Origin of the sequence: Lentzea waywayandensis (assembly GCF_900115955.1) — a bacterium.
GTDB classification, from domain to species: Bacteria; Actinomycetota; Actinomycetes; order Mycobacteriales; family Pseudonocardiaceae; genus Lentzea; species Lentzea waywayandensis.
This window is the reverse complement of record NZ_FOYL01000013.1, coordinates 227,855-284,874: the sequence shown is the minus strand read 5'-3', so window position 1 is coordinate 284,874 and position 57,020 is coordinate 227,855. Positions and strand designations below refer to the sequence as shown.

The 57,020-nt window shown below is 68.8% G+C and carries 56 protein-coding genes (2 of these 56 running past the window's edge); 36 read left to right on the top strand and 20 right to left on the bottom strand.

The annotated features are described in order from the left end of the window. A protein-coding gene (locus BM417_RS37690) for a hypothetical protein (protein WP_093604417.1) crosses the window boundary here: on the top strand, positions 1–46 show its 3' end. It extends 200 nt beyond the left edge of the window; only the last 46 of its 246 coding nucleotides appear in the window; its start codon lies off the left edge, out of view; it ends in the stop codon at positions 44–46. Between the two features lie 3 nt (positions 47–49). Here BM417_RS37690 and BM417_RS37685 read toward each other — a convergent pair whose 3' ends face one another. Both BM417_RS37685 and BM417_RS37680 read right to left on the bottom strand, forming a co-directional pair. Beyond that, on the bottom strand, positions 50–1,606 hold the full coding sequence (locus BM417_RS37685) for a penicillin-binding transpeptidase domain-containing protein (protein ID WP_143138977.1): 1,557 nt from the start codon (positions 1,604–1,606) through the stop codon (positions 50–52). A 79-nt stretch (positions 1,607–1,685) separates the two neighbouring features. Continuing rightward, entirely contained in the window at positions 1,686–2,426 is a 741-nt protein-coding gene (locus BM417_RS37680) for an SIS domain-containing protein (RefSeq protein ID WP_093604413.1), read from the bottom strand. A 102-nt stretch (positions 2,427–2,528) separates the two neighbouring features. Here BM417_RS37680 and BM417_RS37675 point away from each other — a divergent pair, with 102 nt between their 5' ends. Continuing rightward, on the top strand, positions 2,529–2,711 hold the full coding sequence (locus BM417_RS37675) for a hypothetical protein (protein ID WP_143138976.1): 183 nt from the start codon (positions 2,529–2,531) through the stop codon (positions 2,709–2,711). Positions 2,712–2,734: 23 nt separating this feature from the next. Here the strand turns inward: BM417_RS37675 and BM417_RS37670 are convergent, their stop codons facing one another. Further along, entirely contained in the window at positions 2,735–3,562 is an 828-nt protein-coding gene (locus tag BM417_RS37670; RefSeq protein ID WP_177320825.1) for a helix-turn-helix domain-containing protein, read from the bottom strand. A 536-nt stretch (positions 3,563–4,098) separates the two neighbouring features. Then, positions 4,099–5,025 carry a pentapeptide repeat-containing protein gene (locus BM417_RS49530; RefSeq protein ID WP_177320824.1) on the bottom strand — a complete coding sequence of 309 codons (927 nt, stop codon included), beginning with the start codon at positions 5,023–5,025 and terminating at the stop codon, positions 4,099–4,101. A 452-nt stretch (positions 5,026–5,477) separates the two neighbouring features. On the opposite strand from BM417_RS49530, the gene BM417_RS37660 reads away from it, so the two are divergent. Then, positions 5,478–5,810, top strand: coding sequence for a hypothetical protein (locus tag BM417_RS37660; protein ID WP_093604405.1), 333 nt, complete (start codon positions 5,478–5,480; stop codon positions 5,808–5,810). Positions 5,811–5,842: 32 nt separating this feature from the next. Here BM417_RS37660 and BM417_RS37655 read toward each other — a convergent pair whose 3' ends face one another. The 6 genes from BM417_RS37655 to BM417_RS37630 all read right to left on the bottom strand — a co-directional run bounded on the left by BM417_RS37655 (position 5,843) and on the right by BM417_RS37630 (position 11,969). After that, entirely contained in the window at positions 5,843–6,448 is a 606-nt protein-coding gene (locus BM417_RS37655; RefSeq protein WP_177320823.1) for an RICIN domain-containing protein, read from the bottom strand. Between the two features lie 16 nt (positions 6,449–6,464). After that, a complete protein-coding gene (locus BM417_RS37650) occupies positions 6,465–6,683 on the bottom strand; it encodes a hypothetical protein (RefSeq protein WP_093604401.1) in 219 nt (72 codons plus the stop codon). 133 nt (positions 6,684–6,816) lie between these two features. Next, positions 6,817–7,050, bottom strand: coding sequence for a hypothetical protein (locus BM417_RS37645; RefSeq protein WP_093604399.1), 234 nt, complete (start codon positions 7,048–7,050; stop codon positions 6,817–6,819). Positions 7,051–7,158: 108 nt separating this feature from the next. Beyond that, a complete protein-coding gene (locus BM417_RS37640; protein ID WP_093604397.1) occupies positions 7,159–9,918 on the bottom strand; it encodes an ATP-binding protein in 2,760 nt (919 codons plus the stop codon). Positions 9,919–10,511: 593 nt separating this feature from the next. Then, positions 10,512–11,465, bottom strand: a complete 954-nt coding sequence (locus BM417_RS37635) for a DUF7669 domain-containing protein (RefSeq protein WP_143138973.1) — start codon at positions 11,463–11,465, stop codon at positions 10,512–10,514. 66 nt (positions 11,466–11,531) lie between these two features. Then, positions 11,532–11,969, bottom strand: a complete 438-nt coding sequence (locus BM417_RS37630; protein ID WP_218164686.1) for a TniQ family protein — start codon at positions 11,967–11,969, stop codon at positions 11,532–11,534. Between the two features lie 17 nt (positions 11,970–11,986). Here BM417_RS37630 and BM417_RS37625 point away from each other — a divergent pair, with 17 nt between their 5' ends. Continuing rightward, on the top strand, positions 11,987–12,595 hold the full coding sequence (locus BM417_RS37625; RefSeq protein ID WP_093604391.1) for a C39 family peptidase: 609 nt from the start codon (positions 11,987–11,989) through the stop codon (positions 12,593–12,595). Here BM417_RS37625 and BM417_RS37620 read toward each other — a convergent pair. The 3 genes from BM417_RS37620 to BM417_RS37610 are packed head-to-tail and all read right to left on the bottom strand — an operon-like array spanning position 12,583 to position 14,943. Beyond that, a complete protein-coding gene (locus tag BM417_RS37620; protein WP_093604389.1) occupies positions 12,583–13,158 on the bottom strand; it encodes a nucleotidyltransferase family protein in 576 nt (191 codons plus the stop codon). The two genes, BM417_RS37625 and BM417_RS37620, sit on opposite strands and share 13 nt — an antisense overlap. 28 nt (positions 13,159–13,186) lie before the next feature. After that, the gene (locus BM417_RS37615; RefSeq protein ID WP_093604387.1) at positions 13,187–13,843 is read right to left on the bottom strand and encodes a response regulator transcription factor; all 657 of its coding nucleotides are present in this window, start codon (positions 13,841–13,843) and stop codon (positions 13,187–13,189) included. After that, on the bottom strand, positions 13,840–14,943 hold the full coding sequence (locus tag BM417_RS37610) for a sensor histidine kinase (protein WP_245822504.1): 1,104 nt from the start codon (positions 14,941–14,943) through the stop codon (positions 13,840–13,842). Before BM417_RS37610 ends, BM417_RS37615 begins: the two co-directional genes overlap by 4 nt. Positions 14,944–15,029: 86 nt before the next feature. Between BM417_RS37610 and BM417_RS37605 the strand changes: the two genes are divergently transcribed. After that, the gene (locus BM417_RS37605; RefSeq protein ID WP_177320822.1) at positions 15,030–16,430 is read left to right on the top strand and encodes a DUF1349 domain-containing protein; all 1,401 of its coding nucleotides are present in this window, start codon (positions 15,030–15,032) and stop codon (positions 16,428–16,430) included. Here BM417_RS37605 and BM417_RS37600 read toward each other — a convergent pair. After that, complete coding sequence (locus tag BM417_RS37600; protein ID WP_093604383.1) at positions 16,363–17,187, bottom strand: alpha/beta fold hydrolase; 825 nt, start codon at positions 17,185–17,187, stop codon at positions 16,363–16,365. The two genes, BM417_RS37605 and BM417_RS37600, sit on opposite strands and share 68 nt — an antisense overlap. A 90-nt stretch (positions 17,188–17,277) precedes the next feature. Between BM417_RS37600 and BM417_RS37595 the strand changes: the two genes are divergently transcribed. From BM417_RS37595 to shbA, 5 genes are all read left to right on the top strand, one after another. Continuing rightward, the gene (locus tag BM417_RS37595; protein ID WP_245822502.1) at positions 17,278–17,949 is read left to right on the top strand and encodes an alpha/beta hydrolase; all 672 of its coding nucleotides are present in this window, start codon (positions 17,278–17,280) and stop codon (positions 17,947–17,949) included. Next, positions 17,942–19,180, top strand: a complete 1,239-nt coding sequence (locus BM417_RS37590) for an NAD(P)/FAD-dependent oxidoreductase (RefSeq protein WP_245822500.1) — start codon at positions 17,942–17,944, stop codon at positions 19,178–19,180. Before BM417_RS37595 ends, BM417_RS37590 begins: the two co-directional genes overlap by 8 nt. Further along, on the top strand, positions 19,177–19,857 hold the full coding sequence (locus tag BM417_RS37585) for a DUF1365 domain-containing protein (protein WP_245822498.1): 681 nt from the start codon (positions 19,177–19,179) through the stop codon (positions 19,855–19,857). The genes BM417_RS37590 and BM417_RS37585 overlap by 4 nt, the downstream gene beginning before the upstream one ends. Beyond that, positions 19,854–21,080 carry an SAM-dependent methyltransferase gene (locus BM417_RS37580; protein WP_093604375.1) on the top strand — a complete coding sequence of 409 codons (1,227 nt, stop codon included), beginning with the start codon at positions 19,854–19,856 and terminating at the stop codon, positions 21,078–21,080. The genes BM417_RS37585 and BM417_RS37580 overlap by 4 nt, the downstream gene beginning before the upstream one ends. A gap of 231 nt (positions 21,081–21,311) precedes the next feature. Then, positions 21,312–21,914 carry an RNA polymerase sigma factor ShbA gene (gene shbA, locus BM417_RS37575; RefSeq protein ID WP_093604373.1) on the top strand — a complete coding sequence of 201 codons (603 nt, stop codon included), beginning with the start codon at positions 21,312–21,314 and terminating at the stop codon, positions 21,912–21,914. Here the strand turns inward: shbA and BM417_RS37570 are convergent. Next, positions 21,877–22,563 carry an alpha/beta hydrolase gene (locus BM417_RS37570; protein WP_093604371.1) on the bottom strand — a complete coding sequence of 229 codons (687 nt, stop codon included), beginning with the start codon at positions 22,561–22,563 and terminating at the stop codon, positions 21,877–21,879. The genes shbA and BM417_RS37570 overlap by 38 nt on opposite strands. Before the next feature lie 25 nt (positions 22,564–22,588). Then, positions 22,589–23,806: an MFS transporter gene (locus tag BM417_RS37565; protein WP_177320821.1), complete on the bottom strand. Its 1,218-nt coding sequence runs from the start codon at positions 23,804–23,806 to the stop codon at positions 22,589–22,591. 51 nt (positions 23,807–23,857) lie between these two features. Here BM417_RS37565 and BM417_RS37560 point away from each other — a divergent pair, with 51 nt between their 5' ends. The 13 genes from BM417_RS37560 (at position 23,858) to BM417_RS37500 (ending at position 37,671) form a co-directional block, all read left to right on the top strand. Beyond that, on the top strand, positions 23,858–24,886 hold the full coding sequence (locus BM417_RS37560; protein WP_093604367.1) for a carbohydrate kinase family protein: 1,029 nt from the start codon (positions 23,858–23,860) through the stop codon (positions 24,884–24,886). Between the two features lie 123 nt (positions 24,887–25,009). Next, the gene (locus BM417_RS37555; RefSeq protein ID WP_245822496.1) at positions 25,010–27,103 is read left to right on the top strand and encodes a transglycosylase domain-containing protein; all 2,094 of its coding nucleotides are present in this window, start codon (positions 25,010–25,012) and stop codon (positions 27,101–27,103) included. Positions 27,104–27,499: 396 nt separating this feature from the next. Then, a complete protein-coding gene (locus BM417_RS37550; RefSeq protein ID WP_245822494.1) occupies positions 27,500–28,291 on the top strand; it encodes a M23 family metallopeptidase in 792 nt (263 codons plus the stop codon). A gap of 93 nt (positions 28,292–28,384) precedes the next feature. Further along, positions 28,385–29,833 carry an AMP-binding protein gene (locus tag BM417_RS37545; protein WP_245822492.1) on the top strand — a complete coding sequence of 483 codons (1,449 nt, stop codon included), beginning with the start codon at positions 28,385–28,387 and terminating at the stop codon, positions 29,831–29,833. Beyond that, the gene (locus BM417_RS37540; RefSeq protein WP_093604363.1) at positions 29,830–30,555 is read left to right on the top strand and encodes an SDR family NAD(P)-dependent oxidoreductase; all 726 of its coding nucleotides are present in this window, start codon (positions 29,830–29,832) and stop codon (positions 30,553–30,555) included. The genes BM417_RS37545 and BM417_RS37540 overlap by 4 nt, the downstream gene beginning before the upstream one ends. Positions 30,556–30,650: 95 nt before the next feature. Continuing rightward, positions 30,651–32,162 carry an HAL/PAL/TAL family ammonia-lyase gene (locus tag BM417_RS37535; protein WP_245822490.1) on the top strand — a complete coding sequence of 504 codons (1,512 nt, stop codon included), beginning with the start codon at positions 30,651–30,653 and terminating at the stop codon, positions 32,160–32,162. A 50-nt stretch (positions 32,163–32,212) separates the two neighbouring features. Further along, on the top strand, positions 32,213–32,917 hold the full coding sequence (locus tag BM417_RS37530; protein ID WP_143138972.1) for an L-tyrosine 3-hydroxylase: 705 nt from the start codon (positions 32,213–32,215) through the stop codon (positions 32,915–32,917). Positions 32,918–32,930: 13 nt separating this feature from the next. After that, the gene (locus tag BM417_RS37525; protein ID WP_245822488.1) at positions 32,931–33,587 is read left to right on the top strand and encodes an O-methyltransferase; all 657 of its coding nucleotides are present in this window, start codon (positions 32,931–32,933) and stop codon (positions 33,585–33,587) included. A gap of 72 nt (positions 33,588–33,659) precedes the next feature. Then, entirely contained in the window at positions 33,660–34,610 is a 951-nt protein-coding gene (locus BM417_RS37520) for an LLM class F420-dependent oxidoreductase (protein WP_093604492.1), read from the top strand. Positions 34,611–34,612: 2 nt separating this feature from the next. After that, positions 34,613–35,182 carry a TetR/AcrR family transcriptional regulator gene (locus tag BM417_RS37515; protein WP_093604359.1) on the top strand — a complete coding sequence of 190 codons (570 nt, stop codon included), beginning with the start codon at positions 34,613–34,615 and terminating at the stop codon, positions 35,180–35,182. A gap of 41 nt (positions 35,183–35,223) precedes the next feature. Beyond that, the gene (locus BM417_RS37510) at positions 35,224–36,507 is read left to right on the top strand and encodes a glycosyltransferase (RefSeq protein ID WP_143138971.1); all 1,284 of its coding nucleotides are present in this window, start codon (positions 35,224–35,226) and stop codon (positions 36,505–36,507) included. 93 nt (positions 36,508–36,600) lie between these two features. Next, positions 36,601–37,104, top strand: coding sequence for an MmpS family transport accessory protein (locus BM417_RS37505; RefSeq protein ID WP_093604355.1), 504 nt, complete (start codon positions 36,601–36,603; stop codon positions 37,102–37,104). Between the two features lie 42 nt (positions 37,105–37,146). Further along, the gene (locus BM417_RS37500) at positions 37,147–37,671 is read left to right on the top strand and encodes a hypothetical protein (protein ID WP_093604353.1); all 525 of its coding nucleotides are present in this window, start codon (positions 37,147–37,149) and stop codon (positions 37,669–37,671) included. Positions 37,672–37,715: 44 nt separating this feature from the next. Here the strand turns inward: BM417_RS37500 and BM417_RS37495 are convergent, their stop codons facing one another. Beyond that, positions 37,716–38,174 carry a peroxiredoxin gene (locus BM417_RS37495; protein ID WP_093604351.1) on the bottom strand — a complete coding sequence of 153 codons (459 nt, stop codon included), beginning with the start codon at positions 38,172–38,174 and terminating at the stop codon, positions 37,716–37,718. Between the two features lie 31 nt (positions 38,175–38,205). Here BM417_RS37495 and BM417_RS37490 point away from each other — a divergent pair, with 31 nt between their 5' ends. The 8 genes from BM417_RS37490 to treZ all read left to right on the top strand — a co-directional run bounded on the left by BM417_RS37490 (position 38,206) and on the right by treZ (position 48,525). Beyond that, complete coding sequence (locus BM417_RS37490; protein WP_093604349.1) at positions 38,206–39,117, top strand: LacI family DNA-binding transcriptional regulator; 912 nt, start codon at positions 38,206–38,208, stop codon at positions 39,115–39,117. Positions 39,118–39,130: 13 nt separating this feature from the next. Then, the gene (locus BM417_RS37485; protein WP_093604347.1) at positions 39,131–39,556 is read left to right on the top strand and encodes a RidA family protein; all 426 of its coding nucleotides are present in this window, start codon (positions 39,131–39,133) and stop codon (positions 39,554–39,556) included. Positions 39,557–39,661: 105 nt separating this feature from the next. Continuing rightward, positions 39,662–41,476: a 4-alpha-glucanotransferase gene (locus BM417_RS37480; protein ID WP_093604345.1), complete on the top strand. Its 1,815-nt coding sequence runs from the start codon at positions 39,662–39,664 to the stop codon at positions 41,474–41,476. A 94-nt stretch (positions 41,477–41,570) separates the two neighbouring features. Next, positions 41,571–41,873, top strand: a complete 303-nt coding sequence (locus BM417_RS37475) for a hypothetical protein (protein WP_093604343.1) — start codon at positions 41,571–41,573, stop codon at positions 41,871–41,873. A gap of 120 nt (positions 41,874–41,993) precedes the next feature. Beyond that, the gene (locus BM417_RS50155) at positions 41,994–42,542 is read left to right on the top strand and encodes a zinc ribbon domain-containing protein (protein ID WP_093604341.1); all 549 of its coding nucleotides are present in this window, start codon (positions 41,994–41,996) and stop codon (positions 42,540–42,542) included. Positions 42,543–42,671: 129 nt separating this feature from the next. Beyond that, positions 42,672–44,777 (top strand): glycogen debranching protein GlgX, encoded by a 2,106-nt coding sequence (gene glgX / locus BM417_RS37465; RefSeq protein WP_093604339.1) that lies wholly within the window; start codon positions 42,672–42,674, stop codon positions 44,775–44,777. After that, positions 44,777–46,855, top strand: a complete 2,079-nt coding sequence (gene treY / locus BM417_RS37460) for a malto-oligosyltrehalose synthase (protein ID WP_093604337.1) — start codon at positions 44,777–44,779, stop codon at positions 46,853–46,855. The genes glgX and treY overlap by 1 nt, the downstream gene beginning before the upstream one ends. Further along, complete coding sequence (gene treZ, locus BM417_RS37455; RefSeq protein WP_093604335.1) at positions 46,852–48,525, top strand: malto-oligosyltrehalose trehalohydrolase; 1,674 nt, start codon at positions 46,852–46,854, stop codon at positions 48,523–48,525. Before treY ends, treZ begins: the two co-directional genes overlap by 4 nt. Here the strand turns inward: treZ and BM417_RS37450 are convergent. Continuing rightward, a complete protein-coding gene (locus BM417_RS37450) occupies positions 48,444–48,788 on the bottom strand; it encodes an ANTAR domain-containing protein (RefSeq protein WP_245822486.1) in 345 nt (114 codons plus the stop codon). The two genes, treZ and BM417_RS37450, sit on opposite strands and share 82 nt — an antisense overlap. Before the next feature lie 186 nt (positions 48,789–48,974). Here BM417_RS37450 and BM417_RS37445 point away from each other — a divergent pair, with 186 nt between their 5' ends. The 3 genes from BM417_RS37445 to BM417_RS37435 all read left to right on the top strand — a co-directional run bounded on the left by BM417_RS37445 (position 48,975) and on the right by BM417_RS37435 (position 50,305). After that, positions 48,975–49,154 (top strand): CsbD family protein, encoded by a 180-nt coding sequence (locus BM417_RS37445; protein WP_093604331.1) that lies wholly within the window; start codon positions 48,975–48,977, stop codon positions 49,152–49,154. Continuing rightward, positions 49,132–49,779, top strand: a complete 648-nt coding sequence (locus BM417_RS37440; RefSeq protein ID WP_093604329.1) for a UdgX family uracil-DNA binding protein — start codon at positions 49,132–49,134, stop codon at positions 49,777–49,779. The genes BM417_RS37445 and BM417_RS37440 overlap by 23 nt, the downstream gene beginning before the upstream one ends. 268 nt (positions 49,780–50,047) lie before the next feature. Then, on the top strand, positions 50,048–50,305 hold the full coding sequence (locus BM417_RS37435) for a helix-turn-helix domain-containing protein (RefSeq protein WP_030479084.1): 258 nt from the start codon (positions 50,048–50,050) through the stop codon (positions 50,303–50,305). Positions 50,306–50,319: 14 nt separating this feature from the next. On the opposite strand, the gene BM417_RS37430 is transcribed toward BM417_RS37435, so the two are convergent. Continuing rightward, positions 50,320–51,498 (bottom strand): cytochrome P450, encoded by a 1,179-nt coding sequence (locus BM417_RS37430; RefSeq protein WP_093604327.1) that lies wholly within the window; start codon positions 51,496–51,498, stop codon positions 50,320–50,322. A gap of 164 nt (positions 51,499–51,662) precedes the next feature. On the opposite strand from BM417_RS37430, the gene BM417_RS37425 reads away from it, so the two are divergent. Together BM417_RS37425 and BM417_RS37420 are read left to right on the top strand one after the other, a co-directional pair. Further along, on the top strand, positions 51,663–54,464 hold the full coding sequence (locus BM417_RS37425; RefSeq protein WP_093604325.1) for a glycosyl hydrolase family 95 catalytic domain-containing protein: 2,802 nt from the start codon (positions 51,663–51,665) through the stop codon (positions 54,462–54,464). Next, a complete protein-coding gene (locus BM417_RS37420) occupies positions 54,461–56,449 on the top strand; it encodes an NPCBM/NEW2 domain-containing protein (RefSeq protein WP_245822485.1) in 1,989 nt (662 codons plus the stop codon). Before BM417_RS37425 ends, BM417_RS37420 begins: the two co-directional genes overlap by 4 nt. Here the strand turns inward: BM417_RS37420 and BM417_RS37415 are convergent. Then, positions 56,403–57,020, bottom strand: the 3' portion of a protein-coding gene (locus BM417_RS37415; RefSeq protein WP_245822483.1) for an amino acid permease. The gene runs 708 nt beyond the window's last position; 618 of the gene's 1,326 nt are visible here — the last part of the coding sequence; its start codon lies off the right edge, out of view — the gene reads right to left on this strand; it ends in the stop codon at positions 56,403–56,405. The two genes, BM417_RS37420 and BM417_RS37415, sit on opposite strands and share 47 nt — an antisense overlap.

Sequence of the window (57,020 nt, the reverse complement as noted above, 5' to 3'; positions counted from 1 at the left end):
CGAGGCGTTCCACCGCGGGCTGCTCGTGCCGCGCGAACAGCGGTGATCGTCACCTGAGGAACGCCGCCGTCGCGTTCAGAGCGCTGGCCGACGACCCGGCGTCCTCCACGAACACCGCGAACGCCACGTTGTTCTGGTAGCCGACGAACCAGCCGTGCTCGGTGCCGCCGCCCGCCTCCGCCGTGCCGGTCTTCCCGGCCAGGCCAGGAATTCCGGCGAGCTGCTTGGCGGTGCCGGCGGTGACCACCTCGCGCATCATCGCGCGCAGCGGCTGAAGGACGGCGGCAGGCGGTGCCGCGGCCACGTCGTTCGGCTCGGAGGGCTTGCCTCGCATGAGGGTGGGCGCCGGGGTCTTGCCCGAGGCGACGGTGGCGGCCACCAGTGCCATGCCGAACGGGCTGGCGACCACGTTGCCCTGGCCGAAGCTGTTCTCCACCTGCTGGTCGCCGGTGGCCGGCGGGACCTTGCCGGTGTTCGTCTCGGCGCCGGGGATGTTCCAGTCGGCGCCCAGACCGAAGCGCTTCGCCATGGCGGGGAGGGCGTTCGCGTCCAGTTTGGCGCCCAGGTCGCCGAAGGTCGTGTTGCAGGACAGGGCGAACGCCGTGTGGAACGGCACGCTGTCGTGGCCGAAGCCCGCGTTGGTGATCGTGCGGGTGCCGATGGTGGCCTTGGCCGGGCAGGGGACGGCGGTGCCGGACTGGACCAGGCCCGCGTTCATGGCCGCGGCGGCGGTCACGATCTTCAGCGTCGAGCCGGGGGCGTAGCGGCCGATGAACGGGTTGGTGCCGCTCAACGCCTTGTTCTGCGCCACGGCCAGGATCTCGCTGGTGGAGGCCTCGATCGCGACGATCGCGGCGCCCTGCGGGAGTGCGTCGACGGCCGCCTGGGCCGCGGCCTGCCGGGCGGGGTCGATGGTGACCGTGATCTTCTCGCCCCCTTCCGCCTTCTTGCCGTCCAGCGGGGTGAAGGCGCCGCCCGCGGTGATGCCCACCTCCCAGCCGTCGGTGCCCTTCACGTCGCCGGCCGTGCTGGTGATCGTCTTGTAGAGGCCGTCCGGGATCGTGCCCTGGACCAGCGGCTTGCCGTCGCGGCCCAGCAGCGCGCCGTCCGCCAGGGCCTTGCGGTAGGTGAGCGAGGAGCCCTCGGTCAGCTGCGGGTGGATGAGCGCGGGGGTCCAGTGGACCTTCCAGGCGCCGTCCGCGCGGATCATGGGGATCTTGACGTCGTACTTCAACAGGGCGGCGCTCGGCATCGTCCAGGTGACGGCCGCGGTGAGCTCGGCGGTGGTGGCGTCGGCCGGCGGTGGTTCGGACGTCTTCACGGCGGCCTGGTAGGCGGACGTGCCCATGCCGGCCTTGCTGGCTTCCAGTGCCGTGGTCGCCGCCGCGGGTGCGTCGGTGAAGACGGCGGCGCTGGCCGGGCCCGAGATCGCCCTGGTCAGGAAGCTGGTGGCGACCTGCGACGGTGTCTCCGCGGGTTTCGCCGGTTCGTCGACGACCACCACTGTTCTGCTGCCCGACCAGAGCAACGCGCCCGCCACGCCGACTACGGCCGTCGTGGCGAGCGCGCCGCTGATCAGGATCCATCTACGAGTTTTCGGCTCCACTGTTGAAGACCCCCCAGGTCAGTGCTTTCCCCGGTGGGAGAATAACGGTGGCGCGCTGAGAAACCCTGAGGATTTCTACCTATCCGAGCTGCGGGATCCGGGTCTGGTAGTGGCGGAGCAGGTCGGCGTTGGCCGCGTCGCCGCCCTCCACGTTCGCGCTGCGCCACAGCGGCAGTTGCACACCGGACGCGGCGGCCTTGTCGAGAAGGCGGACCATCAGCAGGTTCCACAGGAACGTGGTGGCCAGCGTCGAGACGGCGGCGGTGACCGGGGCCGACTCCGGGTAGGTGGAGTCGCCGGGCGGGACCAGGTTGTCGAGGACGACGGTGGACACCTCGGCCAGGGTCGCGCCGGCCCGCCGGGGGGCCTGGGCGCTGGCGGCCACCGAGGTGACACCGACGACCGGGCAGCCCTTGCTCGCGGCCTCCTGGGCCAGTTCGACCGGGTAGTAGTTGACGCCCGAGGTCGAGAAGACGAACAGGACGTCGTGCGGGGCCAGTCCCGACTCGCGCAGCACCTCGCCCGCGAGACCGGAGCGGCGTTCGGCCGAGGTGCTGCTGATCGCGCCGTGCATCGGCAGCAGTTCGGGGTGGTAGATCGGGCGGACGCAGGCCAGGCCGCCCGCCCGGTAGAAGGTCTCGGCGACGGCCGCCAGTGAGTGTCCTGCGCCTGCGGTGAGGATGATGCCGTCGGCTTCGACGGCGGCCAGCACGAGCTCGGCCACGTCGTCGAGCGCGGCCGCGTTGTGCTGCTCGACGCGCGTCAGATGCGTGCGCACGAGATTGCCGTAGTCGGACCCGGTCACGATGTCGGTCGTCATGCCGGTCAGTAGTACCGGATTGCTGATGACCCCACCAGTAACCCAGGCAGCACAAACCTCGATACGCGCGATGAGGGGGTGTGGCGGCACTCGGCGGAGGGGGTGGGTTGGATCACGCGGTACTTCTACTTCTGGGTGGTGCTGGTGGCCGTCTTCACGGCTGCGGCGGCCACGCACATCGCGCTGGCGATCACCTACTCCGAGCTGTGGCCGGTGTGGGTGGCGCTGGCGTTGCTCGTCGTCGCCGGTGGGTGCGCCAGGGCGGCGGTACGGGCAAGGCCTTAGAACCGTTCTGACAACGAGCCGGCTCAAGCCAGCAGTTCGACGCCCAGCGCCGACGCGGTGTGCAGCACCGAGTTGCGGTGGCGCTGGGCGACGGCCAGGCCCGCGTCACGCAGGACCGAGGCGTGGGCACTGGCCGAGGCGGCGGAGATTCCCAGGCGGCGGGCCAGCTCAGTGGTGGTGCAGCCGCCGGCGATGACCTCCAGGGCGGCGGCGCGGGTCCGGCCGAGCAACGCCTCCAGCGACCGTTTGCCGGTGCTCGTCACGTGCAGGTCGCGTGCGATCGGATAGACGAGCACGGGCGTGCGGCTCTGGTCGCGGAGCATGATCGGCCGTTCCCAGCAGAAGTACGACGGCACGAGAACCAGGCCCTGGCCGCCCAGGTGGACATCGCGCTGCGGGAAGCGCGACTCGATGGACAACACCGACGGCGTCCACGAGATCGTCGGGTGCAGCGAAGCGAGCATGCCCTCGCAGCCGCTGTCCAGAAAGGACCGTGCCCGCACCGCGCGGTCGGCGTCGACGACGGCGCGGACCTCGTCCCAGATCGGGGCGAGCGCGTGGCCGTGGTAGGCGCGCAACGCGTCGCCGAGCGAGTCCAATGTGGCCACGTCACCGCCGGCCAGCAGGTGCGTGCGCGGGTCGAGATGGTGCCGGCGGTCCAGTTGCTCCAGGTCCGCGCGCAACGACTCCGCGGGCGTCGACAGCACCGCCTCGATGCCCGCGTCCACGGCGCACGAGCCCGCCGTGGGCGTCAGGAAGTCGGGGGAGTAGCCGACCGGCGGCGCCAGCTGCATGAGCCAGCGCGTGTCGTCGGGCAACGTCGCCCGCACGGCCGCGCTGTAGGGTCTCACGGCCGATGACTTGCTGGTCTTCTGCGAGCTGCACGTTCCTGAGCTGTCTCGCGCCAATGTCACCATGATCAGTCTCAGCAGTCGTGACATTTCCTCAGCAGCGGGTTCACTTCCCATGAACGTGTTCGACGGAGCGCGTGCCTCAACTGGGCTCGCAGACGAGGCCGATGTAGGCGGACGATCGCGAGGGTGGCGAGAGCCCAGAGCAGGGGCTTGGAGTGTCCAGAGCGTGTACGTACAGACTTGGCCGCAGCGGGTGGCGCCGTCGAGATCGCAGCGAGCGCGGAGTCCGGTCGCGCCCATGGGCAATGCGTCGGGGCCAGCGCGATGCCTGCTCCCGGGTGCCGGTCCATGATCTTGACCGGCACCTGGTGCACATCGGCCTTCACTCCGCTGTCATCGAGGTTCGTCCTGCGGGAGATGCTGGTCAGTTCGGTTCGGCCGGGCCGACGAAGACTGCCGCAGAGACGGGCGCGTGGCCGAGTCAACCTCGCTCGTCGAGCCTGGTGAGACGATCCGGCCGGGAGGACCGCGTATTACCACCATGCGCCTTTGGTGGTGGCGTCCTTGATCGCAGTGGAGATGTCGGTGGCGGGTCCGTGTTTGGCGTCGGTGAGGTCGGCTCCGGACAGTTTGACGTTGGTCAGGTGCACGCGGGTCAGATCGGCGTAGGTCAGGTCGGCGTTGGTCAGGTCGGCGCCGTCGACGAACGTGTACGAGCCGAACTTGGCGCTGCTGAGCCGGGCACCGACCAGGATGGCGTTGCCGAAAGCGGTCAGCCCGGTGTGTGCCTGGTAAAGGTTGGCCTCGGTCAGGTCCGCCTCGAACAGCGACATTCGCGACAGATCCGCTTCCGGCGCGTTGACCTTGGTCAGACAGGTGCGGCGCAGGTCGATCATTATCTGGGAATCGTTCGGCGGCCTGCGGACCAGCACCCGAAACGCGGCGTGCGCGTCCGCCGGTGTCTCCGGGCAGGCGCGATCGGTGGGCCGAGGGCTCCGGTCACGGAGGAAGGCGGCCAGCAGTTCCTCGACCGCCGTTCGATCGCGCGGGGAATCCACGGCGACCCGCTCCAGGGCGTAGATCCCGCCGATGCGCAGGTGAACCTTGTCCACCCCCTGGCTGGCCAACTGCTCAACCGCGCGGAGGAAACGGTCGGTGAGCAGGGTTTGCTCACTGATCCCGATCTGCTGACGACTCGCCTGCAGCGACAAGCCGGTGAACACCAGCGCCCCGACCGCGGTCAGCGCAGTGACCAGACCGGTGGTCCGTGCCCAGTCATGCGGCTGCCGTTCACCGCCGGCGCCGGTCCGCTTGCGGATTAACAGCACCGCCGCCGCCAATACCGGCACGACGGCAAGAGCAGGCCACCACCGCGCCAGCCACTCCCCGCGCGGCAGGGAGCCAAGCACGGCCAACTGGCCGATCAGCAGGCCCACACCCGCCACAGCCAGCAGCGTCAACCACACACGGGATCTCATATCCGACACATCGCCGCCCAGACGTAATTGTTAGGCCAGGTGAGCGGGTACGACGCGATCAACTGTCCCGTTGACAAATCCGGGGCCATTGGTCTGAACCGTGGTGGAACCTGCCGAAGTCCCGAGCGCCTGCCCTGGGGCGCAGACTGGCCGACGCCGACAAGCGGCGCGTGATCCTGGCCCGCCGCGCCGAAGGGCAATCCCAATGCCTCTGCAGCCGCTGCGCCAACGCGACCAGGAGACCACTACAGCTACTTCTTGGGTCAAAGAATGAACAATCCCAGTTGGCATGAAATGGCACTAGTGTCATTTCATGCCAAGATCTTTGGGAAAGTGTGATCTTCTATGAACTGCGGAAACGTTGCGCGTCTCACTGCGTCACTAACATGATCAGTCTCAGTTGTCGTGACGTTTCCTGAGCGCCGGAGCTCGAAGTGCCGAACTTCGGTTACCCCGTGGGGTGGGTCGAGAAGCACCCGCGGTTCCTCGCGGACACGACCGGCGACGGCCGCAAGGGCATCGTCGGCTTCGGGGACGGCGGGGTGTGGGTGTCGCGGAACCTCGGTGCTGGCAAGTTCGAGGCACCTCAGCTCGTCGTGACCAACTTCGGGTTACGCCGCGGGAGGGATGGCGGGTCGAGCAGCACCCGCGGGTCGTCGCCGACACCACGGGCGACGGGCGCGCGGACATCGTCGGGTTCGGGAACGCCGGCATCTGGTACTGCCGGTCCTGAGCCGTCGGCGACTGATCCGGCACGCGACCCGTGACGGGGACGCACCCGTCCCCGTCACGGCAGTGGTCAGAACCACCGTTGCATGGTGCCGCCCCAGCAGTTCCACTGCTGCAGGACCGCGCCGCTGGTGGTGTTGCCGCCAGGCACGTCGATGCACAGTCCTGTCGCGCGGTTCTTGAGGTAGAACTGGTTGTTGCCGAGCTGGAACACCTGCCACTGCTGCATCAGGCCCTCGTTCCCGCTGCCCCAGCAGTCCCACTGCTGCACCTGCACCCCCCAGGCCGGGTCGCCGCCGGGGATGTCGAGGCACTTGCCGTTCTGGACGTTGCGGATGCGGTAGTAAGCGGTGCCGGTGTAGGCGGCGTCGTCGAGCCACCACCTCTGCATGTCACCACCCCAGCATTCCCACTGCTGGGCTTTCACCCCGTTGCCGCCTGTGCCGTCGGGGATGTCGATGCATTTGCCGGTCTGGACATTTCTGAACAGGTACGGGCCGTGGGCGCTCGCCGAGGCCATCGGCGCCGACCCGAGCAGCGGCGATCCCAGCACGGCGGTGATGGCGGCAAGCACGGCCGATAGGGATAGCTTCGTCTTGCGCATAAGGCGTTTGCGGAACACACCGCCCTCTGCCCTGGGCGTGTAGCCGGACACGCGTCCCATGTAGTGGTTCATCATCGGCTCCTAGTGCTCAGTGGAAGTAGGCGCCAGCGTCGAAGTGCGGAGCGCCGGGATCGTGCGCGACGTCGTGTGGAACGAACGCCGCGTCGTGCTTCGAGCCCGCCCCGGGATCGTGAGCTGACGTGCTCGCGCCAGCGGTCGAGTGCTCGGAGCCGGTCGACTGGTTCGGATCGTGCGTGACGTCAGCGCCGGTGAGCGGTGTCGACGATCCCGGGTCGGCGGCGTGCACGGAGTTCTGGGGATTCTGCAGGAATGCGCCCGCGGGATCGACCGCCAGGTTTTCCCTGGAAAGCCAGTTCTTCCAGGGTATGGCTGTCGTTTTCGGGGTGACCCCGCGACAGTGGTGGCTCCACGTTGCGCGCTTAGCGTGTGCTGTGGAGGAAGTGCGTGATGAGGTCGATCACGAACGGCGCCGCCAAGACGAGGACACCCAGCGCGATGAGTGACGCGACGAGGCTGCCGAGGAAGCTCCCGCGCTGTCCGCGCACGATCCGGCGTGACTGTTCGCTGGCGCTTCGAGCGCGTGCCGCAGCGTCGGCGCCGGCCTTGGCGGCGTTCTGGCCCTGCCAGTTGGGAGGAAATCCGGGGCTGCTCATGGTCTTTCCCCTTTTCGCGTCTGTGTGCTGGGCTTTCTAGCGCTTGCAGACGCTACGAGCTGCAGTGCGCGACCGGGTCCGTAGAACCACGTATCCGCGGCACGCATCTCACCGCTGCTGGGCGGACCAGGCAGCGATCTGTGTGCGGTTGGCTAAGCCGAGCTTGGCGAGGATGTGCTGTACGTGGGTTTCGACCGTGCGCTCGGAGAGGTGTAGTAGTGCCGCGATCTGCTTGTTGGTCAGGCCCTGGGCGACGTGTCCGGCAATCTCTGCTTCTCGGCGCGTGAGACCATCGCGCACGTCCCCGCGCAACTTGGCCGCGAGCTCTGCGACACGCCGTCGCAGGGGATGCATGCCGAGGTGTCCAGTCGTGTCCATGAGACCGGCGCACAGCGCGACCGCTTCCTCGGTGTCGCCGGGACGGTGGCGGCGTGACAGCACGCAGGCCAGATGCCATCGGCCGAACGCTGCGTGAGGCACGATGCCGGCTGTGTCGTCGGCGGCGATCCCGAGCCGGATCTGACGCACCCCGTCGTCGAAGTGTCCGCAAGCGGCTTCGGCCAGGCCGAGGTACGTGCGCACCGAGCCGGCGTTCGCCAAGGAGCCTGCCCCGCCGGTGACGAACAGGTCGGCGTGGGGCCGCAACAACCCTGCCATTCTCGCAGCGAGCTTTCGTTCGTCGAAGAGCCAGGCCAGCTCGGCTCGGACCGCGACGGCAGACAACAGCACCGGCCGTGGATATCCACCTTCGTCGGCGACACTGCGGGCAAGCCGACGCGCGCGGTCGAAGTCGCCGTGTTGTGCCCAGTAATAGCCGTATGCCGGCAGGAGGTTGGCCGGGACAGACCGCTCGAATTCGGCGTGCTGCTCGTCGGTGAGGAGATCGAGGCCGGTCAGCCCATCGAGCAGGATCAGGACGAACGTCGACACGCCGAACGCTGAGCTGTGTGTGCGGCCGTCGACCAGCTGTATGCAGCGCCGCGCTGTGTCGACGGCGTCGTCGAAGCGGCCGCGGGTGATCTCGATGGCGGTGCGGCTGCGCAGGTAGTGCCACGTGGCGAGCGGACGGCGCAGGCGTTCGGCCAACCGCCGCATCGGAGGAAGTGCGGCCTCGGCATCGTCGATGCGGCCCAGCATCATGAAAGCATCGAAGCGCCAGAGCCAGCCCCACAAGCGCGTGTCGTCGTCCTGCTCGGCCTCACCGAGCGCGGACATCCGCTCGGCCAGCGCGAGCCGCTCGTGCACGCCATCGGGCCCCGAGCGGGCCATTTGCCGCGAGCGCAGCGCGGAACGCAGCACGGACACGTCCTCGAGCCGCTCGGCCATCGCGAGTGCTTCAGCGGAATACCGATCAGCATCCGGCCCGCCCACGAAGCTGGCTTCGCCGCCGACCAGGGCCAGCAATCGGGCCCGCATCGAGCTGTCCTCCGCACGTAACTGGGCCAGGGCCTCAATGGCCAACCGGCCACCGACGAAGTCGCCCCACGGATTGGAAACCCCCTCCATCGCCAAGGCGACGGCCCCAAGCGCCTCCGGGTCGTTCGCGGCACGAGCCGCCTCAGCGGACCGGCTGAGGACCTCGGAAGCAGACTGGAGATCGCCGTCGCGGGCCAGCGCTGTCGCGTGCCGCAACAGCAGGCTGGCGCGGTCGCCTGCGGTCAGCGGAGCGCCGGCTTCCAACGCCCGCCGGTACAGCCCGGCGGCCTCTTCCCACGCCAGGCGATCCAGCGCCTGGTCTCCGGCGCGTTCAGCCCACTCCGCGGCCTGGCAGGGATCGCCTACCGGTGCCGAGGCCAGCCAATGGTGAGCGATCTCCGCAACGCGCTCGGCAGCGTCAGGTCGCGTGGCGAGCCAAGTAGCCAGCTGGGCGTGGGCACGTGCGCGGGTCGCCGTGGGCAGGTCGGCTCGCGCGGCCTCCCGGATGAGGTCATGCCGGAACTGCCGGTTTTCGCCGGGAGCCAGCAATCCCGCTGCGGAGGCCTCGTCGAGGGCGTTCAGCACGGTCTCGAGGGGCCTTCCGGTCACCGCCGCCAGCTGGGAGGCATCGAGTCCGCTGCCCAGCGAAGCCGCGACCGCGACCAGTTCGCGGCAAACGGGGTCGAGTCGGGCCAGCCGCGCGCGGACTGTGTCGAGTACGCCGTCAGGCACCGCCTCGGCAGCGCTGTCGAGCAGCGGGACCATCTCGTTGACGAAGAAGGGATTTCCGCCGGTCCGGTGGCAGACCAGAGCCGCGATCTCGGCGGTGACCGGCACGCGAGCGGCGGCTTCCAGTTGTCGATGCACGTCCACGGGCAGCAGCCCGGCCAGACGGACGCGGACGAGTCCCGCCTCGTGGGAAACAGCGGCGAACGCGTCGGCCAAAGCCTTCCCACCGCTGGGTTCGGTGTCCCGGTAGGTGGCGACAAGCAGCAGACGGGAGCGAGCCATACCGCGCGCGACGTGCACGAGCAATGCCATCGACGCCGCGTCGGCCCACTGGAGATCGTCGAGGACGACGACGAGACCGGCGTGCCGCGCGTGTTCCCGCAGCTGCTCGCTGAACGTTTCGAACGCCTCGAAGCGGGCGATCATCGAATCGGTGGTCGTGCCTCCATCTACCAACGCGGACGGCAGCGAAGCATTCAACGCGCGAGCGATTTGACGGAAGAGCCAGTACGGCGGGCTGCCCTCGTCGTCACTGGCACGTCCCCAGACGACCGGGATGTCCGAGGCCTCCGCGCGGGCCGCGACCTCGCACGCGAGCCTCGTCTTGCCGATGCCCGGCTCGCCGCCGATGAGAACCAGCCGCCCGCTGCCCAACCGCGCTTCGTCAAGATGGCCAGCAAGTAACTCAGACTCCTCGACCCGGCCAACGAAAACACCCCGCATGCCCGAACAATAGGGCTCTGCAGCCAAATTGTGCGGCAGATACCACCGCACGGGTCATGCGCAACACCTGCTCGCGACGGCGCTGAAGGGTCTCCGGCGTGACAGCGCCGCACCAACAACGGTTGACGGTGGACGAGGCGGTTGCCGTGTTATTCGCAGAACGTTCCACAACAGGGACACGAGCACTCCAGCCCAGATCGGACGACGAGTTTGGCAACATCCGCTCACGCCGTTGATCGGCACTCGGATGGGCAGCGATGATCAATGTCCGTTCTCGGCGATCGTGTCAGGGCGGCGACGTCCTGACGTGCGGCGTGACATTTCCGTTGAGACACAACGGATTGATGCTCGACCCGGAGATGGTCATGCGCGGACGGGAAGCAAGCGGTATCTCGATGATCAGTGTGGGTGTGGCCTCTGACCAGTGATGCGACAGGTGTGTTGAGACAGGCATGCCTTCTCGTGGGCTTACCGGCGATGGCATGCCGTGTCGGTTGAGACTCCTCCGCCTGTGGTGAGACGACGAGCTATGCCGGTGAGACTCCGCAACGTTCACCGAGAACGGACAGCCGGGATCGATGTACTCGCCGGCGCTACCGTTGCGGATATCCACCTTCGATGAAGAAGATCATGTCCACGACCTTGGCTCGGGTGTAGAGCCGCGTGGTGGGCTGCCCGGTCGTGAAGTCGAGCGTGGGCTGGCGTTGCTGATCAATGATCGATGCGTTCGCCCGGTAGAACTCTCCGACCCGTCGTAGCGATCTCCTGCTGAAGGTGGAGACGCCGAAACCCTTCATGAAGTAGGTGTCGAACGCCGGGACGCAGCCGAAGACACCGAGCATCACCTTGGTGACCAAGGTGTCGGATGCTTCGACCGGACGGAGCGCACGACGAACATCCAGCGCAGTTCGGAGGACCAGATCGATGCCATCTCTGTCATAACCGTCGAGATCGAGGTCCCACACCTCCGCAGGAGCGTCGGCGAGGGTCTCGATCAGAGGTACCAGATGGCGGGCGCTTCGCCGCAGAAGACCGGACGACCCCCGCAACATCCCCCAACTGGCGAGGTAGAACCCGAGTTGGAGGCAGCTGACCTCCATGCCGGTAGGCTCACCCCAGGCCGCGACCTCGGTCCGATGCTGCTGGAAGTGGTTGAAGCAGTAGTCGAACGACGTGTACCGCGCACTCGGGTCGCGATCGTGGAAGTACCTGTCGACAGTTGCCTCGATGTCCACGCCGAGCGCATGCTGCGTCATCACTCTCCTGTCGTGGGTGGCGATCTGATTCGGCTGTGTGGGCCCGGGATCGCCATCGAAACGGCGGTACAGGCCGTGCTCGATCCGCGTGATCAGCGGCCGCCGGTTCACGAACATGCTCCGCGATTCCGCAGAAGCGTTCGAGGTTGCGACCTGGATGTGCGCCCGAAGTGACTGCTCCTTCACGTCCGGGTAGTTGCGGCGGAACCAGCCGACCATCTCGGCGGCACGAAATGGCTCCGAGAGGTCCTGCACACACTCTTCGAGTCGATCCCAGATCGTGTCGGCCACGGACCGATCTTCGCCCACAAGGGCCGCCGCCACCATGGCCGCGTTAGCCCACCTAGGTTGACTGCGCTATGCAGCCCCAATCTCGTCAACGGCTGCCCACTGCCTGACCGCTCGGCCCGTCGAAGTGTTGCGCGTTCGAGGATGCGGGTGGTCCGCCAGCGAACCTACGGAAGTCGTCAGGCAGGCGTCGAGCAGGAGCGTGTGGTGGCGGGTGCAGGCGAAGCTCCAGGCCAGTCGCCAGGACAGCATCCACCGGTTTCCGTTGTCGGACAGACAGCGCGGGCAGAACCGCGATCCTCTCAGTCCGCGCCACCAGCGCGGACGGCTGCCTGCTCGCGCGGGCCGGTCGGCGATCAGCCCGGTGCCGGCGTAGCGGTCCAGGGTCAGGGCGGCCAGGGTGTCGGCCGGGACTCCGGTGGCGATACTCACCGCGGTGAGCTGGTCGGCGTCGAGGTGGTGCACCCAGGGTTTGCGGCTTTTCGCGGTGTTCCACCGCGTGGTCACTGAGGGGATTTGTTCCGATGAAGCTTGCGAAGATCACTGGGGCCGTGGCGGCGGTCGGCGTCGCCATGACGATCCTGACCGCGCCGGTCGCGCTCGCGGCGCCCGGCGAGAACGTCATCCCGGCCGCCGCCGAGCTCGGCATCCAGGGCGAAGGCGTGCTGCCGCACCAGTTCCAGGTGCAGAAGACCGGCTACTGGTGCTCCGCTGCCGCCGCCCGCGTCGCCCTGACCGCGCGCGGCAAGTACGTCGAGCAGTCCACGCTGGCGTCGTTCATGAAGGTCACGACCGACGGCCTGCCCAACATCAAGAACCTCGAGAACGCCCTCGACCACTACACCGGCTCGACCTACTACCAGGTCAAGCAGTGGTCGACCGACGCGCAGCTGCTGCAGAAGCTCAAGGCCGACGTCGTCTACAACGCCGACCGCGGCCACGCCGTCGTCATCAACGTGATCCGCCTGAACGGCCGCAACTACTCCGGCGGCCACTACGCCACGATCGTCGGCTATCGCGCCGGTGGCAACGAGTTCGCCGTGTCCGACCCGGCCTACGCGGGCGGTGGCCTGCACTGGCTGAGCGCGTCCAACGTGTCGTCGGGCATCAAGCTCCGCCGCTACGTGGCCTGATTTCTGGACCTGAGGTCCTCCGGCCGATCTATGTCGGCACCGTCCGCCACGTCAGCGCACTCGACGTGGCGGACGGTGTTCGCCTTGAGGTAGTCCCGCGCGCCCTGGTCGCCCGCCGCCGACGCCATGACGCCCGCGAAGTGGTCCGAGCCGATCAGCACCGGATGCCCGATCTCGCCGTCGTAGGTGGCGCGGGCCAGCACTTTCGGCTCGGCGAGCGCCATGAGGCGGTGCAGGGCCTCGACGGTGACTCCGGGGGTGTCCACGGGGAGCACCACGACGGCGTCCGCGACGCCGATGGCGTGCAGGCCGGTGCGCAGCGACGACCCCATGCCGGTGTCCCAGTGGGGGTTGTCCACGACGGTCACGCCGTCCAAAGTGGCCTTCGCCCTGACCTCCGCCGCCTGTGCGCCGAGGACCACGACGACCGGGTCGCAGCCGGCGGCTCTGAGCAGTTCGGCGGCCGAGTCCACGAAGAGCTTGCCGTTCAACGGAACGAGAGCCTTGGGGGAACCGAACCGGCGGCCGGCCCCCGCGGCGAGCAGTAGACCGGCCACGCGCATACGGCTGAATCTAGTGACTTCTGGCGGATCACACGATCCGATAGCCGATTCCCGGTGTCGTCGCGATGATCGGCGGCTCGCCGAGCTTGCGGCGCAGCCGGCCCACCGTGACGGTGACGGTGTTGGTGAACGGGTCGGCGTTCTCGTCCCAGACCCGTTCGAGCAGAGCCTCGGCGCTCAGGAAGCCCGGGCACGCCCGCAGCAGCGCCTCCAGCACAGCGAACTCCTTCACCGACAGGGTGAGTTGCCGGCCGTCGCGCACGGCCGTGCGGCGCACCGGGTCGAGCTCGATCCCGGCCGCGCGCAACGTCCGGGGCCGCGCGTCCGGCCTGCGGCGGGCCAGCGCCCGGATGCGCAGGATCAGCTCCGGGAAGTGGAACGGCTTGCCGAGGTAGTCGTCCGCGCCCAGGACCAGCCCGCTGACCCGGTCACCGGGCGCGCTCGCGGCGGTGAGCATCAGCACCATCGGCCGGTCGGCCCGCTCGGTGATCATCTGGCACAGCACGTCACCGTGGAGTCCTGGCAGGTCCCGGTCGAGGAGCACCACGTCGTACGCGGTGACGTCGAGTTGCGCGGCGGCGATCAGCCCGTCGTGCGCGAGGTCGACGGGCATCCCCTGGTCGCGCAGCCCTTCCGCGATGACCTCGGCGAGTGCGTGGTCGTCCTCCGCCACCAGGATTCTCATGCCGCCACCGGCAACGTCACCGACACGCGCAGACCGCCTTCTGGCCGGGAGAACAGGGCGAGCCGTCCGCCGTGCGCGGCGGCGACGGCGGCCACGATGGACAGTCCCAGACCCGAGGAGCCGATGCGCTCGCCGCCGAGCCGTTCGAACGGCCGGGCCAGCCGGTCGACCTCCCGCTGGTCGAAAACAGGCCCGCCGGACTCGACGACCAGCACCGCCTCCTCGCCTGCGAACCCGCTGATCCTGACCCACCCGTCGGCCTCGTTGTGCCGCACGGCGTTGTCGACGACGTTGCCGACCAACCGTGCCAGCAACGCCGGACTTCCCTGCGTCACCATGCCTGGCGGAACGTCCACCGTCACGGTCAGCCTCTTCGCCCCCACCTCAGAGGACAGCTCGCGCAACGCCCCCTCGGCCAGCTCGCCGAGGTCGACCGGGGCGGAGTCGGCGAGCGCGCCGTGCTGCGCCCTGGCCAGCACGAGGAACCCGTCGAGCAGGTGGTCGACCCGGTCGAGCTGCACGCGCAGGCGATCCGCGAGCACTACCGTCGAGGCGGCCGGATCGGGTTTGGCGATCGCTACGTCCAGCGACGCGCGCATCGTCGTCAGAGGTGTTCTCAGTTCGTGGGAGGCGTTCGCGACGAAGCGGCGTTGCGCGGCGAACGACACCTCGAGCCGCTCGAGCAACTGGTCGATGGTGTCGGCGAGGCCCTTGACCTCGTCGGCCGGACCGGTGACGGCCAGCCGCCGGTCCAGGCTGTCCGCGGAGATGCTGCGCGTGGCACTCGTGATGGTCCGCAGCGGCCGCAGCACCCGCCGGGCCAGCACCCGGCCGACCAGCAGCGAGACGACCGCCATCACGACCAGCGCGAGCAATGATCCGGCCAGCAGTTGGCGCGACTGCTGCGTGTGCACCTCGGCGAGCTGGTCCTGCAGTTGCCGGACGTGCTGCTGCGCCGAGTCGAGGCCGGGCGGGTTCGCGGGTGCGACGTCGGTGACCTTGCCGCCGGACAGCAGGAAGGTCAGGGCCAGCAGCCCGACGCCGGACACGAGGAACACGACGGCGTACAGGATCGTGAACCGCACCCCGATCGTTCTCATGCCGTCAGCATGACCGGGACGACCTAACAACGGCATGACAAGGCCGCTTCGGACGGTGTTAGCCGCGGATCCGTAGACCCAGCACCATGTCGAGCACCGAACTCCGGCGGGCGTGGACCGCGTTCCGCAGCCCTGGCCGCCTGATCGCCCTTGCCGTCGCGGCCCTCACCGTCATCACGCTGGGCCTGCTGTTCGCCGGCGGCACCTCGTCCGGCGTCAGCGACACGTTCTGGTTCCGGCACCAGGACCTCGGCCGTGACGGCACCATCACGGTCCGGATGACGTCGATGACCGGGACGATCACCTATCCACCGCCCGGTCACGACCAGATCGTCTCCGGGCTCGTGCCGTGGGCCAAAGCCGGGATCATCGTGAAGGACGGCCTTCGGCAGGGCACGCGGTACGCGGCGCTGGCGATGACCGGCGGTCACGGCGTCCGGTTCCAGCACGACTACGTGCACGACGTCGCCGGAAGCGCGATCCAGACGCCTCGCTGGCTGCGGCTGACCCGTTCCGGCGACACCATCACCGGGTCCGAGTCGGCGGACGGCGAGCAGTGGCACGTCGTCGGAACCGCGGAGCTCACCGGACTGCCGGAGACCGTGCAGGTAGGACTCTTCGCCACCTCGCCGGGCGACCTCACGCTCCGCGAGACCGGCCTCGGCGGCACGATCGAGCAGGTGCGGTTCACCCAGGCCGTCGGCGTCTTCGACAACGTCAGCGTGCAGGGCGGCACCGGCTCGTGGGACAGCCAGTCGGTCGGCGAGATGAACCACACGGACTGGGAGAAGTTCCACAACGCGTCAGGTGTGGTGGAGAAGGACGGAGTCGTCACCATCAGCGGCACCGGTGACATCGGGCCGATCGGTGAAGGTGGTGCGGGCGGCGCCGAGAGAGCGTTGTCCGGCTTGGTGATCGCGTTGATCATCGTGCTCGTCGTGGCGGCCCGCTATGGCGCTCGTGACGCGTCCTCCCGGCAGGTGATCGCGGCCCGGACGGTCGTCATCGGATCGGCCACCTTCGTCACCGGCCTGCTCGGCGCCGGCATCGTCCTCGCGACGGCGCCGTTGCCGACCGGTGCACGGGTGGCCGTCGGCGTGGCGGCGGTGCTCGCGCTCTGCGCGGTCCTCTCGTACGGACTCGGCGTGTGGCTGCGCCGCGGCTGGGCGGCGATCCTCGTCGCACTGACGCTGGTCGCCGTGCCCTACGCCGTCACCGCGGTCCCGCTGCTGCCCGACGACGTCGCGGAGTGGCTGCTGCGACTCACGCCGGCCGCCGGCTTCGCCGTCAAACAGACGCTGGTGGAGTTCCCGCAGGTGACAGCCCACTACGCGCCGTCGGCCGGGTACTTCCCGTTGCCGGGGTGGGCCGGGTTCGCCGTGCTGGTCGCTTACACGGCGGCCGTGCTGTGGCCGGTTCTCAGGTCAAGTTCTCCAGGATCAACGAGGACGCCACTTCCGGTGCCTCCTCGGGGATCCAGTGGCTGATGTCCTCGACCATCTCGAAGCGGTACGGCCCGGTGCACCACTTCTCGGTCTCGAACGCCGCGAACGACCCGAACGCGACGTCCTCGGTGCTCCACACGTACATGGTCTTGACGCTGACCTTGTCCGCGGCGCCGTGCGGCTTGCCCGCGCGGTACCAGTTCAACGCGGCCGTGAGTGCTCCCGGCTCTGACAGCCGCTGGATGTACTCCTCGACGTGCGAGGGCCGGATCCGCCACTCGAACATCTGCTTGATGGCGTGGGCGTTGTTGTCGAGCATGCGCTTCTCGGTGCTGCGCTCCCGCCAGTCCCGCATGTACTGCGACCGCATCGCCTGCTCCTCGTCGGTCTGCAGCGCGGTCTTGAGGGCACCGGGGTGCGGCGTGGAGAAGACGGTGAGCGTGCGCAGGCGGCCGGGATGCTCGATCGCGGTCCACCACGCGACGGCGCCGCCCCAGTCGTGGCCGACCAGGTCGAACGTGTCCCAGCCCAGCGAGTCCGCCATCGCGATCACGTCGCCGACCAGGTGCGTGACCGTGTACTCGCCGGCCTGCTCCGGGCGCACGCCGGGGGAGTAGCCGCGCTGGTCGGGGGCGACCGCGCGGAAGCCGTTCACGCCGAGCACCGCGACCTGGTGCTCCCACTCGATGGCGGCCTCGGGGAAGCCGTGCAGCAGCAGCACCGGGCGGCCGTCCTCGGGACCGGACGCGATGGCGTCGAAGGAACCTGCCTCGGTTTCGATGCTGATGTGGTCGATCACCGTTCGAACACTACTGGTGTGAGCTGGCTCTCAACGGGCGAGCCGAAGGCCGTGGCTTCCCGAACATCGAGTGTGCATCCGCATGTTGACGTGCTGAAACCGCCGGACGGTACGAATGCCGTTGTGCTCGTGCTGCACGGCGGACGGGAACACGGCACCGGACCTGTCCGGCGCCACAATCTGGCGTACCTGCGCATGGTGCCGCTGGCCCGCGCGCTGCGGGCGCCAGGCCTCGAGGTCTGGAACCTGCGCTACCGGGTCCGCGGCTGGAACGCGCCGAGCCTCGATCCGGTGAAGGATGCCGAGTGGGCGCTCGCGAAGATCACCGAGCTGCATCCCGGCCGGCCGATCGTGCTCGTCGGGCACTCCATGGGCGGCCGGACCGCGCTGCGGGTCGCCGGGCATCCGAGTGTGGTCGCGGTGTGCGCGCTTGCGCCGTGGCTCGTGCCTGGCGAGCCCTTTGAGCAGCTCAGGGGCAAGGCGCTGCTCATCGCGCACGGCGACCAGGAGCGGATGACGGATCCGGCGCAGTCGCTGCGGTTCGCGCGGCAGGCCAAGACCGTCACGGACCGGGTCGCGCGGTTCAGCGTCGTCGGCGACGGCCACGCGATGCTCAAGAGGGCGAAGGACTGGACCCGGCTGGTCGTTGCTTTCGTCCACGGTGAGCTCGGGCTCGAACCGGTGGCGCCCGACATCGCGAATGCCATGGACGAGACCTCGCCGCGGGGTCTCGACGTGCCGTTGGGAGGCTCGCGTGGCTGAGGTCGCCGTCATCGGAGCAGGGGTGGCCGGGCTCACCGCCGCCTACGTGCTGCAACGCAAGCACGACGTCACGCTGTTCGAGGCCGACGACAGGCTCGGCGGCCACGCGCACACGCACGACATCGGTGGTGTCGCCGTCGACTCCGGGTTCATCGTCCACAACGAACGGACCTACCCGAACCTGATCAGGCTCTTCCGCGAGCTGAACGTGTCCACTCAGGACTCCGAGATGTCCATGAGCGTCCGGTGCGACGGCTGCGGCCTGGAGTACGCGGGCGCCCGGAAGCTGCCGGGGCTGTTCGCGCAGCCGAAGAACGCCGTCAACGGCCGTTACGTCCGGATGCTCGCCGAGGTCACCCGCTTCTACCGGCACGCCCAGCGCGTCCTCGCCCACGAGGAGGCGCACGACGTCACGCTCGGCGCGTTCCTGGTGATCGGCGGCTACTCGCGCTACTTCGTCGACCACTTCATCATTCCGCTGGTCAGCGCGGTGTGGTCGTCCGGTGCGGCACTGAGCATGAAGTACCCGGCCTGGTACCTGTTCGAGTTCCTCGCCAACCACGGGATGCTCGCGATCGGCGGCACCCCGCAGTGGAAGACCGTCGTCGGCGGCTCGCGCACGTACGTCGACCGCGCCGTGAAGGGCCTCAACGCCGTGCACGTCGGCACGCCCGTCAGGGCCGTCACGCGCCACGGCGCAGGCGTGGAGATCCGCGACGACAACAACGTGCTGCACACCGCGGACCACGTCGTCATCGCCACGCACCCGGACCAGGCGCTGGGGCTGCTGGCCGACCCGACGCGGGCGGAGAAGGAGGTGCTCGGCGCGTTCCAGTACTCGCGCAACGAGACCTGGCTGCACACCGACGCCTCGATCCTGCCGCGCGCGAGCGCCGCGCGGGCGTCCTGGAACCTCTACAAGCGAGCCTGCCGGGAAGCCGACGGCCAGGTGCTCGTCAGCTACCACATGAACCGGCTGATGCGGCTCGACGAACCGCGCGACTTCGTCGTCACGCTCAACCCGCACGACGTGAACCCGGACCGCGTGCTCGCGAAGATGGTCTACGAGCACCCGATCTACACGCCGGAGTCCGTTGCGGCGCAACGCCGACTGCCTGAGATCAACACCGGCACCACCGCCTACGCCGGCGCGTACCACGGCTGGGGCTTCCACGAGGACGGCTGCGCGTCCGGAGTGCGCGCGGCCCAGCACCTCGGGGTGGCGTGGTGATCTACGACGTCCTCATCACCCACGCCCGGCGCGAGCTGATCGACCGGGCGTTCAGCCACCGCGCCTACATGTGGCTGGTCGATCTCGGCGAGATGCCGCGCTTACCGTGGTGGGCGCGGCCGTTCGCGAAGTTCGAGGCCCGCGATCATCTCGGTTCGCCGGACAAGACCATCCGGCAGAACCTGGACGAGTGGCTGGCCGAGCAGGGGATCGACCTCGGCGGCGGGCAGGTCCTGATGCTCGCCAACGCCCGCGTGCTCGGCTACGTCTTCAACCCGCTGTCCGTGTTCTGGTGCCACGACGCTTCCGGAGAGCTCGCGTGCGTCGTCGCGGAGGTGCACAACACCTACGGCGGACGTCATTGCTATCTGCTGCGCACCGACGCCCATGGCCGCGCGTCGGTGGACAAGGAGTTCTACGTCTCCCCGTTCCTGGAAGTCGACGGCCACTACGTGATGAAGCTGCCGAAACCGGGAAACCAGCTGTCCGTGACCATCGCGTTGCGGCAGAACGGGAAGACGACCTTCAGCGCGACGATGAAGGGCGAGCGCAGTTCGGGTCTGCGCATGCTGCTGCGCCGTCCGCTGATGCCCCAGCGCGTGTCCGCGCTGATCCGCCGCCATGGCATCGCCCTCTACCTGAGGCGCATTCCGATCATCCCCAGGAGTAATGGATGAGCACGCTGTCCCTGCCCCGTCCTGGTCAGGGCGTCTGGCCCGGACTGTTCACGGCCCCGCGTTCGCCCATGCGCGCCCGCATCGCCGAGGCGCTGTTCCGCAAGGCCGTGCGCTCGTTGCACGTGACCGTCCAGTTCCCCGACGGCAGGACGTGGGGAGCAGGCGGTCCGGTGATGCGGATCGTGCGGCCCGGCGAGTTCTTCCACCGCCTCGGCGCCGACGCCAAGATCGGCTTCGGCGAGGCCTACATGGTGGGCGACTGGGTCTCCGACGAGCTCGCGGACGTGCTCTCGGTGTTCGCGGCGAAGCTCTCGACGCTGATCCCGCCGCGCCTTCAGCTGATGCGGCGCTGGGCGGAACGCCGGCAGACCGAGATCAACGACGTCGCGGGCTCGCGGCAGAACATCCACCGGCACTACGACCTGTCGAACGAGCTGTTCGCGGTGTTCCTCGACGAGACGATGACCTACTCGTCGGCGTTGTTCGAGGGCGGGAACGCGGACCTGCGCACGGCCCAGCTGCGCAAGATCGACGGCGTGCTCGACTACGCGGGCGTCCGTGAGGGCTCACGCGTGCTGGAGATCGGCACGGGCTGGGGCGCGCTCGCGATCCGGGCCGCCCAGAGGGGTGCCACGGTCACGTCGCTGACCATTTCCGCCGAACAGCGCAAATTGGCGCTGGACCGGGTGAGGGAAGCGGGCCTCCACGATCGGGTGACGGTCGAGCTGCGTGACTACCGAGAGGAACACGGTCGGTACGACGCCGTCGTCAGCGTCGAGATGATCGAGGCAGTCGGTGCCGAATACTGGCCCGACTACTTCTCGATGCTCGACCGCGTGCTCGCGCCGGGCGGCCGGGTGGGGCTCCAGGCGATCACCATGCCGCACGACCGCATGATCGCGAGCAAGGCCAGCTACACCTGGATCCACAAGTACATCTTCCCCGGCGGGCTCATCCCGTCGGTGCGGTCGATCGAGGAGTCGGTGCGCGACCACACCCGGCTGCGGATCGTCGAGACGCGGTCGTTCGGCGAGGACTACGCCGAGACCCTTCGCCGGTGGCGCGAAACGTTCCTCACCCGTTGGGACGAGGTGCGGGAGCTGGGCTTCGACGACACGTTCCGCCGGATGTGGGAGTTCTACCTGGCCTACTCGGAGGCAGGTTTCCGGGTCGGATACCTGGGAGTACAGCAATTCGGCATGTCCGAACGACTGGGCCATTAGGACCACGTTCTACCCCAGAAGGGTGCTGCATGCCCCACCCGCATGGACTTCGTGGTCCTCTTGGAAGCAGGCGGTATCAAACGGCTCGCTGCGTTCTCTACTTGAGTGAAGCCCCTAGTGTCGCTGTAGTGGAGGAGGGTCGCCGGGATGGTCATACCCACAGCCGTGCGGACCGGTGGCGGTGTAGACGTCCTCGTTCCTGAGGAGTCTTGGAACCAGCCAACGGTGCCCATGCGCCGTCGGGTGCACCAGGCACCGGTCTCCAACCAGTGGCTCGCCGAAGCCGAGTTCGCCGACCTCGTCGATGCCGCTCTAGCCGGAGACAGACGGGCGGTCGAGCACCTGCTCGGCCGGATCCAGCCGCTGATCGTGCGCTACTGCCGCGCACGGGTCGGCGGCCGCGAGCGCACGCTGGTCTCGGCCGAGGACATCGCGCAGGAGGTCTGCGTGGCGGTGCTCGGCGCGCTGTCCAAGTACCGCTACGAGCCCGGCTCGTTCCTCGCGTTCGTGTACGGCATCGCGGCCCACAAGGTCGCCGACGCCCGCCGCCGTGCCGTCCGCAACCGCGCCGAGGTCGTGCCGGAACTGCCGGACTGCCCGTCGCTGGACCTCGGCCCGGAACAGCACGCCGTCAACGGCGAGATGATGGCCCAGGTCACGCGCCTGCTGCACAAGCTGCCGGCCCGCCAGCGCGAGATCCTCGTGCTGCGGGTGGCAGTGGGCCTGTCCGCCGAGGAGGTCGCGCTGGCCGTGTCGTCGACTCCGGGTGCCGTGCGGGTGGCGCAGCACCGCGCGCTCACCCGGATGAAGGAAATGGTCGCCGAGGAAGGCTGACGGCGTTCTCGATGATCGCGGCGAGCTCTTGCGGGCAGGACAGGAACGGGGAGTGTCCTGCATCAAGACGTTCGGTCGTGGTCGCTCGTCCCGCCATCGCCTCCTGGGCGAACGGCGGGATGGCGTTGTCCTTCTCGCAGATGACGTAGGTGCTGGGCGTGTCGTGCCAGGCCGCCTCGGTCAGTTCGTCGGTGAAGGCCTTCCTGCTTTGCGGCAGGAGCCGGTCCGTCGGCGGGTCGTCCACGTCGTTGAAGAAGACGGTCTCCGGGGTCAGCGCGTGGATGACGTCTTCTTCTGTGCGCCACCACGGCGGGGCGGTGCCGCCGACCATGGTCAGCAGTGAGTCGCCCAGGTCCGGCAGGAACGCGGCCACGTAGATGAGGTGCTGGACCTCGGGCATGGCCGCTTGGGTCGCCGGGATGCCGCCGTAGGAGTGCGCGACGACCACGGTCGGGCCGTGGACGGCGTCCCTGATCGCCTGGGCGTCGTCGTGCATGCCGTGTCTGGGCGCCGACGCGGGCGCCACGCTGGGCAGGTCGACCGTGTCGACTCGCCAGCCGTTGGCTTCGAGGAGGGTGCGCAGCGGGTTCCAGCACCAGGAGCCGTGCCAGGCGCCGTGCACGAGCAGCAGAGCGGGGCGTTCGGACATGTCCTCAGTGGACGCTCCGGCTGTGTCAGTGGGAAGCATCGGCTTCCGCTGAACGGAAACTCTCCGGCGTTCGCAGGTCGGTGAACGCCGCCGCCACCGCCGTCAGCAGGATCAACGCGCCGAACGTCACCAGCGCGACTGCCCCGCCGAGCACGCCGGCCAGCAACCCGCCGAGCGCCGGCGCGAGTGGGGTCAGCACGCGGGAGGCCAGCGTCGAGACCGCGTCCAGGCGGCCCATCATGTCCTCGGGGACCAGCGCCGAGTGCAGCGCGGACACCGACACGTTGATCAGCGGCGTGACGACCGCGGTGAGCGCCAGCGGCACGAACGGCCAGAAGACACCGAACGGGAGTGCCATCGCGAGGTTGCAGGCGCCGAAGACGACCAGCACGGCGACCATGAGCGGGCCGGGCGCGAGGGTGACCCTGGGGGACAGCAGCGAGCCGATGACGCCGCCGACCCCGATGCCCGCGAGCACCAGGCCCGTGTCGAGGCCGGTGCCCCCTCGGGAGGCGACCAGTGCGAGCACCGGCAGCATCGAGGCGCCGCCGAGCAGGTTGAGCACGAGGAAGATGATCGTGAGGTTGCGCAGGCCGGTCTGGTGCCACAGCCAGCGGGCCGCGTCCTTCACGTCGTGGTGCATGCGCCCGCGGGGCTTCTGCTCGCCGCGTGCCGGGATCTTCGCGAACCAGGCGCAGATCGCGGCCACCGCGAACGTGATCGCGTCGACCACGAACGGGACCGTGCGGCCGACGGCCATCAGCAGGGCGCCCAGCGGCGGTCCGGCCACCCGTGCCGCGTGGCCGCGAGCCTCCTCCTGGGCGTAGGCGGTGATGAGCTGGTCCTGGGGCACCACGGCCTGGATCGCGGCCGTGCGGGCCGGGCCGGCGAACGCGGTGCAGACGCCGTCGACGACGGCCAGCGCGACGAACACGACGACATAGGCGTGGCCGGTGAGGATCGCGGCGGCCAGCAGAGCGGCGGCCAGCGCCTGGACGGACTGGCTCCAGACCAGCGTCCTGCGGCGGTCCCAGCGGTCCACCCACACGCCCGCCGGCATCAGGGTGAGCAGCAGAGCGGCGGCCCGCGCGCCCGCGACCACGCCGGGCAGGAAGTACGAACCGGTGAGCGCCACGATCAGCAGTGGCATCGCCAGCGTCGTGATCGTGGTGCCGAGCTGCGAGACCGCACCGCCGAGCCAGAGCAGCTGGAATTGGACGTTTTTCCTGAGCGGAACCCCCACGACCGACGTTTCTATCGCATGGCGACCGATTCCGGGTGGCAAGGTTTACGCATGGCGGAACCGGACTTCGACGTGCTTCTCACCGGCACGGTCTTCCTCGACATCATCTTCACCGGCCTGCCCCGCCCACCGGAGCCGGGCACCGAGGTGTGGGCCGAGGGGCTCGGGTCGTGTCCCGGCGGGATCGCGAACCTCGCGGTGGCGTTGCGCCGGCTCGAACTGAAGACCGCGCTGGCGGCGGCGTTCGGGGAGGACGCGTACGGCGACTTCTGCTGGGACGTGCTCGCGGACCAGGAGGGCGTCGACCTCTCTTACTGTCGTCGCTTCTACGGGTGGCACTCACCGGTGACGGTGAGCATGGCGATGGAACGCGACCGCAGCATGGTCACGCACGGCCACAAGGCGCCTGTTGTCGCGGATGACCTCTTCTCGCCGCCGCCGTCGGCCAAGGCGTGCTTCGTGCACATCCAGGCCGAGGACGAGCAGTGGGTGCGCACGGCGAAGGAGAACGGCGCGAAGCTCTTCGCCGACATCGGCTGGGACCGCACCGGGGCGTGGTCGCCGGAGCTCCTGCGCAGGCTCGACGGATATGACGTCTTCCTCCCGAACCACGTGGAGGCGCAGGGCTACACGCGCACCGACACCCCAGAGGACGCCGCGCGCAAACTCGCCGAGCACGTGCCCGTGGTCGTCGTCACACGAGGGGGCGGGGGAGCGGTCGCGGTCGACAGCGCGACCGGCGAGTGCGTGGACGTGCCGGGGCTCAACGTCGCGCAACTCGACGCGACCGGTGCCGGTGACGTGTTTGGGGCGGGGTACGTGATGGGCACTCTGGCCGGGTGGCCGCTCGAACACCGGGTGCGGTTCGCGAACCTGTGCGCCGCACTGTCCGTGCAACATTTCGGCGGCTCGCTGTCCGCTCCCGGCTGGGGAGACATCGCTGTCTGGTGGCGGACGGTGAGCAGGCGGCCCGACGAAGAACTGGCGCGTTACGGGTTCCTCGACGACGTCCTTCCCGACCACGCGGGCGTCGAGGTGCGCAGGGCCAGTCCGACGATCGGCCTTCGACTACTCCGGTAGGTTGGAAAACAGTCGATCAGCGGACGCAACCTCATGGGCCTTCCGCGCGACTTATACGTATAGAGAGTCTCTGGGGTTTTGCTCGGAAGGAGTTGCGGGTTGTTTGCCGCACGCGCGTCAGGCTTGGTCAAGTTGCTGGGGTTGTGCCTGACTGCGGGCGTGCTCCTCGCCGCGATGGTGTTCCCGTTCGTCGGAGGTCTCGGGCTCGCGTCCAACCGCGCGGCCGACACGGTCGACCAGACGTCGGGCGATCTCGCGAAGGGTGAGCTGCCGCTCGTCACCACCATCGAGGACATGGACGGTCTGCCGATCGCCTACTTGTACGACCAGTACCGCATTCCGCTGGAGTTCAAGGACATCTCGGACACCATGAAGCTGGCGATCCTGGCCATTGAGGACAAACGGTTCTACGACCACAAGGGCGTCGACTGGCAGGGCATCGCCCGTGCCGCCGCCAAGGCCGGTGTGGACGGTGGGGCGACGCAGGGTGCGTCGACGCTGACCCAGCAGTACGTGAAGAACTACATGGCGTTCGTGCTCGGCGTGGACAACGAGCAGGAGGCCTGGGAGAAGGCCACCGAGGCGACGGTCGGCCGCAAGATGCGCGAGGCGCGGGTCGCGTTGCAGCTCGAGCAGCAGATGAGCAAGGACGAGATCCTCGCCGGCTACCTGAACATCGTGCCGCTGGGCAACCAGACCTACGGCGTCGGTGCCGCCGCGAAGGCGTACTTCAACACCACGGCCGACAAGCTGACGGTTCCGCAGGCCGCACTGCTCGCCGCGATCGCGAACCGTCCGTCGTCGCTGAACCCCGGCGCCTCCCCGGAGAAGGCGCTGGAACGCCGCAACATCGTCATCGACAAGATGCGCGAGAACGGTGCGTTCGGCGCCGACGAGACCGAGGCCAAGAAGAAGGCCGAGGAGTTCAAGGCCGCGCCGCTGGGCGTTGTCGAGGACCTGCAGATCCTGCCCAAGGGCTGCGTCGGCGCCGGCGACGGTCCGATCTACGGCTTCTTCTGCTCGTACCTGCTCGACTACCTGCGTGACGCCGGCATCACGGACAAGCAGCTTCAGCGCGGCGGCCTCACCATCAAGACGACGATGGACCCGAAGGCCACCAAGGCGGCGAAGGAGGCGGCCGAGAAGCAGGTGCCGAAGACCACGAACGGCGTCTCGAACGTCATGTCCGTCGTCAAGCCCGGCAGCGACAAGCACCGCGTCCGCGCGCTGGTCGCGTCCCGCGACTTCGGCAACAACGCCGAGCTCGGCCAGGTCGCCCGTCCCGTCCCCGCCGAGGTCCTGCCGTTCGGCCCCGGTTCGGTGAACAAGGTCTTCACCGCCGCCGCGGCCATGCAGCGGGGTATCACCGGCATCGACCGCAAGATCAAGGTCCCGAAGACCTACGCGTCGAGGGTCTACCCCAACGGTGGCTCGGCCTGGCAGGTCAAGAACGCCGGCAACTACGCCGAGGAGATGACGCTGACGCAGGCGCTGGCCCAGTCGCCGAACACCGGCTTCGTGATCCTGCAGGAGCAGGCGGGCCTGAGCAACGTCGTCGACATGGCGTACAAGCTCGGCATGCGGGAGACCCTGAGCGGGGTCAACCGCGGTGCCGAGCCGCTGAAGGCGGACGGTTCCAACGGCCCGTCCCAGGGCGACTGGACGAAGCAGAACAACGCGGGTTCCTACACCCTCGGTCCGGGCGCCACCAGCGTTCTCGAACTGGCCAACGTGGCCGCCACCATCGTCTCCAGCGGCACCTGGTGCCCGCCGACCCCGGTCGAGAAGGTCATCGACCGCTACGGCAAGGAGATCCCGCTCAAGGAGAAGCCCTGCGAGCAGGCGGTCGAGCCCGACCTGGCGAACTCCCTGGCCCAGGGCATGTCGCAGGACACCCACGGCGGCGGCACCGCGGCCGCCGCGGCCTCGGGCGCCGGCTGGAACCGTCCGACCATCGGCAAGACCGGTACCACCGAGGAGAGCAAGTCGGTCGCCTTCCTCGCCGCGACCCCGCAGTACGCGGGCGCGGTGATGACCTACGCCGACGGCAGCAACCCGCAGGTGATCTGCGCGAACCCGATCCGGTTGTGCCCCGGTAGCTCCAGCGGCATCTTCGGTGGCCAGTCCGCCGCGCCCACGTGGTTCAACGCCATGAAGGTCATCCACGACGGGTTGCCGGTGGAACAGCTCAAGCCGGCCGCGGCCAAGTACAAGTAAGCATCGTTCGGTCCCAGAGGGCCGTCGGACGCCATGTGCGTCCGGCGGCCCTCTGTCGTGGGTGGGGTGGCCCCGCAAACCTTTCTCGATAAAGCGACTGACCAGTACAAACGTACTGATGGGGATTGGTTTAGAACGTGTTAACCAAGCCTGGAATGTCTTGACTACCGAAAGTGACTGGTAGTGGGCCTAATCACCTGAACACCCACTTGGCTTGCTCGGGCCGGTGACGCGAGGTTACGTTCTGCGCCGCATGTCACGGTTCGATAACCGCAAGGACACGGAACGCCCCCGAAGCGGTCCAGTCCACCACCGGGCCCCCGAAGCCCGCAGTCAGGCCCCCCGACGCCAGGCGAAGCGCGGTTGCCGAACTCCCCCGAGTGCATGGAGGCAGTTTTGGCACGGCATCGTGAGAAGGGTCCGCTGGTCGACGTCATCACCAGAGTGGACCTGGACCGCAAGAAGGCCGTTGCGGTGGTCGTCGCCGCGGGCGCCCTCGCCGGCGCCGGTTTCGCCCAGGCGGCGAGCACGGTGTCCCCGGTCGACCGCCTCATCACCCCCGTCGCGGCGACCAAGAACCTCGCCGCCGCGATGACCGCCCCGCCGCAGCAGCAGGGTCCGCAGACGATCCACTCCGTCGACACCGGCTCCGAGGCGCGCAAGCTGCTCCAGGCCGAGCAGATCCAGGCGCGGTTCCACGTCGCCGAGGCCCTCAAGTCCGCCGAGGGCGCCTACGCGCAGCGCCAGGAGGCCGCCAAGGCCGAGCAGGCGCGGATCGCGGCCGAGGAGGAGGCGAAGCGCCCCAAGTGCGTGCGGCCCGCCCAGGGGTCGTTCACGTCCGGCTTCGGCGCCCGCTGGGGAACCAGCCACAACGGCGTCGACATCGCGAACGCCATCGGCACGCCGATCGTCTCCGTCATGGACGGCACGGTCATCGAGGCAGGGCCCGCGTCCGGGTTCGGGCTGTGGGTGCGCGTGCAGCACGAGGACGGCACCATCACCGTCTACGGGCACATGAACACCATCGACGTTCCGCAGGGCGCCAAGGTCAAGGCCGGGCAGCAGATCGCGACGATCGGCAACCGCGGCCAGTCGACCGGGCCACACGTGCACTTCGAGGTGTGGGCCGGCGGCGGGCAGAAGATCAACCCCGTCGGCTGGCTGGCCGAGCGCGGTGTGAGTCTCTGACCAGACTTGGTGAGTCTCTGACCAACTCGGTCACCTGATCACGAAAAGTGCCGATAGTGTCCGGCCACGTCGCCGTGCATCAGGTGCGGCGGCGTGGACACCGGAGCCGCGCCAGTGATCTACCACAGCCCCCTGCCGGCCGTGGCCGTTCCTGAACGCACTGTGCCAGAACACGTTCTGGAACGCGCACGGCACAACGACAAAGTCGCGCTCGTGGACGCCGTCACGGGCGAGTCGCTCACGTACGCCGAACTCGCGGATCAGGTCGAGCGAACGGCCAAAGGCCTTGTCAGGGCTGGGATCCGGCCCGGTGACACGGTCGCGATCGCCAGTCTGAACCGGCCGAGGTACGCCGTCGGCCTGCACGCGGTCATGGCCGCGGGTGCGACGGCCGCGCTGATCAACCCGATGCTCACGCCGCCGGAGATCGCGCGGCTCCAGGAGCTCGCGAACGTCAGCGCGACGCTCGACCTCGACGATCTCCCTGAGAGCGAAGAAGATTCGCTGCCACCGGGAAATCCCGGCGGCACGGCGGTCGTCCTCTTCTCCAGCGGTACAACGGGTCTCACGAAGGCAGTCGGCCTGAGCCACCGGGCGCTCGTCGCGAACCTGGAGCAGCACCGGCCGGGCTGGCGCATCGACGAGACCGACGTGCTCGCCGCGAACCTGCCGTTCTTCCACGTCTACGGCTTCGCGATCATCCTCAACTCCGGCCTGCTCGGTGGCGCCACGCTCGTGACGATGCCCCGCAGCGACGCCGGAACGTACTTGCGACGCCTCGCGGAACATCGCGTCACACGGGCGTTTCTGGTGCCGCCGCTCGCCGCCGCCATCGCCGATCATCCAGAACCGGTACCGGAACTGAGCCTCAAGCTCGTTCTCTGCGGCGCCGCCCCGCTCGACGACGCCATCCGCCAGGAGGCCGAACGCAAGCTCCAGGCACCCGTCCGGCAGGGCTACGGCCTCACCGAAGCCGGTGGCACACACCAGACATTCGACGGTGACGTGGAATCCGACCCCACGAGCGTCGGTGTGCTCTGTCCCGGTACCGAGGCGCGCATCGTCGAGCCGGGCACCACAACGGACGCGGCGGAGGGTGAGATGCTCATCCGCGGCCCGCAGGTGATGGACGGCTACCTCGGCGACGAGCAGGCCACCCGGGAAGCCTTCGTGGACGGCTGGCTGCGCACCGGGGACCTCGTGCGAGTCCACAACGGCCGGTTCCACGTCGTGGACCGCATCAAGGAAATGATCAAGTACAAGGGCTACCAGGTGGCGCCGGCCGAGCTGGAAGCCGTGTTGCGACGGCATCCCGCCGTTCGAGACGCCGCCGTGATCGGTACGGCCGATCGAGTTAACGGCGAGATCCCCAAAGCGTTCGTGGTGACGCAAGGCGACGTCACGGCGGACGAACTGATGGCCTTCGTGGCGGCGGAGGTGGCGCCTTACAAGAAGATCCGCCAGGTTGAGTTCGTGCGAGAGATACCGAAGTCCGTCTCAGGCAAGATCCTTCGTCGCCTGCTGAAGGACACCTCGCAGTGAGGGTTCTGATCACCGGTGGTGCCAAGGAACTCGGCAGGGCGTTCAGCGACGTCCTTGGCGCGCAAGGACATCAGCTCGTCATCACCGGACGCGACGAGAAGGCGCTCGACACCGCTCAGGCCGAACTGACGGCCAGGGGCGTCGACGTCGAGACGCACGTCGCGGACCTCGGCGATCCGCACGCGACGTCCAAGCTGATCGAGAGCCTCGGCGGGATCGACGTGCTGGTCAACAACGGTGCGCTCGGCGGACCGGTCGGTCCGACGTGGCAGGTCGACGAGAACGAGTGGTGGCACACGTTCGAGGTGAACCTGCGCGGCGCCGCGTTCGCCGCCAACGCCGCGATCCGCACGATGACGAGCGGCCGGATCATCAACGTGGTCAGCAACGCCGGCGTGCACCGATGGCCTTACGTCACCGCGTACTCCGTGTCCAAAGCGGCCGTGATCAAGCTGACCGAGAACCTCGCGATCGAGCTGAAGCACCGGCCCATCGCCGTGCTGAGCTACGACCCCGGAATGGTCGACATCGGTCTGATGCGCCGCGGCGCCACCATGGACTCGCAGGATCCGCACCAGCAAAGGGTCTCGACGTGGGCGAGGTCTCAGCGCGACACGGGCAGGTTCACCCCGCTGGAGCAGTCCGCCGATCTTTTGGGCCGAATCGTGCGCGGAGAGTTCGATCACCTCTCCGGCGGCTTGATCACGCCGAAGGACAGCTGAGAAATTTTCCTCGTTTAGTGCGTACATAAGGCCCTTCCTCGCAGGCAGGTCAACCGGGATCGTCGCGAGTGGCTCCCAAGTCATCTGGAGGCATCGTGCCTGTCGGAACATCTTCTGCTGTCCTGAATCTGGCCGCACACCTCGCACCGGCGCAGCTCGAACTGGCCCGTGATCCGTTGCACGTCGAACTGCCGGCGGACGTGCGCGCACGGATCGCGCGCTGCCATGAGTTCGTGCTCGAAGTCAGCTCGTCCGGACGCGCCATCTACGGTGTCACAACGGGTTTCGGCCCGCTCGTCGAGTTCGAGGGCCGCGCGGACAGCGCCGGCCAGAGCGACAACACCATCCTCCACCACATCGTCGGCCACGGTGAACTGCTGCCGCCGGCGGTCGCTCGCGCGGCTGTGCTCACGCGACTGTTCTCTTTGGCGCAGGGGCGATCCGGAGTGTCCGAGCAGGTCGTGGACTCGCTGACTGCCATGCTGGACACCGAGTTCGCCCCAGCGGTACCACGTTTGGGGTCAGTCGGTGCGAGTGGAGACCTCCAGCCACTGGCCTATGTGGCCCATGCGTTGCGCGGTAACGGGAACGCGTTCTTCCAAGGACGACTGATGCCCGCCGAGGAAGCGCTTACCCGGGCAGGGCTCCGGAAACTCGTGCTCGAGGGCCGGGACGCGCTCGCGTTGGTGAACGGCATTTCGGTGACCGCCGCAGCTCTCGGACTCGCTGTCGCACAGGCGGTTCGCGCGCGGCGGACGGCGGAGTTGTTGTCCGCCTTGATGACCGACGTCCTCGGCTGCGGTGTCGAGTTCACGTCGGTTGGACTACTGGCGGCGTTCGGGCATCCGGACGTCGCTGAAACGGGTGCGGCCATTAGAAGTTGGCTCGAAGGGAGTAAGCCATCCGGGGAGCGCCCGCTGCAGGAGCCCTACAGCATCCGGTGCACTCCGCAGCTGATCGGCGCGGCCGGCACGAGCGTGCGGCACGCGGACGAGGTGGTGCGCCGCGACCTCAACGGCGTGAGCGACAACCCGTTGTTCTTCCCGGAGACCGGGGAGGTCGTGCACGGCGGCAACTTCTTCGGCCAGCCCAGCGCTTTCGCGGCCGACCAGCTCAACGTCGCCCTGGTGCAGCTGGGCAACCTGGCCGAACGCCAGCTCGACCTGCTGGTGGATCCCCACCGCACCAACGGGTTGCCGCCGATGCTCAGCCCGCTTCCCGGTCAGCACCACGCGCTCCAGGGCGTGCAGTTGTGCACGACGGCCACCGTCGTCGCGATGCGCAGGGCCGCCGCACCCGCCTCGATGCAAAGCATGCCAACGAACCTGCACAACCAGGACGTCGTCCCGTTCGGCACGCAGGCCGCGTTCACCGCGCTCGACCAGGCGCGGCTGCTGCGGTATCTGCACGCGGGCCTCGCGATCGCGCTGCGCCAGGCCGTGCACGTCGGCGCGCGCCGTCCGCAGGGTCCACGGCTCGCGGAGGTGTTCGACCGGATCGCGCAGGTGGTGCCGCCGATCGTGGAGGACCGGCCGCTGGACACCGCGCTGGGCAGGGTCGCGGATCTCCTCGACGTCGTCGTGTCCGAAGTGGAGGGTGGGCGATGAGCGCTCCCGCCTGCGTGCCCGCGTGGGGGCACACCTGGGTCGACCTGCCCGTGCTGCGGCTGCCGATGCCGGAGGCGGAACTGATTCCGTGCGCGGACCGCTGCTTTCAGATTCCGATCGTCATCAACGCCCCGGAAGACCCGGTGCAGCGTGCCGTGCACCGGTGGTTTCTCGGCCATCACGGCGCATTTCTGGTCTGGAAGTTTCTTTCGGATTCACTCGATCGGTTGATACGCGAGCCTGATTCGCAACTAGTCCGCCTCACTGCGCTTGGATACGACGCGTACTCGGTGATGCTTGCCTATTCGGGCAGTTGTTCCCGTGAGGTGTACGAGGACGTCATCCGGCCGATGATGGTGACGTTCGACCCGGCGTTCAGCGGGCGATGGGCACGTGACTACGAGCCACTGCCCGGCCTGCTGCGCCGGGCGCGTACCGCACTGGGGCCCGCGGCGGCCGCACCGCTCTCCTCTGCGAGCAAGGCGAACCTGGTGGCACACAAGGAGGTCATGCGCAGACTCGTGCCCGGCGGCCCGTCGCTGCTGCGCGAGTCCGGCCGTACGAGCGCGCCCACCACCGAAGCCGAACGCGCCCGGTTCGACGAGTTCTTCCTGGTCAGCCGGGAGTGCGTGTGCGTGAGTCGCTACCAGGCGCACCGCACCGCCATCTTGTCCGCGATCGGTCATGACCTCGCGAAACACCCGCTGAGCCCCGAGTACGGAGAGACACTCAGGACGTTCGCCACCCGACTATGAGAGAAGGCCGCGCGTGAACGACTTCAAGACCGTGGTCATGACCCCGCAGATCTACCGCTACGTGCGCGAGCAGGCCGGTCAGCCGAGCGCCGTGCAGGAGAAGCTGATCGCCCGCACGGCCGAGCTCGGCGACTCGGCGGAGATGCAGATCCCGCACGAGCAGGCGGTCCTGCTGTCGTTGCTGGTCAAGCTCACCGGCGCGCAGACGGTCGTCGAGGTCGGCACCTACACGGGGTACTCCACGCTGGCGTTCGCGCAGGCGCTTCCCCCGTCCGGCAAGGTCATCACCTGCGACCTCTCGACCGAGTGGACCACGATCGCCGAGGAGGCGTGGCAGGCGGCGGGCGTGCGCGACCGGATCGAGCTGCGGATCGGCGCCGCCGCCCAGACGCTGGCCGAGCTGCCCGAGGAACCGGTCATCGACCTGGTGTTCATCGACGCCGACAAGGTCGGGTACGTCCACTACTGGGAGCTGCTGGTGCCGCGGGTGCGGCAGGGCGGCCTGCTGCTCGCCGACAACACGCTCTACTACGGCGAGGCCGCCGACGAGCAGCCGGAGGGCAACGCCGCCGCGATCGACGCCTTCAACAAGTTCGTGCGCAGGGACTCGCGCGTGGAGTCGGTGCTGGTGCCGATCGCGGACGGCCTGACGATGGCCCGCAAGAAGTAGGCAGGGAGGCGCGAGGTTGTGAGCATACCGACCGGTCGGTAGGGTGGCCTCCAAGTCGACATGGAGGCGTTCATGGCTCGTTGGGGAATCACGCTGCCGCTGATCGGTGTGCCGGTGCTGGAGCACCGCGCGCTGGTGTCCGAGCTCGCCGGCCTCGGCTACACGGACGTGTGGTCGGCCGAGACGACGGGCACCGACGCGTTCACGCCGCTCGCACTGGCCGCGCAGTGGTCCTCCGAGCTGCGCTTCGGCACGGCGATCGCGCCGGTGTACACGCGCGGCCCGGCCACGCTGGCGATGACCGCGGCGACCCTGGCCGAGGTGACCGGTGGCCGGTTCGTGCTGGGCATCGGCTCGTCGTCGCCCGCGATCGTGCAGCGCTGGAACGCGATTCCGTTCGAGGAGCCGTTCAAGCGCACCCGCGACACGCTGCGGTTCCTGAAGGCCGCCCTGGCGGGGGAGAAGGTCAGCGCCGACTACGACACGTTCTCGGTGAAGGGCTTCAAGCTGGAGCGCCCGCCTGCCGAGAAGGTGCCGATCATGCTCGCGGCGCTGCGGCCGAACATGCTGCGGCTGGCCGGTCGCGAGGCCGACGGCGCCATCACCAACTGGCTCGCCGCCACCGACGTGCCGCAGGTGCGAACGGAGCTGGGTGACGCGGAGCTCGCGGCCCGGATCTTCGTCTGCCCGACCGAGGACGCCGACGCCGCGCGGGCGTTGGGACGCATGCTGATCAGCACCTATCTGACCGTGCCCGCCTACGCGGCGTTCCACGACTGGCTGGGCCGCGGTGAGGCGCTGCGCCCGATGCACGAGGCGTGGGCGGCGGGCGACCGCAAGGCCGCGTCGAAGTCGATCCCGGACGAGGTCGTGGACGCACTGGTCGTGCACGGGTCGCTGGACCAGTGCCGTTCGCGCGTCGCCGAGTACCAGGCCGCAGGTGTCGACACCCCGATCATCGCGCTGCTCCCGACCGGTGGCGACCAGATCGAACAGGTACGCGCACTGGCACCGAAGGCCTAGCGATGCCTGGCGCGACCGAGCAGAAGATCATCGACGCGGCCGTGCGCCTGTTCGCGTCGCAGGGCTACGACGCGACATCGGTGCAGGAGATCGTCACGGCCGCCCAGGTGACCAAGGGCGCGCTCTACCACTACTTCCGGGCGAAGGACGACCTGCTCTTCGAGATCTACCGGCTGCTGATCACGTCCCAGTCCGCCGACATGGACCGGATCATCGGCCTCGGCCTGCCCGCGGGCGAGACGGTGCGCGAGATCCTGGCGTCGCTCGTCACCTCGACGGCCGAACGGGTCGACGAGACGGCGGTGTTCGTCCGCGAGCTGCACCGGCTCGGCGAGGACCGGATGACCGACTTCCGGGCCGAACGCCGCCGCTACCACGAGACGTTCCTCGCGGTCGTGGAGAAGGGGCAGGCGGACGGCGAGTTCAGCTCCGTCGTGCCCGCGGACACCGTCGTGCGGATCGCGCTGGGCGTGGTCAACCAGCTGCCCATGTGGTTCCGGCCGGACGGCCAGAAGACGCCTGCCGTGCTGGCCGGGGAGATCGCGGACTTCGTGCTGGCCGGATTGAGATGACGAATTAGGGCGCGTTAAGCGCGATCTGATCGACTACCGCCGTGCCCCGTCTGAGCCTCTTGTTCGCGACCATGCCCGTACCCGGTCACGTCGCGCCGTTGCTGCCCATCGCCCGCACGCTGACCGAGCGCGGCCACCACGTCCGCTGGTGCACCGGCGAGGTGTTCGCGGACAGGATCGCCGCCACCGGCGCGGAGTTCGTCGCGATGGACCCGTCGATCGACCACCAGGGCCGCAACGTCGACGAGCTGTTCCCCGAACGCACCAGGCTCAAGGGCATCGCGAAGCTGCGCCACGACATGACCGCGGTGTTCCTGGACCCGATCCCCGCGCAGGTCGCCGACCTGCGACGGGTGCTGGCAGAACGCCCGGCCGACCTCGTCGTGCACGACGCCGCGTACGTCGGCGCGACCGTGCTCGAACAGCTCGGCGGGCCCCGCGCCGTCAGCGTCGGTGTCACGCCGATGATGCTGCCCGCGCCGGACGTGCCGCCGTTCGGACCTGGTCTGCGGCATCGGACCGGCTTGGTGGCGCGGCTGAGGTACGCGGCCGTGCGCGGGCTGCTGGACAACGTGGTGTTCAAGCCCGTGTTCGACCACCGCGACCGGATTCTCGCCGGACTCGGCCTGCCCGAGGGCGAACGCCAGCTCGCGAGCGTGTCGGAGCACCTGCACCTGCAGAACGGCATCGCCGGCCTGGAACACCCGCGCGCCTTCATGCCGCCGCAGGTGAAGTTCGTCGGCGCGCTGGTCGACCCGGCCCCGGCGACCGCGCTGCCGGACTGGTGGGAGCGCATGATGACCGCCGGACGCCCGATCGTGCACGTCACCCAGGGCACGGTCGCGGACATGGACCTCGGACAGCTCGTGCTGCCCACGATCCGCGCTCTGGCCGACGAGAACGTCACGGTCGTCGCCAGCACCGGCGCGCACGACGTGGGCCCGTTGCCCGCCAACGTCTTCACCGCGCCGTTCCTGCCCTACGACCGGCTGCTGCCCGAACTCGCCGCGATGGTCACCAACGGCGGGCTCGGCGGTGTGCAACTCGCGCTGGCCCAGGGCGTCCCGCTGGTCGTGGCGGGCACGACAGAGGACAAGCCCGAGGTCGCCGCCCGTGTCGAACGGTCCGGCGCCGGGCTGAACCTGCGCACCTCGACGCCGTCGGAGAAGGCGATCAAGGCGGCCGTGCGCCAGGTGCTGGACGGCGGGACGTTCCGGCTGCGGGCCCGCGAACTCGCGGCGGAGTACCGGCGGCACGACGCCGGCCCGCTCAGCGCCGACCACGTCGAACAGCTCGCGCCGGCCGGTGCGGTGCGGGCGGGCTGATCCGGCCGACGCGGATCCTTCTGGCGCTGCACCGCGTCCCAGTGGCGGTAACGGCGGGAGTCGCGAGATCGACTCCCTGGGCAGGGGGACTCCATGGCGCACCAACCGCCCGAATACGGCATCGCACCACCGCTGCACGAGCCGCCCAGGTCGTCGAAGTGGCCCTGGGTGCTGTTGCTGATCACGGTGCTGGTGGTCGCGGGCGCACTCGCGTTCGGCAACCACGTGACGACCATGCTGGAGCGCACCTTCAGCTCCTCGGACAGCTCCTCGACGGGCACCGAGGTTCCGCTGGAACCCGTCGAGTCGCCCGCACCGGCCACCCGGACCGTCGTGTTCGAGGTGACCGGCACCGGCAAGGCGTTCAACGTCACCGCGACGGTCGGCGCGTCCATCCACAACGAGGCGAGCGTGACGCTGCCGTGGACGCGCACCGTCGAGGTGCCCGCCGGTCCCGCGGCCGAGTCCGTGATGCTCGTGGTGGTCGCGGGCCCGGACGGCGCCGAGGTGCACGGGAAGTACACGATCGACGGCACGACTGTCCGCGAGGGCAAGGCGTCCGGGCCCTACGGCGTTCTGACGATCACCGACTCCTGAGCGCCTCGTAACGGCTGTCCTTCGCAGGACGAAGGACGTCGCATGTATCGCATTGCCGCCGGCATCCTCGCCACCACTCTGCTCACCGCGTGCGGCTCGCCGTCGACCAGCAGCCCGACCGGCTCGACCAACACTCCGGTGATCCAGGCGGAGAACAAGCCCGCGACGCCCAAGACCGCCGAAGAAGTCACCAACGCACTGGCTCAGAAGATCCCCAGTCTGAAGCTGACCAAGGTCTTCACCGCCGAAGACGATCCGAACAAGCAGCTCGGACGACCGAACGGCTACACGTCCAAGACCGCGTTCACCGATACCCGTGTCGCGGTCGAGGGACTGGTGGCGATCACCAAGGAGAACGACACCCTGCGAGGTGGAGGGGTCGAGGTGTTCGCCGACGAGGCCGCGGCCAAGGCACGCATGGATTACATCCAGTCCATTGGCAAGCAGACTCCGTTGCTCGTCGAGTACGACTACGTCACGGGTGGTGTGCTGGTCCGGGTGTCGAAGCAGCTGACGCCGACCCAGGCGAAGGAGTACGAGACCGCTCTCGCCGGGATCATCGGCTAGCCGCACGTCCGGTTGCAGAGCAACCGAACGTGACGGGCGGCCGTCTACCGAACGGCTCGCTCACGCAGTGCCGCCAGCGCCTTGTCCGCGTGCGCGTTCATCGAGAACTCGCTCTTGACCACCTCGATGATCTCGCGGCCGGCGCCGATGACGAACGTGTGCCGCTTGACCGGGATCGGCCCGAACCGGCGCCGCACGCCGTACTGCTCCGCGACGTCGCCACCGACGTCGGCGAGCAGCGGGTAGTCGAAGCCGTTCAGCTCGGCGAACTCCTTCTGCTTCGCCACGTCGTCCATCGAGATCCCGACGCGCTGGGCTCCGGCCTCTTCGAACTCCTTGGCGAGGTCGCGGAAGTGACAGCTCTGCGCGGTGCACCCGGACGTCATCGCCGCGGGGTAGAAGAAGAGCACGACCGGGCCGTCCTCGAGCAGCGTCGACAGCTTGCGGTCGGTGCCGTCCTGGTCGGGCAGCGTGAAGTCGGGGGCGAGGTCGCCGGGCTTCATGGATCTCCAATACGCTCGGGCCGTGACCAGCATGTCCGACGTGGCCAAGGCCGCAGGGGTGTCCGCTGCGACCGTATCGCGTGCGCTGCGAGGCGAACCGGGCGTGTCCGAGGCGACCAGGCAGCACGTGAGCGACGTCGCGCGCCGGATGAAGTACGCGATCGCCCGCGACGCCTCCTCTTTGGCCGGTGGACGCCGGTACGCGATCGCCGTGCTGACGTCCGAGGTCAGTCCCGTGCTGGCGGGCGCGGAGGGCGCGTTGCGGCAGGCCGGGTACGACGTGCTGCTCTACGTCCTGGGTGACGCGGACGCGCGCGCGAAGTTCTTCGACGAGCTGCCGCTGGGGCGCCGGGTGGACGGTGTGCTGCTGCTGTCGATGTCGCTGTCCTCTTCGGAACAGGTCGCGCTGGAGTCGTTGGAGGTCCCGCACGTCACGGTCGACGACACCGATCTCCGCTACGCGCTGCGGACCGCCGTGTCCCACCTGCAGGCTCTCGGGCATCGCGAGGTGGCCCTGGTGCTGGCCGACGGCGTGGACGAGTCCTACGACGAGATCCTGGTCGCCGCAGGGCTCGAGGTTCGTCCCGAGTGGACGGTGTGGTGCTCGCCGACCGTCGACGGCGGCGAGCAGGTGGTCGACGTGCTGCTCGACGGCGAACGGCTGCCGACCGCGGTGATCAGCTCGAACGGCGCCGCGGCGGTCGGGATCTTCCTGCGCATGCAGCGGGACGGGCGCGCGGTGCCGGACGAGGTGTCGATCGTGTCGCTGGACGGGCAGGAGCTCACCCGCGTGGTCGGGCTGACCGCCGTCGAGGGGGCGGCGAAACAGCAGGGGGAGCGGGCGGTCGCCGACCTGTTCACGCTGATCAGGGGTGGCGAGATCGAACCGGCGGAGCACCCGGTGCGGCTGGTCGTGCGCAACTCCAGCGGGCCGGCCGCCTGAGTAGGGTGGCGCCATGCCCGCCCAGGAACGCCTGACCGAACTGCCCGGCCTGCCGACGACGCCCGGCTACGCCCACGCGGTGACGGTCACCGGCACGCTCGCGTTCGTCTCCGGTCAGGTGGCGGTGGACGCGCAGGGGTGCGCGGTCGGCGTGGACGACCTCGCGGCGCAGACGCGGCAGGCCCTCAGCAATCTTCATCACGTCATCAGAAATCTCGGCGCCGACTGGTCGGATGTCATCAAGTTCACCTGGTTCGTGCTTGATGCGTCGGAGGTTCAGACCATTCGTGACGTGCGGGACGAGATTCTGCGGCCCGCGCTGGGAGAAGTGCCCAACCCTGCCAGCACGCTGGTTCAGGTGGCGGCTTTGTTCGGCCCCGATTTCCTGGTCGAGGTCGAGGCGGTCGTGGCTATTCCAGGTGAAGCATCGGATGTCTAAGTAAATGCATCTCTGCGTAGGTGTCTCGACCGGCCTGCACCCATCGGGTGACCAGGGACCATTTGCTCTGGTAATGCGGACCGGGCTATGACATAGCTTGTACCTGTGGAGGAGTTGGTGGCGCGGCTGGCGGACGCTTGGGGCGTTGCCACACGGTACGAAAACGCGGACCAGCAAGAGGTCGTGGTCGATCGCGAGGTCGTCGTCAAGGTCCTCGCCCAGTTCGGCGTCGACGCGTCCACTGAGGACTCCGTCGCCCGCGCGCTCGCCGAGATCGAACGGCTGCGGGCCGAGCAGAAGCTCCCGCCCACGATCGTCATCCGCGAGTACGAGACGTACGACCTTCGCGGCCCCGCGACCATCGAGCTCGAGGACGGCACCTCGTTCGCCGTCGAACGGCACGTGCCGGACTCCGTTCCGCTCGGCTGGCATCGCGTCGTGACCGAGGACCAGACCGTCACGCTCGCCGTCGCGCCCAGGACGCTGCCGGACGTCCCGCACACCTGGGGCTGGATGCTCCAGCTCTACGCCGCGCGGTCGAACGAGTCGTGGGGGATGGGCGACTTCGCCGACCTCGCCACGATCGCCCGCCGGAGCAGCCTCGAACTCGACGCCGGCGTCGTGCTCGTCAACCCCGTGCAGGCGCCGTCGCCGACGCATCCCGTCGAGCGCTCGCCGTACTCGCCGACCAGCCGCCGGTTCGCGAACCCGCTGTACCTGCGCGTCACCGACACGGCCGAGTTCCTTCAGGCCTGCCCGCGCACCCGCCAGCTCATCCGCGACCTCAGGCCCAGCAACCACGAGCTGATCGACTACGACGAGATCTGGGACGCCAAGAAGCAGGCCCTGGAGCTGCTCTTCCCCGGCGGCGACGTCGAGATGGACGCCGAGCTGGAGAAGTTCGCCACGTACTGCGCGCTCGCCGAGATCCACGGCAAGGACTGGCGCACGTGGCCCGCGGACCGGGCCGAGCCGCCGGCCGAACGGGTCGGGTTCTACGCCTGGCTCCAGCACCTCTGCACACGTCAGCTCCAGGACGTCCGGCTCGCCGCGCACGAGGCGGGCATGGCCATCGGCGTCATCCACGACCTCCCGGTGGGCGTCGACCCCGGCGGCGCGGACACGTTCGCGGACCCCGAGGTGTTCGCCATCGACGTCACGGTCGGCGCGCCACCCGACGCGTTCAGCGCGGACGGCCAGGGCTGGGGCCTGCCGCCGTGGCGCCCGGACAAGCTCGCCGAGACCGGCTACCGGCCGTTCCGGCAGGTGCTGCGCAGCGTCCTCCAGCACGCCGACGGCATCCGCATCGACCACGTCGCCGGCCTCTGGCGGCTCTGGTGGATCCCGCCGGGCGAGCCGCCGTCGCGCGGCACGTACGTTCACTACGACTCCGACGCCATGCTCGGCGTGCTCGCGCTGGAGGCGTACCGGGCCGGCGCCGTCGTGGTCGGCGAGGACCTCGGCACGGTCGAGCCGGTCGTCACGAAGACGTTGCAGGAGAACGGCATGCTGACCAGCGCCGTCCTCTACTTCCAGCGCGACTACTACGCCGAGGGGCACCCGCTGATCCCGCCGTCGCAGTGGAACCCGAACCAGATGGCCAGCATCTCCACGCACGACCTGCCGACCGCGGCGACGTTCTTCGCGGGCCCCGACGGCCCCGACTTCGACGCGTTGATGAGGCAGGAGGGCATCAAGACGGCGGACAGGGTCGAAGGCGCCCACGAACTGCTCGCGCAGGCCCCCTGCGCGTTGGTCCTGACTTCACCTCAGGACGCTCTGCGGGAAACCCGGCAGCCCAACGTGCCGGGCACGATCGACGAGCACCCGAACTGGAGAATTCCCCTGCCGGTGGCATTGGATGATTTCTTTCCACGAGTCCGGGAAGTCACCCGGCCACTGCGCAACCGCGGAAGATGAAACTTTTGCGTAACAGCAGGTCATAGACCTGGGGAGTACTGTAAGGCCGTCACCGGACGGCGGAAGACGAACGTTCTTGGAGGTGGCGTACCAAATGAGCTCAGCCGTGGGCACGCGGACATCGACCGGCGTGCTTGAACTGGCAGTCGAGCAGGTCCTCGCTTCGGTGAGGCCCACCGCGCTCGGCGACCCGGTGGTCGGGGCACGGCGCGCGGAGGAATCCCTGCGTGACGCGCTGCGGGACGCAGGCCCCGTCGACGACAACACCGCCCTGCAGTACGCGCTGGCGTGCGCGGAGGCCGCTTGTGAACACCTGAAGTACGCGGAGATCCAGGAAGCCCGCACGTTGCTGACCGCTGCCCGCGGCCAGTTGGTGCTGGCGCACGAAGGAGTGTGACTGCGTCCGGTAGTCGCCGATGGGTGACGATCACACGATCGAATCAAGCCGCTCCCACTCTCGTGAGGACCTTGCTGTAGCGAGCCCGGAACTGTCAGTGCTCGCTCGCAGGGTTCGGGTGTGATCGTCCACCAGGCGTACCGGTTCGCATTGGACCCGACCCCGACCCCGGCCCAGGCGCGGGCATCGTCCGCGCGCCTCGGTGCCGCTTGGTTCGCGGTCGACTTGGGCCTGACGCCGGTTTTGCGGTGGTCGCTGCCCGCGGTGCGAAACTGGTCCGACCCCGCGCGGGACGCGCGATGCGGTTTCCAGGGTTCGAGTCGAAACGCCGTGCGGGCGATCGCCGACACCGGATTCGGAGAGATTCGGCGGCAACCGGCGTACAAGACGCGGTGGCGGGGTAGTTGTCTGGTCGTGGCCGACCGTTGGTACCCGTCGTCGAAGACCTGCTCGGACTGTGGCGTGGTGAAAGCCGAGCGTCCGCTGCACGTCCGGGTGTTTCGCCGCGGGCCGCGGGTCGGCCGCGATCTCAACGCCGCGCACGACCTCACCTCGTTGGTGACAAGACGCACAACAGGTACCGGAGAGGCTGGAGACCTGGAGTCGCAAGGCTCGAACGGACGCGGAGCCGACCGGAAGACCCACGTCGCGTGGGCTGGTGGCCCTTGAAACGTCCACCCCGCACCGGGCAACCGGATCAGACGAGGACCTGACCTGCCGGTCACTACGACGTGATGCCACGACGTTGTCGCACGGATATGGTCTGTCGGTAGCTAGTCTCTCGTGACGAGGAGCATTGTGCGACCCTGGCCTGGAAGGCCCTACCCGCTTGGCGCCGGCTACGACGGCGTGGGCACGAACTTCGCCCTGTTCTCCGAAGTCGCGGAGTACGTCGAGCTCTGCCTCTTCGACGAGGACGGCACGGAGACACGCGTGAGGCTGCCGGAGGTGGACGGTTTCGTCCACCACGGCTACCTGCTGGGCGTCGGCCCAGGGCAGCGGTACGGGTACCGCGTGCACGGGCCGCACGACCCCTCCCGAGGCCTCCGGTGCAACCCCAACAAGCTGCTGATCGACCCGTACGCCAAGGCCATCTCGAACGGCCTGGCGTGGGACGAGGCCCTGTACGGGTACAAGTTCGGGTCGCCGGACGAGCGCAACGACGAGGACTCCGCTCCTCACGTGCCGAAGTCCGTGGTGGTGAACCCGTTCTTCGACTGGACGAACGACAGGCTGCCCAGGACGCCGTACAACGAGAGCGTCATCTACGAGGCGCACGTTCGCGGGCTCACCATCGACCACCCCGAGATCCCGCCGCGGCTGCGGGGCACCTACGCGGGGCTCGCGCATCCGGTGATGATCGACCACCTGACCAAGCTCGGGGTCACGGCCGTCGAGCTGATGCCGGTGCACCAGTTCATCAGCGATCACACGCTGGCCGAGCGGCGTTTGAACAACTACTGGGGTTACAACACCATCGGGTTCTTCGCGCCGCACGACGGTTACTCGGCGTTGCCGCTGAACCAGGTGCAGGAGTTCAAGGGCATGGTCCGCGCCATGCACCAGGCGGGGATCGAGGTGATTCTCGACGTCGTCTACAACCACACGGCGGAGGGCAACCACCTCGGGCCGACGTTGTCGATGCGCGGGATCGACAACGAGTCGTACTACCGGCTTGAGGACGACGACCCGCAGTACTACACGGACTACACGGGCACCGGTAACTCGCTGAACGTGCGCTCACCGCACACGTTGCAGCTCATCATGGACTCGCTGCGGTACTGGGTCACCGAGATGCACGTCGACGGCTTCCGGTTCGACCTGGCGGCGACGCTGGCGCGCGAGTTCTACGACGTGGACCGGCTGGCGACGTTCTTCGAGGTCGTGCAGCAGGACCCGGTGGTGTCGCAGGTCAAGCTGATCGCGGAGCCGTGGGACGTCGGGCCCGGTGGGTACCAGGTCGGCAACTTCCCTCCACTGTGGACGGAGTGGAACGGCAAGTTCCGTGACACGGTCCGCGACTTCTGGCGTGGTGAGCCGGCGACGATGGGCGAGTTCGCGTCGCGCATCACCGGCAGCAGCGACCTCTACCAGGACGACGGTCGGCGGCCGTACGCGTCGATCAACTTCGTGACGGCCCACGACGGCTTCACGCTCAACGACCTGGTGTCGTACAACGACAAGCACAACGAGGCCAACGGCGAGGACAACCGCGACGGCGAGGACCACAACCGTTCGTGGAACTGCGGCGTCGAGGGGCCGACCGACGACGAGGAAGTCCTCACGCTCCGGCGGCGGCAGCGGCGGAACCTGATGGCGACGATGTTGTTGTCGCAGGGTGTGCCGATGATCGTGAACGGCGACGAGTTCGGGCGTACGCAGAACGGCAACAACAACGCGTACTGCCAGGACAACGAGGTCTCGTGGGTCGACTGGTCGTTGCTGGAGGCCAACTCCGAGCTGAACGAGTTCACCTCGGCGCTCGCCGCGTTCCGCAAGGCGCACCCGGTGTTCCGGCGCAAGCGCTTCTTCGCGGGCAGGCCGATCCGCAAGGGCGAGGAACTGCGCGACATCGCCTGGTTCACGCCGGCCGGTGAGGAGATGACCGAGCAGAACTGGGAGGACGACCTCGGCAAGTGCATCACCGTCTTCCTCAACGGTGAGGGCATTCCCGACCTGGACTCGCGCGGCATGCGGGTGGTCGACGACTCGTTCCTGATGGCGTTCAACGCGCACTACGAGGACATCCAGGTCACGTTGCCCGATCCCGAGTACGGTCCTGAGTGGAGGGTCGTCGTGGACACCACGACCGGCGAGGTCGGCGGCAACGAGAAGCCGATCGCCGCGTCCGGGCAGCTGTCGCTGACCGCGCGGTCGCTCGTCGTGCTGCAGCGGGTGGGCTGATGGGCGCACCGTCCTCGACGTACCGCGTTCAGTTCACCCCGTCCTTCACCTTCGCCGACGCCGCCGGTATCGCGGACTACCTGGCGCGCCTGGGGATCGGCGCGCTGTACGCGTCGCCGATGCTCGACGCGCGGGAGGGGTCGACGCACGGCTACGACGTCGTGGACCCGACCCGCGCGCGGCCCGAACTGGGCGGCGACGAGGGACGGGTGGCGCTCCAGGAACAGCTCGACAAGCAGGACCTCGGGCTGGTGGTCGACATCGTGCCGAACCACATGGTCGTGCCGAACCCGTGGTGGGAGGACGTTCTCGAACACGGCCAGGAGTCGAAGTACGCGCGGTACTTCGACATCGACTGGTCGACCGGCAAGGTGCTGCTGCCGGTGCTCGGAGAGGACGCCGAGGACGAGGTCCACGAGCACTACCTGAAAGCGAACTGGCGGCGCGGCAACACCGAGCTGAACTACCGCCGGTTCTTCGACATCACCGAACTCGCGGCGGTGCGCGTCGAGGACCCCGAGGTGTTCGAGGCGACGCACCGCGCGGTGTTGTCGTGGGGCGTCACGGGGTTGCGCGTCGACCACCCGGACGGGCTCGCCGATCCCGGCGGCTACTTCCGGCGGCTGCGCGAGCACTTCGACGGCTGGCTGGTCGTGGAGAAGATCCTCGGGCCGGACGAGTCGCTGCCGCAGAGCTGGCCGGTCGACGGCACGACGGGCTACGACGCGTTGCGCGAGATCTGCGGCGTGTTCATCGCGCCCACCGAGGCCTACGACGGCGACTTCCACTCGGTCGAGCACTCGTCCCGGCAGCAGGTCGCGGACTCGATCCTGGTGGCCGAGGTGCGCCGGATCGCCCGGCTCGTCGAGGGCGTCGGGTTCGAGGACGCCTGCGCGGCCGTCGCCGAGGTGATGGTCAACTTCCCGGTGTACCGCTCGTACCTGCCGGAAGGCCTGCACCACTGGGAGACCGCGGTCAGGCTGAGCAGGTCGCCTGCCGTGCGGGCGTTGGACGAGCAGGTCCGCGCCGACCCGCACGGTGAGCTGGCGACCAGGATCCAGCAGACGTCCGGCATGGTCGTCGCGAAGGGCACCGAGGACACCGCGTTCTACCGGTACACGAACTTCGTGGCACTGAACGAGGTCGGCGGCTCGCCGGACCGGTTCGGCCTGCCCGTCGAGGAGTTCCACCAGCGCGCGGCCCGGCGTGAGTCCGCCGAGCCGAACGCGATGACCGCGCTGTCGACGCACGACACCAAGCGGTCCGAGGACGTGCGCGCCAGGCTGGCCGTGCTGGCGGAGATCCCGGACGAGTACCTGGCGTTCGAAAGCGCGATGAGCGCGAAGCACGGCATCTCCGAGCCGACGCTGAACCGCCTGGCGTGGCAGTCGCTCGTCGGCGCGTGGCCGCTCACCGAGGAACGCCTGGGCCAGTACCTGGAGAAGGCGTCCCGCGAGGCCAAGATCAGGACGTCGTGGGTCGACCGGAACGCCGAGTTCGACGCCGAGGTGGCCGCGTGGCCAGCGAAGGCGTTGAACGAGCCCGAGGTCACGGCGTTCGCCGAACGGATCAAGGCACCCGGCTGGTCGAACTCGCTGGGGCAGAAGCTGGTCCAGCTCACCGCGCCGGGCGTGCCCGACGTGTACCAGGGCACCGAGCTGTGGGACTTCTCGCTGGTCGACCCGGACAACCGCAGGCCCGTCGACTACGAGGTGCGGCGGGACCTGTTGGCGCGCATCGAGTCCGGCTGGCTGCCGGAGGTCGACGACTCGGGCGCGGCGAAGCTTCTCGTGGTGCAGAAGGCTTTGCACGTGCGCAAACGCGGTCTGCACGGCTACCGGCCGCTGCACGCCGAGGGCCCGGCGGCCGAGCACGTGCTCGCGTTCGAACGGTCCGGGGTGATCACGGTGGCGACCCGGCTGCCGGTCGCGCTGGAGCAGAAGGGCTGGCAGGACACGGTTCTGCCGCTGCCGGGTGCGAAGTGGACGGACGTCCTCACCGGGCGTCCGGCGACCGAGGACCTGGCGTCGTTGCTCGACACCTATCCGGTGGCATTGCTGGTGCGGGGGGATCAGTGAGCTTCTCCGTCTGGGCGCCGACGCCCGAGTCGGTGCACGTGCGCGTCGACGGCTTCGACCACGAGATGAAGCGCGACGGCGACTGGTGGTACTCCGACGCCGACGGGACGGACTACGCGTTCGTCATCGAGGGCAAGGCGTACCCGGATCCGCGGTCGCTGTGGCAGCCGGGCGGGGTGCACGAGGCCTCCCGTGTGTACACCCACGAGTTCGCGTGGACCGACAGCGCGTGGACCGGCCGGGCGTTGCCGGGCGGCGTGATCTACGAGCTGCACATCGGCACGTTCACGCCGGAGGGCACGTTCGACGCGGCCATCGGCAGGCTCGACCACCTGGTTGACCTCGGCATCTCGTTCGTGGAGGTCATGCCGGTCAACAGCTTCGACGGCGTCGAGGGCTGGGGCTACGACGGCGTGCTGTGGGGAGCTGTCCATGACCCCTACGGCGGGCCGGACGGGTTCAAGCGGTTCGTGGACGCCTCTCACGCCCGAGGACTCGCCGTGCTGCTCGACGTGGTCTACAACCACCTCGGGCCGTCCGGCGCGTACCTCGACAAGTTCGGGCCGTACTTCGCCGGGCGCAACGACTGGGGTCCGGGCCTGAACCTGGACGGGCCGGGCTCCGACGAGGTGCGCCGGTACGTCATCGACAACGCGCTGCAGTGGCTGCGGGACTTCCACGTCGACGGGCTGCGGCTCGACGCCGTGCACGCGCTGGCGGACAGCCGCGCGACCCACGTCCTCGAAGAGCTGGCCGTCGAGGTGGACGCGCTGTCGGCGTCCGTCGGCCGGCCGCTCACGTTGATCGCCGAGTCCGACCTGAACGACGCCAAGCTCGTGACCGCGCGTGAAGGCGGCGGCTACGGGCTGCAGGCGCAGTGGTCCGACGATCTGCACCACTGCCTGCACGTCGCGCTGACCGGCGAGACCTTCGGCTACTACGAGGACTTCGCGGCGCCTGGAGCGTTGAAGAACACGCTGGAGAAGGTGTTCTTCCACGCCGGCACGTGGTCGTCGTTCCGCGGGAAGCACCACGGCAAACCGGTCGACACGGCGTTGATTCCCGGCTACCGGTTCCTCGCGTACACGCAGAACCACGACCAGATCGGCAACCGCGCCACAGGCGACCGGCTGCCCGCGTCCGTGTCGACCGGGAAGCTGCTGTGCGCGGCGGCGATCGTGCTCACCTCGCCCTACACCCCCATGATCTTCATGGGGGAGGAGTGGGCGGCTTCCACGCCGTGGCAGTTCTTCGCGTCCTTCCCGGACCCGCAGCTCGCGGAGGCCGTTCGGACGGGCCGGCGGCGTGAGTTCTCCCGGCACGGCTGGGGCGAGTCCGACGTGCCGGACCCGATGTCGCCGCAGACCGTCGAAAATTCGCGGCTGCGCTGGGACGAGGCCCGTGAAGGCGACCACGCCGTGGTCCTGGACACCTATCGCGCCCTGATCGCGTTGCGCCGCTCCCGCCCGGAGCTGGCCGATCCGCGGTTGGACAGGTTCGTGGTGGAGCAGGACGGGGAGTGCGTCGTGGCGCACCGCGGAACGATCCGCGTGGTGGTGAACCTCGGCACGACCCCCGTCCCGCTACCTCAGGGAGACGTGCTGCTGACCTCCTCGGCGAACCCGTCCTCGCTTCCACCGGAGTCGTTCGCGGTCGTCGCGTCGACGTGATCCCACAGCACCTGGTCGGCCGGCTCGACGGGCCGTCCCAGGTGCGCGTGCACGAACGCCATGACCAGCCGGTCGGCGGCGACGTGCAGCTTGATGTTGTGATGCTGGGATATGTGCACCAGCAGCTGGAACGCCTGCTGGGGTGTGCAGGGTTTGCGCGCGGCGATCAGGCCTGTGGCCTGCCCAATGACTGTCCGGGACACCAGGGCTTTGCGCAGCCCCGCCACCTCGGCCTCCAGGGCGGTGATTCTCGCGGACGACACCGCCTGCTCCTTTCGCGTCGTCACGGTCACAGCGGCATGCCGGTGTGACGACGGGCTCTGGAGCTGCATTGCGAAGGGCGGGCACACCCAGGGCAAGCCGTCACATCGGCTTGCGGCTGGGTTCTCAACCGCGAGTGATCACCTTATCAACTGTTTCGAGCCGTGCTCGCGGGGTAACCGGGAAGCATGGGTGCCGATGAGAAGTTCAGCAACAAGGCCGACGAGCTGAAGGGCCGTGCGAAGGAAGCCCTCGGCGACGCCACGGACAACGAGCAGTGGCAGGCCGAGGGCCGCGCCGAGCGCGCCAAGGCCGACATCAAGCAGGCCGGCGAGAAGGTCAAGGATGCCTTCCGCTCGGACAAGTAAGAGCGCGGGCAAGACGGCGGATGCCGCCCAGTACGTCCCCGAGGGGGCTGACTGGGCGGCTTTGCGTTCCGCGGCCGTGAGGTGTCACGGCTGCGAACTCCACAAGGACGCTTCACAGACCGTGTTCGGCGAGGGACCCGTGCCGGCGCGGCTGATGATGGTGGGCGAGTGCCCCGGTGACCACGAGGACACCGAGGGCCACGTGTTCGTCGGGCCCGCCGGACGGCTCCTGGACAAGGCGTTCAAGGCCGCCAGGATCGACCGTTCGAAGACGTACCTGACCAACGCGGTGAAGCACTTCCGGTTCACCGAGCGCGGCAGGCGCAGGATCCATCAGCAGCCTTTGCGAGGTCAGGTCGTGGCCTGCTTCCCGTGGTTGCGGGAGGAGATCCGCGTGGTGAAGCCGCGGCTCGTGGTGGTGCTGGGGGCCGTGGCGGCGAAGGCGGTGCTGGGGCCGTCGTTCAAGCTGACCGAGCACCGCGGCGAGGTGCTGGAGCACGACGGGCTGCAGGTCGGGGTGACGGTGCACCCGTCGGCGGTCGTGCGGGCGGAGAACTTCAGCGAGGCGTTCGACGCGTTCGTCGCGGATCTGGTGGCGCTGAAGAAGCCGCAGAAGAAGGCCTGAGAACGGGACAACCCCCGGACGACTCCTGCGTGAACAGGCCGAGCGGGACCAGCGCTCGAAGTCCGGGGGTCGGGTGGCTGCCTGGGTTTACGACAAGGCGTCACCAAAAGGCGGTCCTATCGGACAGCCACCTCACGAGTCCTGTTGCTATACAACTTCGGACCACCTCCTCTCGTGTGTAAGACGAACCTATGTCGGGATCGGGCGGCCTCGCAACGGACTTTTCTCACGCCACCCGGCGCGCCTGATTCGCGTAGAATCCGCACCCATGGTGCGCATCCCACTGACGTCGCTGGAACGGGAGCGCGGCAGGCGGCTCGGTCAGTTGCTGCGGGACGCCCGCGGCGAGGAGAGCATGGTCGAGATCGCGGCCCGCGCCGGCCTGTCCGCCGAAACCGTGCGCAAGATCGAGACGGGGCGTGCCCCCACGCCGTCGTTCTTCACCATCGCCGCCCTCGCGGGTGCGCTCGGGATCTCGCTCGATTCCATCAACGAACTGCTGACTCCGCAGAGCCGGTCGGCCTAGGTCGCCCGGACGGGTCACCACGTGACCGGCAGGGCCAGCGGACCTCGCATGGCCATGCCGGTTCGCCATTTCACGTCACCTTCCAGGCGCAGATCCGGGAACCGTTCGAGCAGCGCTGTCAGCGCCACCTGCACGTCCATCCGCGCCAGCTGTGCGCCGATGCAGTGGTGCGGCCCGTGCCCGAACGCGAGATGCCCCTTGGCGTTGCGCGTCACGTCGAACCGGTCGGGGTCGGGGAACTGGCGGGGGTCGCGGTTGGCCGCGGGCTTGGCGAGCAGCACGGGTTCGCCCGCGCGCACCGTGCCGCCGCTCAGTTCGACGTCCTCCAGCGCGTAGCGGGGCAGGATGTCGGCGATCTCCTGCCCCGGGATCCACCGCAGCAGCTCCTCGACGGCGCCGGGCATCAGCTCAGGCTGGGAGCGCAGCAGGTCGGCCTGGTCGGGGAACGTCAGCAGGGTGTGGACCGAGTTGACGATGTGGCTCGCGGTCGAGTCGTAGCCCGCGCCGAGCAGCAACACCGTGAGCTGAACCAGTTCTTCGGCGGTGAGCCGGTCGCCTTCCTCCTGCGCCACCACCAACGCGCTGATCAGGTCGTCCTCCTGGTGCGCGCGGCGCTGGTCGGCGAGACCCGCGAGGTAGCCCGCGAGTTCGCCGAGCTTCGACAGCTTCTCGTCGTCGGTCATCGCCGTGGTCGACATGAACGCCTCGGCGAGCGACTGGAAGTGGTCGCGGTCGTCGTACGGGACGCCGAGCAGGTCGCAGACCATCAGTCCTGGCAACGGAATCGCGAACGCGGTCAGGAGATCGGCGGGCGGGCCCGCCTTCTCCATCTCGTCCAGCAGGTCGCCGGCCACCCGTTGCGCGGTGGCGCGCAGCCCTTCGACGCGGCGCACGGTGAACGCGTGCGCGAGCAGGCGGCGCAACCTGGTGTGATCCGGCGGGTCCAGGTCGGTCAGGATCGCGCCGATGCGCGTCGGGCCCATCCGGGGCGTGTCCCGCACGGCTGCCTGCGCGAGGCTGAACCTCGGGTCGCTGAGCGCTAATCGGACGTCGTCGTATCTCGTGAGAAGCCAGCCTTCTTCTCCGTAGGGGAGTTTGACGCGGGCGAGTGGCTCCTCGGCCCGCAACTCGGCGTACGTCGGGTGGAGGTCGAGCCCCTCCACCGGACCGAACGGGTAGGAACGCGCGATCATGAGCATCCTCCAAGGGGTCGCGGCCGACCCAGCGTACTTCTGGTAAACGCTTACATCCGAGGCTTGACCGGTCTTGACCGTCTTCTTTGGCGGACCTAGGCTGCCGTCGGACGTACACATCCGATCTTTGGGCGCCGCCGCCAACGGACCTGAAGGGTGCTGGAGTGGAGCTGTCGCGGCGCGGGCTCATGGGCGGGGTGGTGGCGGGGGCGGCGCTCACGGCGTTGCCCGCCGGAGCGGAAGCGGAGACTTCCGGGTACACGACGAGGATCGACTGGGAGAGGTTCCTCGGCGAGCAGGACCTGGTGTGGCAACGGATTCCGCGTGCCTGGTACGAGGGACCGTTCCTGGGCAACGGGTTTCTCGCCACCGCGGTCTACCGCGAGCCGGGCGCGAACGCCGTCCGGTTCACCGTGGACCACGCGAAGGTGCAGGACCACCGGCCGCGGTTCGGCAACGAGTGGGGCGTGGCGCGGCTGCCGGTCGGGCGGCTGCTGCTGACACCGGTCGGCCGGATCACCGGCGTCGACCTGCGGCTCGACCTGTGGAACGCCGAGCTGCGCGGCAAGATCGTCACGGATCGCGGTGAGCTGGCGATCAAGTTGTTCGTGCACGCCGAGAAGTCGTTGCTGCACCTGGAAGTTCGTCCCACGAGTGGCGAACGGGCGGTCAAGCTGGAGTTCCAGGCACTCGACGCGCTGAGCCCGCGCACGATCCGCGAGCCACCGCCCGCGACGTTCCCGCTGAACCCGAAACCCGTCAGCCGCACCGTGAACGGGCTCACGCTCGTCACCCAGGAGATGGTCGCGGGCGGGCAGACCGCCACGGCGTACCGGACGCGCGAGCGGCACGGTCGCACGGATCTCCTTCTGTCCGTGGAACATTCTTTTCCGGACAGGACGGCGGAAGCCGCGGTCAACACCGCGATCACCACGGCGCCGGCACCGGAAGTGCTGCGCCAGCAGCACCAAAGATGGTGGCATCGCTTCTACCGCAAGAGTTTCGTGTCCGTGCCGGACGCGTTGATGCAGAGCTTCTACTGGATCCAGCTGTACAAGCTCGCGTCGGGCGCACGCAGGGAAGCACCGATCATGCCCACCACCGGGCCGTGGCTGGAGCCGACACCGTGGCCGTCGGTCTGGTTCAACCTCAACGCCCAGCTCGAGTACTGGCCCGTGCTCGCGTCGAACCACCTCGAACTCGACCCGATCCCGCGCACGATCTCGCAGCACCAGCAGATCCTCGTCGACGCGCTGCGGCCCGAGTTCCAGGCGGACTCGATGGGGTTGCGGCGTAGCACCGACCCGACGTTTCAGGACGCCGGGTTCGTCGGCTCGCCGCTGCACCCCTCGCCGGACCCGGAGATCGGCAACCTGCCGTGGTTGCTGCACAACGCGTGGCTGCACTACCGCCACAGCATGGACGAGCGGATCCTGCGCGACACCGTCTTCCCGGTGCTGCGCCGATCCACGAACTACTACCTGCACTTCCTGCGCAAGGGCGACGACGGCAGGCTGCACCTGCTGCCCACCTACTCACCCGAGTACGGCGTCGCACCGGACTGCAACTACGACCTCGCGTTGCTGCGCTGGTCGTGCCGCACGCTCATCGAGTCCGCGAAGATCCTCAAGATCTCCGACCCGCTGGCCACGCGCTGGCAGGAGGTGCTGGACCAGCTCGTCGAGTACCCGGTCGACGCGGGCGGGTTCATGATCGGCGCCGGGGTGCCGTTCGCGAAGTCGCACCGGCACTACTCGCACCTGCTCGCCGTCTACCCGCTGCACGAGGTCACCTGGGAGCAGCCGGAACGCCGTGAGCTCATCGACCGCTCGCTGAAGCACTGGCTGAGCTTCGAGGGGTCGTTGCGGGGCTTCACCTTCACCGGCGCCGCGTCGATCGCCGCCCAGATGACCAGGGGAGACGACGCGCTGCGGTACCTGCGCGAGTTCGTGGCCAGGTTCGCGCAGCCCAACACCATGTACTTCGAGGCAGGGCCCGTGATCGAGACACCGCTCAGCGCCGCGAAGTCGTTGCAGGACATGCTGATCCAGGGCTGGGGCGGGCTGATCCGGATCTTCCCGGCTGTGCCGTCGGTCTGGCAGGACGTCACGATCCACGACACCCGCACCGAGGGCGCGTTCCTGGTCAGCGCGGTGCGTCGCGGTGGGAGGACGCGGTTCGTGCGGATTCTCAGCGAGGCCGGCCAGCCCTGCCGGGTGCGCACGGGCATCGACGGGCCGCTGACCGTGCGGGGCTGCTCGCGGTGGAGCGTCCGGGACGGCGTGGTCGAGCTGGGGTTGCGGCGCGGCCAGGAGGCCCTGATCCACGCGAAGGGCGAGCGCGACTTCACCATCGCGCCGGTGCGGATCACCGCGCCGGGCCGGCGTTGGGGGCTGCCCGCGCTGCCGCCCGGTGGCAGCGCGGTTCCGGTGGACATCAGCGCGTCGTTCGACAACGACGGGCTGTCCAACGAGTTCACCAGCCGCGACGGCGACTTCGACGGGATGGGCGACACCTATCCGGCCGCGCAGCTGCCACAGACCGGGTCCGTCACCGACGACGGCGTCCTGTTCGAGTTCCACAACGGTGACGAGGCCAGCAGGAACAACACCGTCGCCAATGGACAGACACTCGCCGTTCCCGCCGGGAGGTACGTGAAGCTGCACCTGCTCGCGGCCGCCGACACCGGCAACGTCGAGGCGGACGGCGCGGTGGTGTACGCCGACGGCGCCGTTCCCGCCCGGTTCCGGGTGACGGCCTGGCAGCAGCGGCCGCAGTTCGGTGAGTCGGAACCCGTTGCCACGACGCTGATGCACACGCCGTCCGGTCCGGTGACCAGGCAGGTGTCGATCTTCCACCAGTCCGTCGAGCTGGACGCCGCCCGAGAGCTCTCCGCCGTCACTCTGCCCAGGACGAGCGGGCCACGCCTGCACGTCTTCGCGATCACCTTGGAGAAGCCGAAGTGAGATCATTGCTCACCGCGCTGGCGCTGGTCGCAGCGTCCGTGGTCGTCCCCGCACCACCTGCCGCCGCTGTGGATCCGACGTTGGCGCTGACGCCGCCGATGGGGTTCAACAACTGGAACACCACCGGCTGCGACATCAACGAGCAGATGATCCGCGACATGGCGGACATCTTCGTGACGAAGGGGCTCAAGGACGCCGGCTACCAGTACGTCAACGTCGACGACTGCTGGGCCGACGCCACCCGCGACCCCGCCACCGGGCGCCTGCGCCACCATCCCGTCCGCTTTCCCAGCGGCATGAAGGCGTTGGCGGACTACATCCACGCGCGCGGCCTCAAGTTCGGCATCTACACGAGCGCCGGTGTCCAGACCTGCGCCAAGACCATGCCGGGCGCGCTCGACCACGAGGAGATCGACGCGCAGACGTTCGCGGACTGGGGCGTCGACTACCTCAAGTACGACAACTGCAACAACGAGGGCCGTCCCGCCCTGGAGCGCTACACGAAGATGCGGGACGCGTTGAAGAAGACCGGCCGCCCGATCGTCTACTCGATCTGCGAGTGGGGCCAGAACAAGCCGTGGGAGTGGGGCAAGGGCGTCGGGCACCTGTGGCGCACCACCGGTGACATCAACGACACCTGGTCCAAGACCGTGGAGATCCTGAAGCTCAACGCGCCGCTGGACGCCTATGCCGGGCCGGGGCACTGGAACGACCCCGACATGCTGGAGGTCGGCAACGGCCGGCAGACCACCGTCGAGTACCGGAGCCACTTCGCGCTGTGGTCGATCATGGCGGCGCCGTTGCTGATCGGCGCGGACCTGCGCAAGGTGTCGGCTGAGCACCTGGACATCCTGCGCAACAAGGAGATCATCGCGGTCAACCAGGACCGGCTGGGCGTCCAGGGGAAGGTGATCCACCAGAAGGACGGGCACTGGGTGTTCGTGAAGCCCCTGGCCAACGGGGACAAGACGGTCGCGCTGTTCAACGAGTCCGAGGTGAACGCGACTATCTCGACTTCGGCGCGTGCGGTCGGGTTGCCCGCGAGCGTCGGGTACACCGTGCGGGATCTGTGGCAGGGCAAGAACTTCCAGTCCGCTGGGCAGATCTCGGCCTCGTTGCCTCCGCACGGCACCGCGATCTTCCGGGTGAAGGCGTCGCAGGACTGGTACCGGCACGAGCCGGCGATCGACACGTCGCTGGACGTCGCGGTCTCGGTTCCCGGCATTCCCAGCACCATCACGCCGGCCGGGGAGCCGTTCGTGGCGACCGTGACCGCGACCAACCAGGCGCCGATTCCGCTGCTGAACGCCTCCACTTCCTTTGTGGCGCCTGCCGGGTGGAAGGTCGAGAGGCTTTCTTCCGAACGCGCCGCGGTGTTGCTGACCTCGCAGTCGGTGCAGAGCAAGTGGCGGGTCACACCCCCTGCCGGGGTCACCCCTGGGGCACATGCGTTGCGTGGCTCGTTGGGCGTCACCTGGGTCGGGCACGGCAAGCTGTCGCGGCCGGTGGAGGCCGGAGTGCTCGTGCCCGGCGCCGGGCCGTCCGGGGAGGTGTGGGCCAGCGACGTCGGGTTCACCACCGAGCGCAGCGGGTACGGGCCGGTCGAGCGGGACCGGTCCAACGGCGGCTACCTCGGCGGTGACGGCAAGACGTTGACCATCAACGGGAAGACGTACGCGAAGGGGCTCGGCGCGCACGCCAACGCCGAGCTGATCCTGTACCTCGGCGGGCGCTGCACGTCGTTCTCGTCCGACGTCGGCATCGACGACGAGCGGGACGTCAACCAGCTCGGGTCGGCGATCTTCGAGGTCTGGGCGGACGGCACGAAGGTCGCCGACAGCGGGCTGCGGACGTGGCGCGACGACGCGGTGTCGCTGACGGGGTCGTTGAAGGGCGCCAAGTTCCTGCGCCTGGTGCTGAACGACGGCGGTGACGGCGTCAGGTTCGATCGAGGAGACTTCGCCGCCGCAAGGCTGACCTGCTGAGCGCGACCGCGGCGATGACGGCGACGAGCACGCCCGTGGACAGGATCTGGCCGCGGGCCTGCTCGTCGCTGAGCATCAGCACGATGATGCCGGCGATCGCGGCCAGCGCTACCCACGAGAGGTACGGATAACCCCACATGGGGACCGCCGGGTTCTCGTACGTGCGGCGCAGCCGGATCTGGGAGATCGCGACGAACCCCCAGACGACCAGCAGCGCCGAGCCCACCGCGTTGAGCAGCAGCAGGAACACTGTGTCCGGCCACAGGTAGTTGAGGAGCACGGAGAAGAAACCGAACGCCGTGGAGGCGAGCACGGCGTTGCGCGGGACGCCGTTCGTCTTGGCGAGGAGTGCCTTCGGTGCCTCGCCGCGTTCGGCGAGCGAGCTGAGCATGCGCGCGGCGCCGTAGAGCGTGGCGTTGATGGCGCTCAGCAGAGCCACGAAGATGACGACGTTCATGATCTGCCCGGCAGCCGGGATGCCCAGCCGGTTGAGCACCGCGACGTACGGGCTGGCGCCGACCTCGGAGTCGTTCCACGGCAGGAGCGTGACGACCACGGCCATCGAGCCGAG

Excerpts from the sequence above, each read along its gene's own strand:
- BM417_RS37680 (WP_093604413.1), bottom strand. The coding sequence starts at position 2,426 with ATGACGACCGACATCGTGACCGGGTCCGACTACGGCAATCTCGTGCGC.
- BM417_RS37655 (WP_177320823.1), bottom strand. The coding sequence starts at position 6,448 with ATGAACCACTACATGGGACGCGTGTCCGGCTACACGCCCAGGGCAGAG.
- BM417_RS37645 (WP_093604399.1), bottom strand. The coding sequence starts at position 7,050 with ATGAGCAGCCCCGGATTTCCTCCCAACTGGCAGGGCCAGAACGCCGCC.
- BM417_RS37640 (WP_093604397.1), bottom strand. The coding sequence starts at position 9,918 with ATGCGGGGTGTTTTCGTTGGCCGGGTCGAGGAGTCTGAGTTACTTGCT.
- BM417_RS37625 (WP_093604391.1), top strand. The coding sequence starts at position 11,987 with ATGAAGCTTGCGAAGATCACTGGGGCCGTGGCGGCGGTCGGCGTCGCC.
- BM417_RS37620 (WP_093604389.1), bottom strand. The coding sequence starts at position 13,158 with ATGCGCGTGGCCGGTCTACTGCTCGCCGCGGGGGCCGGCCGCCGGTTC.
- BM417_RS37615 (WP_093604387.1), bottom strand. The coding sequence starts at position 13,843 with ATGAGAATCCTGGTGGCGGAGGACGACCACGCACTCGCCGAGGTCATC.
- BM417_RS37610 (WP_245822504.1), bottom strand. The coding sequence starts at position 14,943 with ATGAGAACGATCGGGGTGCGGTTCACGATCCTGTACGCCGTCGTGTTC.
- BM417_RS37605 (WP_177320822.1), top strand. The coding sequence starts at position 15,030 with ATGTCGAGCACCGAACTCCGGCGGGCGTGGACCGCGTTCCGCAGCCCT.
- BM417_RS37580 (WP_093604375.1), top strand. The coding sequence starts at position 19,854 with ATGAGCACGCTGTCCCTGCCCCGTCCTGGTCAGGGCGTCTGGCCCGGA.
- shbA (WP_093604373.1), top strand. The coding sequence starts at position 21,312 with ATGCGCCGTCGGGTGCACCAGGCACCGGTCTCCAACCAGTGGCTCGCC.
- BM417_RS37570 (WP_093604371.1), bottom strand. The coding sequence starts at position 22,563 with ATGTCCGAACGCCCCGCTCTGCTGCTCGTGCACGGCGCCTGGCACGGC.
- BM417_RS37560 (WP_093604367.1), top strand. The coding sequence starts at position 23,858 with ATGGCGGAACCGGACTTCGACGTGCTTCTCACCGGCACGGTCTTCCTC.
- BM417_RS37520 (WP_093604492.1), top strand. The coding sequence starts at position 33,660 with ATGGCTCGTTGGGGAATCACGCTGCCGCTGATCGGTGTGCCGGTGCTG.
- BM417_RS37515 (WP_093604359.1), top strand. The coding sequence starts at position 34,613 with ATGCCTGGCGCGACCGAGCAGAAGATCATCGACGCGGCCGTGCGCCTG.
- BM417_RS37505 (WP_093604355.1), top strand. The coding sequence starts at position 36,601 with ATGGCGCACCAACCGCCCGAATACGGCATCGCACCACCGCTGCACGAG.
- BM417_RS37500 (WP_093604353.1), top strand. The coding sequence starts at position 37,147 with ATGTATCGCATTGCCGCCGGCATCCTCGCCACCACTCTGCTCACCGCG.
- BM417_RS37495 (WP_093604351.1), bottom strand. The coding sequence starts at position 38,174 with ATGAAGCCCGGCGACCTCGCCCCCGACTTCACGCTGCCCGACCAGGAC.
- BM417_RS37490 (WP_093604349.1), top strand. The coding sequence starts at position 38,206 with ATGTCCGACGTGGCCAAGGCCGCAGGGGTGTCCGCTGCGACCGTATCG.
- BM417_RS37485 (WP_093604347.1), top strand. The coding sequence starts at position 39,131 with ATGCCCGCCCAGGAACGCCTGACCGAACTGCCCGGCCTGCCGACGACG.
- BM417_RS37475 (WP_093604343.1), top strand. The coding sequence starts at position 41,571 with ATGAGCTCAGCCGTGGGCACGCGGACATCGACCGGCGTGCTTGAACTG.
- treY (WP_093604337.1), top strand. The coding sequence starts at position 44,777 with ATGGGCGCACCGTCCTCGACGTACCGCGTTCAGTTCACCCCGTCCTTC.
- BM417_RS37445 (WP_093604331.1), top strand. The coding sequence starts at position 48,975 with ATGGGTGCCGATGAGAAGTTCAGCAACAAGGCCGACGAGCTGAAGGGC.
- BM417_RS37440 (WP_093604329.1), top strand. The coding sequence starts at position 49,132 with ATGCCTTCCGCTCGGACAAGTAAGAGCGCGGGCAAGACGGCGGATGCC.
- BM417_RS37435 (WP_030479084.1), top strand. The coding sequence starts at position 50,048 with ATGGTGCGCATCCCACTGACGTCGCTGGAACGGGAGCGCGGCAGGCGG.
- BM417_RS37430 (WP_093604327.1), bottom strand. The coding sequence starts at position 51,498 with ATGATCGCGCGTTCCTACCCGTTCGGTCCGGTGGAGGGGCTCGACCTC.